This is a genomic window from Pseudomonas sp. GW704-F2 (genome assembly GCF_059423025.1).
Map to the genome: position 1 here is coordinate 1 of NZ_JBWKXO010000044.1, position 45868 is coordinate 45868.

Here is a 45868-nt window from a genome sequence, read left to right on the forward strand (position 1 = left end):
TCGTAACGCATCCCCCCAGCCCCTTGGCCGGATATCGATGAATTCCACATACCGCCTCTCCCAGGTAATGAAACAACCCAACGCTTCTCGGCTTGATAGGTGGAAAGACAGGTGTGGTGCGTTCCAACAAAGGCGTGTCACCTCGTAACCGCATCGGGGGTGGGAAAAGGTCCTGATGCCAAATAAAACGCAAAAAAAAGCCCCTCGATCGAGGGGCTTCTTGTGCAGCGTTAGCGCATCAGGTCATCTGGATGATGGTCTGCATGATGGTGCTCTGGGTGGAGATGGTCTTGGCGTTCGCCTGGTAGTTGCTCTGGGCCTTGATCAGGTCCACCAGCTCGTTGGTCAGGTTGACGTTGGAGTTCTCCAGGGAGTTGGCCACGATCGAACCGAGGGTGCCGGCTTGAGGGGTGTCGTATCCAGGTTGGCCCGAGGCAAAGGTCTCTCTCCAGGCCGTGCCGCCTGCCGGTTGCAGGCCTTGTTCGTTGTTGAAGCTGGCCAGGGAGATCTGGCCAATGGCCTTGCTCTGCTGGTTGCTGAAGGTGGCGAACAGTACACCGCTGCCGTCGATTTTCAGCCCGGTGATCTGGCCGGTGGCATAGCCATCGGTGACCGGCGGGTTGCGATAGCTGGCCGAATTGTACTGGGTGATATTCGCCATGTTGACCGCAATACCGCCGGTGTTGGCCGCGGCGCCGTTAGCCGTCCATACACCGTCGGTCACGGTGCCCGGTTTCCAGTTGGAAATGGTCAGGGTGGTGTTGGAGACTGCGCTGGGCGGGGTGACCACGCCAGCGAGCTTACCGGCCGTGTCGAACGTCAGGGTCGACGCGACAGGTGCCACCGCGCCTGCGCCACTGATCGGGGTACCGTCAGGGTTACGCCCGTCGATCAAGGTGTAGGACTTCCATTGGTTGGAGTCCGTCTTCACCAGGTACTGCACCATCGGGTGAGCGTTGCCTTGGGTGTCGTACAAGGTGGTGCTGTACTGGGTGGTGAAGGTCTTGGTGTCGGTTGGGTTGAATGGCTTGGCCACCTGGTCGATCACCGGCTCCGAGGAGTTCAGGTTACTGCTGGAATCGACGGTGCTGGAGGCTTTTGGCGGCAGGTTCGACAAGTTGAGTTGCAGGTCGACCAAGCCGCCCTTGACGATCTTGCCGTTGTCATCCGCCGCGTAGCCTTGCAGGCGCGAAGTACCGGTGTTGTTGGTGATGTAGCCGTCTTTGTCCGCACGGAAAGCACCGCTACGGGTGTATTCCAGCGAACCGTCGCTGCCCTTCTGTACGAAGAAGCCACCGCCCTGGATCGCCATGTCCAGGATGCCGCCACTGTTGTTGACGTCGCCCTGGGTGAATTGCTGGGACACGGCCGCCAGGTTCACACCGTTACCGATGCTGTTCTGGCCGGTGCCCAGCTTGGACGCCGCGTAGATGTCCGCGAATTCCGCACGAGACGATTTGAAGCCAGTGGTCGCGACGTTGGCGATGTTGTTGCCGGTCACGTCCAGTTGTTTGTTGGCTGCATAGAGGCCGCTCAGGCCGATGTTAAAAGACATGTTTCTCTCCCTCTGCCGTATTTAGCCGGCTCTATGTACCGATAGTCTGAATTTGCGACAGCTTGACGCTGCCCATGCCGCCCGCAAGGTTGAGCAGCATTTCGCCGCCGGTCTTGCTCAGGGTCACGCTGGTGACCGTCGCCGGCAGCGAAGTGGCCAGAGCCACTGCGTCGCCCGCGTCATTCTTGGTGGTGGCCGTAAAGGTGTAAGTCCCTGCCGGGGCGACCTCACCGTTGGCGTTCTTGCCATCCCAGATGAAGTCGGAACTGCCCGCGCTCTGTGCGCCCATATCGAGGGTACGCACCACGACACCGTCTTTGTCGGTAATCTTGACCGAGACGTTGCCCGTTGCCGCCGTCACTGCGACCGAGCCGGTCATGCTCTTGCTGGTGTCCACCAGCGCCTTGTCGGTCTGGGTAATGATCGAGCGACCGACCAGCGACGAAGCCTGCAATGCTTGCGACGAGCTGAAGTTGCTGGAGATGCTGTTTACCGAGTCGTTCAGGGTGTTGATGCCTTCCAGGCTACTGAACTGCGCCAACTGAGCCACAAACGCACCGTTGTCCTGAGGCGACAGCGGGTTCTGGTTCTTCAGTTGGGTCACCAACAGTTGCAGGAACGCATCCTTGCCCAGCGACTGGTTGCCCGTTGCCGTCTTGGTGGCGGTGCTGAGGCTGCTGTTGTCCGTCGCAGTCTTGACCTTGCTGTTGAACAGGTCCTGGACTGCCGAGTTGTTCGTCGTATCAACAATGGCCATTGTTTGGCGCCCCTTATCACTGACCCAGGGTCAGGACCTTCTGCATCATGGTTTTGGCGGTGTTCATCATTTCCGCGTTGGTCTGGAACGAGCGACTGGCAGAGATCATGTCAGCCATTTCCTCGACCACGTTGACGTTCGGGTAGTACACGTAGCCTTTTTCGTTCGCCGCAGGGTGATTAGGCTCATAGCGCGCTTCCAGATTGCTCTGGTCTTCAACCACGCCGAGTACCTGCACGCCTTGCCCGGCAGCGTCCTGATTCTGGAACAGCGAATCGCCGCCGCTGCTCTGGCCGCCCTGAAACATGGTGGCGAACACCGGGTGACGGGCGCGGTAGGTCTGGTCAATGCTCGAAGACACCGTCTCGGCGTTGGCGATGTTACTGGCGACGGTGTTCAGGCGCGTGGTCTGCGCGCTCATGCCACTACCGGCAATATTGAAAACACTGGCTAAGGACATGGCTTACTCTCCACGCAGGGCTGACATCAGCCCTTTGAATTTGCTGTTGAGCAGGGTGAAGCTGGCCTGGAAGTTCACCGAGTTCTCGGCGTAGGCCGATTGCTCCAACTGCGCGTCGACGGTGTTCTGGTCGATCGACGGCTGCATCGGCGTGCGATACAGCAGCGATTCGTCGCCACTGCTCAGGCCTTGCGCTTCGATATGACGGCTGTTGGTCATGTTCAAGGCGAAGGTGCCGTTCTTGGTCTTGTCCTGCTGTGCGGCGAGCACAGCGGAGAAGTCCAGGTCCCGAGCCTTGTAGTTCGGGGTGTCGGCGTTGGCAATGTTGTTGGCCAGGACTTCGGCACGCTGGGCGCGAAAGCCGAGGGCTTGTTCGTGGATACCGAGCGCTTTATCGAAGCTGATGCTCATGGCGGAAACCTTTAGGCTGACCTGCTGTTCGTTAACAGGGTTATAGCAAGGTGCATGCCAATCTGGCTAAAGCCCATATATCAAGGGGTTACGCAGAGATTGCCGACGGCAATGCCAGAAAAGCGGCAAGCGGCTTCCGCGTAGCGCCAGTAAAGCGGCAATCGGGAGTTGCCGCTTTTACCTTGCCGCAAAACAAATGTGGGAGGGGGATTGCCCCCGATAGCGGTGGTTCAGTCATAGATACTGAGACTGACACACCGCTATCGGGGGCAAGCCCCCTCCCACACCTTGACTGCGTGCGACTTACTTGGCCTGGTAAATGATCCCAGGACTGCACTGCACCATCTGGAAATGATCCGGCAGGCCGTTCAGCGCCTCGGATGCACCGAGGAACAGATACCCCCCACGCTTGAGCGTGCCGTGGATGCGCAGCAGGATGTCTTTCTTCACTTCGGCCGAGAAGTAGATCAGCACGTTACGGCAGAACACCATGTCGAACTTGCCCAGGCTGGCGTAGCTGTCGAGCAGGTTGAACGAGCGAAACTCCACCCGGTTCTTGATCGGCGCCTTGACCGCCCAGCGCCCCGCCCCTTTCGGGTCGAAGTAACGCTGCAGGCGTTCCGGGGACAAACCGCGGCCCAAGGCCAGGCTGTCGTACTCGCCGGTCTTGCAGTTAGTGAGCATGGTGCCCGACAGATCGGTGGCGACAATTTGCGCGCCGGCCTTCAACTGGCCCATGTTCGTCCGTTCGAACTCGTCGATCGCCATCGAAATCGAGTACGGTTCCTGCCCCGAGGAACAGGCTGCCGACCAGATCCGCAAACGCTGACCCGGGCTGGCCTTGATCGCCTCGGGCAGCACTTTGCTCTTGAGTACCTCAAAGGGGTAGGTGTCGCGAAACCATAGGGTTTCGTTGGTGGTCATGGCATCGACCACCATTTCCTTGAGCCCGCTGCGCGGCTGGCTCTGAATCCGCTGGACCAACTCACCGAGGGACTTGATGCCCTGCTGTTCCATCAGTTTGTTGAGACGGCTGGATACCAGATACTGCTTGTTTTCACCGAGCAATATGCCACAGGCTTTTTCCAGGAAGACCCGGAACTGTTCGAAATCCAAATTACCCGTAGACAATGATACCGCCTCTTAAATCGTGTGACCGCCAGGGAAATTCCCCTAGCCGTGATCTGCTGCCTTGATCCGGTCGACTACCCGGGATGCCAGGTCATCAGGGCGGAACTTAGCCAGGAAGTCGTCAGCACCAACCTTCTTGACCATCGCCTGATTGAATACGCCCGACAACGAAGTATGCAGGATGATATGCAATTTTTGCATGCGTGGATCGTTGCGTATTTCAGCCGTGAGGGTATAGCCGTCCATTTCCGGCATCTCGATGTCGGAAATCATCATCAAGAATTCTTCTTCCGGCTTCTTGCCTTCATCCACCAGTTTGCGCAGGTAATCCAGCGCCTGGCGGCCATCGTTGAGCGCCACCACCTCAACGCCGATGGTTTGCAGGCAACGGGTCACCTGTTTGCGCGCCACCGAGGAGTCGTCCACCGTCAGCACCCGCAGCGAAACCGCCTTGTGCGCCGTTTCGGCATCGACGACGCCAACCGAAATCGCTTCGGAAGTCGGTGCGACTTCGGCGAGGATTTTCTCCACGTCGATGATTTCGACCAACTGGTTGTCTACTCGCGTCACCGCCGTGAGGTAGTGATCGCGACCGGTGCCCTTGGGCGGCGGATGGATCTCTTCCCAGTTCATGTTGACGATACGTTCCACCGAGCGCACCAGGAAACCCTGGGTCTTGGTGTTGTATTCGGTAATGATCACAAACGGGTTCTCGCGGTCTTGCAGGCCGGCCGAACTCGTGGCCAATGCCAGGTCGAGAATCGGGATGGTCGCGCCACGGATGTTGGCTACGCCACACACCACCGGGCTCGACTTGGGCATGATCGTCAGCTTGGGACACTGCAGCACTTCCCGCACTTTGAACACATTGATGCCATAGAGCTGCTTGCCGTCCAGGCGAAAAAGCAACAACTCCAGGCGATTCTGCCCTACCAGCTGTGTACGCTGGTTTACTGAATCCATTACACCTGCCATGCCCAGACTCCTACGCTAAAACCTTTGGGGGTACGACGCGCACCCAACACTAAACGGCACGAGCTTTGCTTTTTATTGGCTATGGATATGAAAACGACAGTTTCCCGACGCACCCGCCACTCACGGTATCGCAGATTGCTCTGCGCCTGGATGGCGTTGTTTGCCGTGGGCGCAGGCATCACTGCCCGCGCCGCCGACGTCACCTTGCCTGATCTACTTATCGGCGTCACCCAAGGCTTTCTTGAATTCACTGTAGAAGATTATCTGGCAACCACCCAGACGCCAGGACGCTATGAAATCCAGGTCAACCAATTGGATCCGCGCCTGCGCATGCCGATGTGCGACAAGGAATTGACAGCCAGCCTGGAAAGCCCGGCCCAGCCCATTGGTCGCGTGACGGTCAAGGTGCGCTGTGAAGGGACCTCGCCCTGGACCGTGTTCGTGCCCGCCCAGGTCAAACTGTTCCGCGATGTCGTCGTGGTGTCGCGGCCGCTCAAACGCAGCGGAATCATCGGCTATGAGGATGTCATCTTGCGCGAGCGGGACATCAGCCTGATCAACCAGGGTTACCTGACGTCAGTGGACCAGGCTGTCGGGCAACGATTGACCCGACCAATGGTCGCCGACCAGGTCATCACCCTGGTCCATCTTGAACAGGCAGAAGTCATTCGCAAGGGCGACCAGGTCATCATTTCCGCCAGCAGCGGCGGGCTGAATGTGAAAATGCCGGGCGAAGCGCTGTCCAACGGCGGCATGAGCGAACAGATCCGGGTCAAGAACCTCAATTCCAACCGCGTCATCAAGGCACGGGTCACCGCGCCGGGCCAAGTCGAGGTGGCTTTATAGATCACTGGAATAGGACGCCAGCTTTTCCTACACTGTACGCCTGACGTTCGTGCATGCAGGTTTATTGTCAATCGCGCCTAAAGTTTGTCCGGGTATGGCCGAAACCATGGCAAGCGTCCAAATACCCAGAGGTTTTTTATCATGGTCATCGATTTCAGCCGTTTGAATAACGCCCCGGCTTTGCCAGGCACTACGCGCACCAGCGGCACCAAGGACAGCGTAGACGCCAAGGCCCAGCCTCTGCCCGCCAAAGCGGAACAGGCCGGCGCCAGCCAAAGCGGGGAATCCGTACACCTGAGCAATGAGGCTCAACAGTTGCAGAAGGTCACTGACTCGCTGCGCGATCAACCCGTCGTCAATCAAGCCCGTGTGGCCGAATTGAAACAGGCAATCGCCGATGGCAGCTATAAAGTCGACAGCAACCGTGTAGCCAGCAAGCTGCTTAACTTCGAAGCCGAGCGCTAGGCAAAGGCCTGCGCCAGGCTTTTGGACGCTTAAAACCCAAGGCCAGCCATGCACCACGACGAAAATCTGCTTCAACTGATCATTGATGATCTGGCGCCGACGCAACAATTGCTCGAGCTGCTCAAAGAAGAATCCTTGGCCCTCTATGGCCGGGATATGCCGCTGCTGGAAGAAATCCTGGCGCGCAAGCAGTCGCTGATTGTCCTGCTGGAACAGCACGGCAAGAAGCGTAGCCAGATTCTCGTCAGCCTCGGCCTACCGGCAGATCAAGACGGCCTCGCTCAGTTGGCCAGTCATTCCTCGGTCGGCGATCGGTTGCTGGCCCAAAGCAAAGAACTCAATCAATTACTCACCCAGTGTCAGGAAGCCAACCTGCTCAACGGTCAGTCGATCCAGCTTCAGCAAGCCACGACCGCCAATCAGTTGCGCATACTCCATGGCGGCGAACCTCCGGCCCTGTATAACGCCCAAGGCTCTACCTCGCGCCTGGTCAAGCCAAGCACCCGCAGCCAAGCCTGACGTCGGTTTAACGTGCGCCCTATCCAAGGCGTGCGACATACTGGCAAAATGATGGTTCTTGCGTGTAGTCGTATTTTGTCAGGAGATGGAAGAACCGTGTTCAACGCCCTTAATGCGGAAGAAGCTCCGCAGCCACCCAAGGTGTTCACCACGCCTCTGGAAATCGCTGGCACCTTGCGCATGCTGCAAGAAAGCCATGACCCGCTGATCATCACCTTCCATGAACGCAGCCAGCGCTTTCAAAGCTACCTGGTCGACGTCGACCGGGACAGCAAAACCCTGGCCCTGGACGAAATGATCCCCCGCGATGGCGAACGCTACCTTGAGAATGGCGAACCCTTCCGCATCGAAGGCTTTCACGACGGCGTGCGCGTTGCCTGGGAAAGCAACGGCACCCTGAGCATCAGCGAAAAAGGCGGCCACCGTATCTACAGCGGCAACATGCCGGACGAAGTGGTCTACCATCAGCGCCGCAATGCGTTCCGCGCCGCGCTGAAACTCGCGCAATTGGTGAATATCGAGTTGGGCGGCGAGAAACTCAAGGCGCCGGTCAGCGGTAAGCTGCTGGATATCTCCGCCACCGGCTGCAAATTGCGCTTTGAAGGCGATATTTCCGAGCGCCTGCAGTTGGGCCAGGTCTACGACCGTTTTATCGCCGCACTGCCCTTTGGCAGCATGACCACCTCGGTCGAACTGCGTTACCTGCACTTCGAAGAGAAGATCAACACCACCTTCGCCGGCGTGCGCTTCCACAACATGAGCGGCCTGGTGCAGCGCCAGGTCGAGCGTTTTGTGTACCAGTTGCAACGCGAAGCACGACGTTTCGATAAAGACGACGATTTTTAAGCATTCAGATCGCAATAAAAAACGGGCAGACCCTTTGGGGATCTGCCCGTTTTTGCATTCAGGGGCGTGCCCTGCTCAGGCCGTGGGGATGCTCATCCGGGCCCGGTGGTTCCGGCGGCCCTTCGAAGAGCGGCTCATCCGCCGGTGATTCCGCGTCGGTTTCAGGCTCGGGCTCGACAACCGCCGTCTGCATCTGCTCCTGCACCATCTGCTCATCGACCCGCGGATCGAGGGCCGCCACCAGCGGCGAGCTGGACATGCTGTCAGGCATTGCCACGTGCTGCAGCGGTGCATCGTCGACCTGATGCAGGTTGGTCACCGCTTTAGGCCGGATACGCCACACCAGGATCAGCGCGCACAGGCTGAAAAACGCGTACAGCATCTGGCTGCCAAACAGCTTCATCACCACACCGGCCAGCAACGGCCCGATACTGGCGCCCACGCCATAGGTCACCAGCAGCATGGCCGTCAGCGATACCCGACGATCACCTTCGACGTGGTCGTTGGAAAACGCCACGGCCAGCGGGTACAGGCAGAACTGCACCAGCGAACACAGGAACCCGGCCACGAACAGCACTTCCAGCGGCACCTTGCTCAGGATCGCCAACGGCAATGCCGCCACCGCCAGGCACAGGGCGAAGCAGCGAATCAACAGTGCGCGATCGTAACGGTCCGACAGCCAGCCCAACGGCCACTGCACCACCAACCCGGCAAAAATGCAGCTACCCATGAAGAGACCGACCTGCTCGGTACTCAGCCCCTGCTGGGACGCATAGAGCGGCGCCAAACCGTAGAACGAACCAACGATCAACCCCGCCCCCAGCACCGTGCTCAACGACTGCGGCACGCGCTGGATAAAGAAACGCGGCTCCATTGGCGCCGGACGCAGGGGCGCCGGGTGAATGCGCCGGGTCATCGCCACCGGCACCAGGCACAGGGCGAAGCACAGCGCGACCAGCATCAGCAACTCGGGGCCGAGCTGGGGATGCATCACCAGGATCAACTGCCCCAGCACCAGGCCAAGGTAGGACGCAATCATATAGCCGCTGAACACTACGCCACGCTGCTTGGCATCCGCCTGCTCGTTAAGCCAGCTTTCGATGACCATGTACTGGCACATCATCCCCAGGCCCACGATGACCCGCAGCACGATCCAGGCCGGCAGCCAGTCGATCAGGCCATGGCCCAACACCGCCGCACCGACGATCCCGGCACAGGTGGCATACGCGCGGATATGCCCGACCCGGGCGATCAGGCGGTGGCCGATCTTGCCGCCCAGTACCAGGCCGGAATAGTTGGCCGCCATCAGCGCACCGACCCACAGGCTGTCGACGTTGTCGGCCGCCAAGCGCAAGGCCAGGTACGTACTGAGCAGGCCGGAGCCGATCAGCATCATCAAGGAGGCGAAATAAAGGGCTCGAAAAGATTTCCAGATCTGGCGCATCGGCGTTCCGAGCGGCTCCTTGCAGTGAGGGTCAGGGCTACCGGCATGATAGTCCCGGGGGTCGGGTCCGGACAGGCACCAGGCGCTGTTTCCGGGGAATATTTTGTGTGAAAACGATGGACTACAGCTCAGACGCTACTGGGTGACACACAAGGTACAAGGTTGCGCGAAATACTCGCCGCACCACCTGTGAACCTCGATCACGCGCAAGGTTCGACCGAGTGTTGAAAAGACCGAGCACACCCCAAAAGCCCCCCCGCCGCGCCTGCACATGATTACCCGCACGCCGGCGTCGCCGATGCGTATCGCCGCTAATTGTTACTGTTTTATCAACATTGTTTTCCAGTCTTATGGATTTATCCAAAAAACCAGCGCTATAGACTGGTCTACGCGTTAATCCACCGCGATTAACCGGCGAATCAGTCGGAGTAAAGCATGTAACCCGAACAAGGCCGACAGAGCCTTCGGAACGATTCACTCGCGACTGAGCACGTGGACAGTCGTCAAGCGGGCGTAATACAGCCGCCAACGTTTTCGTTATCCCTCCTGCCGAAACTCAATCAGCCTCTATTAAGCATCCAGTTCGTTATCGAACGGCGCTTTCAACGTGGAGGGCTGGGGCGAAAGAGTGTCGGCATCCAGACCATGAATACGGGGATGGCCAATTATTACGCTGATTTCCAAAGCTCGCTTGCCGTCGGCAAGCCAGCCTATCGGGATCATGGAAGAACCGCACCCGGCCAACTAAAGGCCGAACTCAATATTCGGCCAAGTTGTTGGTAAATAGCGCAAACCGTTACGTATTTCCCCAACTGAGCATATACAAATATGACAGACGATCATCGATCTCACTCTGGAAGATCCTCAATGAGCACTATTGCAAGGGGACTGTTTTCCCTGCTTGTTTTTGCCGTGGCACTGGCGTTGATTTATGGCGGATTCAAGCTGGTAGCACTCGACGGGTCGAGTTATTACTTGCTGGCTGGCCTCGCCTATCTGTTGTTGGCGGCACTGTTTGTCTTGCGTAAACCTATCAGCATCGCCCTCTCCGTCGTCATATTCCTCGCCACCTGTGTGTGGGCGTTCTACGAAGTGGGTCAGTTCAGCTACTGGCAACTGCTGCCGCGCCTGGTGGTGCCGGCGATCATCCTGACCCTCAGCTTGTGGGTCGGTGCCGCATTCCCGGAAACAGCCTTGAGCACCCGGCGCACGGCGAACCGATTCGGCTTCGCCGTATTCCTGGCCTTGATCGCCACCTTCATTGCGGCGTTCTACCCGCACGGCGGGATCTCGAACCCTGTGGCCGCGACTGACTCGAGCAAGGCCACGAGCCCCGCCAGCGCACCTGAAAACTGGGAGTTCTTCGGGCGCAATGCGTCAGGGACGCGGTTTGCGCCTTACACGCAGATCACGCCGGGAAACGTCAAGGACCTGCAAGTAGCCTGGACCTACAGAACCGGACGTAGGACCACCGGCGCCGGCGCTGGCGTTGATGAAAACACCCCGCTGCAGATCGGCAACGTGCTGTATTCGTGCACCCCGGAAAACGTGATCACCGCGCTGGATGGCGATACGGGCAAGGCGATCTGGACGTTCGACCCTCACGCCAAAAGCGAAGAGCATGTGACGTGCCGTGGCGTGGGCTATTACGACATCGATAAAGACGACAGCCTGAGCGCGGCGGTCAAGGCCTCGTATACCGATCAGCAGCAATGTCGCCAGCGTATTCTGGTGTCGTCGGTAGATGCCCGCCTGTTTGCACTTGACGCGCACACCGGCGACCTGTGCCAGAGTTTTGGTGACAACGGTTACGTCGATCTCAAGAAAGGCATGGGCCCGACCGAGAACAGCAAGCGCTACCATCCGACCTCCCTGCCTGTGGTCATGGGCCACCTCACGGTGGTGGGCGGTTGGGTACGCGACATTGTGGCAGGCGAACCTTCCGGCGCCGTGCGTGCCTTCGACGTGCTGAGCGGTGCGCTGGTGTGGGCATGGGACGTCGGCGCGCCCGAAGGCACCGACCCGACCGCGGCCGATCACCCGTTCACGCTGGAAACACCTAACGTATGGACGATCCCGACCTACGATAAAGAGCTGAACCTGGTCTACTTGCCGACCGGCAATGGCCCGCCCGACTATTGGGGCGGTGATCGCAACGCCGTCAAAGAAAAATTTGGTTCGGCCGTCGTGGCAGTCGATGCCTCGACCGGCAAAGCCAAATGGGTCTACCAGCTCATTCACCATGATGTATGGGATTACGATCTGCCATCGCAGCCGGTTCTCTATGACATCAAGAATGCCCAAGGCGTGAAAACCCCGGTCTTGATCCAGACCACCAAGACCGGCCAGATTTTTGTGCTGGATCGTCGTACTGGCCAGCCGGTCACCGAGGTGCAGGAGCGTGCCGTTCCGACTTCTCCTGCGGCAGAAGGCGAACACTTGTCGCCGACGCAACCGTACTCGGCCGGCATGCCGGTGATCGGGGCCGACCCACTGACTGAAAAGTCGATGTGGGGCGTGTCGACATTCGACCAACTGTATTGCCGGATCATGTTCAAAGATTCGGTTTACGCGGGGCCGTTTACGCCGCCAACCGAAAAGCCGTACATCGAATGGCCTGGCTTGCTGGGCGGGATGAACTGGGGTGGCATCTCCATCGATGAGAACACCGGCACGATGTTCGTCAACGACATGCGGATGCCGCTGCGGATGTCATTGGTGACCAAGGAAGAAACCAAGAAGTTCAAGGTGTCGACCGATGAAGTGCCGGGTTTCATGGGCACCATTCGCCCGCAAGTCGCCGGTATCTATGGCGGCGTGAAAATCGACATTCTCCAGTCGCCACTGGGCGTGCCTTGCAACTCCCCGCCCTTCGGCAGCATGAGTGCGATTGATCTCAATACGCAGAAACTGCTCTGGCAGGTTCCCATGGGCACCGTGCAGGACACCGGCCCGCTGGGGATCAAGACGCACCTGCAGATTCCGCTGGGCATGCCGACGCTGGGCGGTCCGACGTCGACAGCCTCTGGCCTGGTGTTCTTTGCGGGCACCCAGGACTACTACCTGCGCGCGCTCGATTCGGCCACCGGCAAAGAAGTCTGGAAAGCCCGCCTGCCGGTTGGCGCAGTTGCCGCCCCACTGATCTATCAGTCGCCCACCACCGGGAAGCAGTACGTGGTCATCTCCGCCGGTGGCATGAGCCATTCGCCTGACGTTGGTGATTACATCATTGCTTATGCATTGCCGGACAACATCAAGCCGTAATGCGTTAGTTGCCACTGCATGAAAATAACCCCCGTTTACGGGGGTTATTTTTCCAAGTCACAAAAGAACGGTGCAACCGATAAACAACGCGGGCCGTTGAGCTATTCCCCCACTTTCTCTGTAACGGAGCACATCCAAATGCTTTTTTCTTTCCGCGCCATGCTGACCAGCAGCCTGTGCAGCGGTTTGTCCCTATGCCTTTTCGCCCCATCCCCGGCACTGGCCGACGATCTGATGAACCGCTCTACACTCACTGGCGACTGGGGCGGTGAACGCCAAAAGTTGACCGACAAGGGCATCAAACTGACCGGTGACTACAGTTCCGAAACGATTTCCAACTTGCATGGCGGGATCAAGCGCGGCACCCGCTATTCGCAACAAATACGCATAGGCGCCCAGTTTGATCTGAGTAAATTGCTCGACAGCCCTGATGCGGGACGGGTGCAAGTACTCGTTAACGACCGTCGCGGCCACAGCGCCACCGAAGACTTGCTCGGAAACCGCCTGTCGTCGCAAGAAAACTATGGCGGCGAATACACCCGGCTGACCGAGTTCAGTTATCAACGCAACCTGTTTTCGCCGGACCTGTCCACCAAACTCGGCTTCATGGTGATGGGCACCGATTTCGGTGGTATGCCCATCTTGAGCAACTTTGTGAGCGCCGGTTTTTGTGCACACCCACTGACCATGTCGAGCGGCAGTGGCTGGGGCAACTACCCGACGGCGCATTGGGGTGGCGAGTTGCGTTACGACGTCAACCCGTCGCTGACACTGCAAACCGCCGTGTTCCAGGTCAACCCGGAATACAACACGCGCTCGTCCAAAGCGTTCTCCATGCCCAGCAACGGCACTACGGGAGCGATTTTGCCACTGGAGGCGATCTTCAATAACAACGCCTTCCTGAACGGCCAATACAAAGTCGGTTGGTACTACGACACCTCCAACGCCCCCAAGATCGGGAGTACGCAAAAGAGCAACAACCGTACCGGCGCCTATGTGTTGATTGACCAAGCCATCTGGCGGGATGAGCAAGACCCGCAAAGCGTACTGCGCCTCTTCGGCCAAGCGGCCAGCAGCAACGCGGCGACCTCGCCGATGCGCCGCTGGTATTCGGTGGGCTTGGTCAAACAAAAGCCTTTCGCGAGCCGCCCGAACGACTCCATCTCTTTTGGCTATGGGCGCGCCGTGCTCAACTCGCGCACACGAGATGTGCAAGAAGCCAAGGCGACCAACCTCGAAGACGCCGAGATGATCGCCAACCTCGACAACGGCGAGCAGATGCTTGAGCTCAACTACGGCGCACAGGTCACACCTTGGCTGCTGCTGCGCCCCGATCTGCAGTACTACATCGAGCCCGGCGCGTTTTCCGGCAAAAAACGTGACAACGCGCTGGCGGCGGGGTTACAGGTCAAGGCGACGTTTTAACAACGTCGTTTGCACAGGGGGCATCCATTCGGTGCCCTTTCGCACTCGCACACGCAGGCGGGATCACACCAAACTGTCGGGCGTCCCCACTGCCTGGAATAACGTGCGGTCGGATAGCTTGGTCTGCAGCCCAATCAATATTTGCTCAAGCTCTACCCGGGCCTCTGCCTGGAGCCCCAGGCACATACCGATTCCGTCCGCATCCGTACTGAGTCGGGATGACATCGAGATCTTATAGTCGCCGGCACCTGCATTATCCATTTTATAGGCATGAAGATGCATTGAGTCGCCAATCAATGCCGGTGTTTCAAGATGGTCGAATTTAAATTCCTTGGTCATGTAGCTCAGCAGCTTGTCCTGGACCACCAACACCAGCTTCTTGTTGAGGTGTTCAAATGTCTGCACTTTGTGGTGCATTTGAACCAAGATGGTTTTTGCGGTCATTTTCCAGTTCATGCCGAAGGTTTTATTGGACTCTTCAGCACTGTCCGACCTGGAAATCCCTAGCGTTTCCAGCATTCTCTGGCGTTCTGGCCAGACCGTTCCGGTCGTATCGAGGGTCTGCAGCTCGATGCCAACGAAGTCCTTCACCTTTCCATCTTTTACCGACACCAAGAAATAATCGACACTTCCCCCCGGGATCGACACTTCGGGGATGATGTGAAGCTCGTTCCCCGGTTCATGGGTCGTCAATAGATGAAAACAGTCGGTAAAAATCTGCCGGCGCTCGATTAGCCGGACAGGACAGATGATTACCGGTTCCGGCACTTTTCCGTACAGCACGCTGCACGTACCGATAGAAATGTCGGGGTTGGACTTCCTGACTTTGTAGCAACGCTTGTTGGTATAGGCGCAGCGTTGAGCGCCAATCACGCCTTGCCAGTCGACGGCGCGATTATGCGTACCCTTCCCGAACAACTCTATTATTTTGCTCATAACAGCGTATTGCACCTGTCTTTGGTCATCTCAAGATACTGCTCGGAGATATCTATCCCGATCGACTTCAAGCCTAAGCGTTGCGCCGCGACCATCGTTGTTCCCGTACCGCAGAAAGGGTCGATTGCAATACCGCCTGGTGGGCAGGTCGCCAATAAAGGTATACGGCACAGGTCGACCGGATAGGGGGCAAAGTGGGTTTCCCGGCCCTGCGAATCTTCCGGGAGAATGTCCCAGACGTCAGACGGTTTACTCCCCTTCGGGTGGTATTTAAGAAAGTAATAACCTTTATCCCTGAGTTCCTTCGCTCGTCCCGATACTTTTTCACTGTCGGAGTGCGTCGCTCTTTGCTGGCCACGAATGATCATCCGGAAGTCTGATACTTTACCGCAAGACAAATCTGCGAGGATGCCGGCCAGGGCGGCATGTGCGGATAATTTTTCTGCGTCGCTCAACGCGGTCGACAACTCGATCTGGCGCTTGTAACGCACGCCCGAAACGCCCGTGGCGGAAACTATCGAGCCATTCACCACTTTGGATTCTCTGGGCTTGGACCGGACGGCATCAGCATTGTAATAATAGTTTTTTGACTGCTTCACAAAGTGAAACAAGTTCTCATGAACATTGCCAAGCCGGTCTTTGGTGTTGTCCATGCCGCCTTTCAGTTTGTTCCATATGATGCTGTTTCGAAGTATCCAGCCTTGATTGTCGGTAAGCTCGAAAACCACTCGCCAAGGAATCCCGAGCAGCCCCTTACCGCTATAAGAATCACCGAGATTGAGCCAGAACGACCCCGTCGACTTCAGCACGCGCTTGAGTTCCAGAAACACAGCGCAAAGATCTGCTACGAAATCCCGATAGTCTTTTTCCAGGCCTATCCCGCCGTTTTGATATTCCCGCTTCCCCCAGTACGGCGGCGACGTCATTGCAAAATCAACCGACTCGTCCGGCAGCGACTTCAATACGTCGAGGCAATCCCCGTTCAGAAGGAGGGGGCGTGTAGAAGATGACTGGCCGTACTTCAGAAGTGCAGAAGAAAAATCATTCTGGACGATGGTCGAAGGTTCAAACGCGTCTTTCTCCTGCGCAGAAAATAGTGCGGGGTCGTTAAGTTCTGTGTAGGTCATGAGGTGTCCAAACGGGAACGGCGGTAATGGCTACAGGATGGCCTTCTAACGCTGTCCTGATCAGACCCGGATGGTACAGAGCCTGAGGAAAGCCGGGCAAGCCAAACCGTACTGAAGGGACAGACGTTGAGCCGCGGGGTGTCGACTCCCAGGGCTCGGTCAATTCGGTCGCCTTGCGATGGCGCAGAGCGACCTCATCGGATCAGCAAAGCTGCACCACTCTCTTTCGCTTCGCCTTTAGCCCCCGACCTCTCCTGCTAGCGACGAACGCAGATCGGTGCTGACATACACTTATTGTTTTTATATACTATAATTTAACAAACTGACCAGTTAGTGATCAATCGTATGCTCGAATCAGATCTCCAGCGGCTTCACGCCAACGCCGATGCTGCCAGCCAATTCCTCAAGGCTCTGGCCAATCCGGATCGCTTGATCCTGCTCTGCCAGCTATCCCAAGGCGAGCGCAATGTCGGCGATCTGGAGTCGCTGCTCGGGATACAACAACCGACGCTTTCTCAGCAGTTGGCGGTGCTGCGCCGCGAAGGCCTGGTGGATACGCGCCGAGAAGGAAAGCAGGTGTTCTATCGCATCAGCAGCCCGGCGGCATTGGCAGTCATCCAAACCTTGTATCAACAATTTTGCGCTGGAGAAGCCTCATGAATATCGACTGGCTCAACTTCACTCCCTGGTCATCCCTTGCAGGCGGCGCATTGATTGGCCTGGCGGCCAGCCTTTTCGTCGTCGCCAACGGGCGTATCGCCGGCATCAGCGGTTTGATCGGCAGTCTTTTACAACGGGGCAGCGAAGGTGCGGGTGAGAAAGCGCTGTTTCTCCTCGGCCTGCTCGTCGCGCCGCTTCTATGGGGCTTGTTCGCCGCGCTGCCGCCGATTGAATTCCAGAGCGGCGGGGTCGGGCTGATCGTCGCCGGGGTATTGGTGGGTATCGGTACACGCTACGGTTCAGGTTGCACCAGCGGCCACGGCGTGTGCGGCATATCGCGCCTTTCGCCGCGATCGATGGTCGCCACTGCCTGCTTTATGTTCAGCGGTTTCCTTAGCGTATTTGTCCTGCGTCATCTGCTGGGAGCCTGGATATGAACAAACTGACCGCATTCATTGCTGGCCTGCTGTTCGGCCTGGGACTGCTGCTGGCAGGCATGGCCAACCCGAGCAAAGTATTGGCTTTCCTGGATCTGGCCGGTGCCTGGGACCCTTCCCTCGCGCTGGTCATGATCGGGGCGATTGGCGTCGCCATTGGCCCGCTGACCTGGGCGCGCCACCAATCCCGCTCGCTGCTGGGAAAGCCAATGCAACTGCCGACCAAGCGTGAGTTGGACCCGCGCCTGATCGGCGGCAGCCTGCTGTTCGGCATCGGCTGGGGAATAGCAGGCATCTGTCCAGGCCCTGCGGTGGCAATTCTGCTGACAGGACGCTGGCAAGCAATCGTGTTCATGTTGGCCATGCTGGCCGGCATGTTGTTGTTTACTGCGCTGGAGACCCGGCGCAACCACTGATCGGGAGATCGTCATGAAAGCGAACCTTGGAACCATTGACCGTAGCCTGCGCATTGTCGTCGGCCTGGTTCTCATTGGCCTCAGTCTGTCGGGCGTGATCGGCTGGTGGGGCTGGATCGGCTTAGTGCCACTGGCTACCGGTATTTTCCGTTTCTGCCCTTTGTACAGGTTGCTAGGCATCCAAACCTGTAACCGTTGCTGAGCAAAAAAACCCATAGCGTTCACGTGTACGAGGGCATTGGCGCAGCCGATTTTGTGGCTATGCGCCAAGCACGGGACGCTACGCTTGGCATATGTGCGTTGATCCCAACAGCTGGATCTATCAACGGACACGTCAAGTGGTTTCGTTTAAAGCTATTCTGCGCGGCGTCGTTTCAAAAGCTGTGTGAACAAGGAAATCTCAATGTCCGACCTGAACGATCCGCGCGTGTTCTTTGCCGCCGAGCGCACGTTGCTGGCATGGAACCGAACCAGCCTTTCGCTGATGGCATTTGGCTTTGTGATTGAACGATCCGGGCTACTGCTCCAGATGCTGAAACCGGACGCTTCGGGCTCTCCCGGAAAACATTTTTCATTCTGGATCGGGCTGACCTTTCTGATGCTGGGCTCCTGGGTTGCCTGCTGGTCATCCTGGCAATACAAAAAGGTGGTCAAGACCCTCAAACCCGTTGAGATCCCCCTTGGCTACAGCGTCAATACCGGCCCTGGCATTAATGTCATTACTGCAATTCTTGGCGTTTTGCTCATGGCCTATTTGTTCATGATGTGAGCAAGACTGGCCTGCGTGAGTTCACTCGACCTCCTCGATGGGCGATAGACGCGTGCAGTCGAGCATCTCTCGACGAGCAAACGAACGAGTGTGACCCTGGCTCACCTTTGGACCCTGATTAAGTGGGTCGCCCATTCAAAAACAAAAAAGCCCCGCCGGAGCAATACCCGGCGGGGCTTTTTTGTTGGCCTTGTCTGTTGCACACCGCTGTCACGGGGAAAAATGAGCTGGCAGTGGATCGGCGCGAGAGGCTTTATTTGTATGGTGTCCCAGGGCAGGTTCGAACTGCCAACCTTCCCCTTAGGAGGGGGATGCTCTATCCAATTGAGCTACTGGGACAAATGACAACCATCGGGCCAACGGCGCTGCGACGGACGGCGTGCATGTTAACGGCCGAGGTGGGTTTTGTCATGTCGTCCGTGGGCTTTTTGAGTGTAAGCCAATGCTTGCGCCACGGATCACGGTTTCGCCCAGCAAACCCGGGCATCCGAGGCCATCGTGCAAAATGCACTACACCAAAATGCCAGCATTGCAAATTGCAACCCGAGCGCTGTTTAGATTAAACTCAAACCATTGATTTTATTGAAATAAAACATTGGCACGGCATCTGCAATACTTCTCCTACAAAACCATTCGGCTGGACCCGTTGCGGAGAAGATGACGATGAACAGCACCCTTCTGTTGGCTCTCAATACCGTCGCCCTGGCCGCACTGGTGATGTTTCATTTTCAGTCGAACGGTAGCGATGACACCGCGCAGATCCGCCAGCCCGTGCCGCATCATCTGCAACAACGTCCGCAATTGGCGGTGATGACGGCCAACCCGCAATCGCCCGTGCGCCTGGCCCAAAGCATTCAGGCCGCGCCCGCAACTGAACACTGGGTTTTCTGAGGAAGCCTTCCATGTCCAAAGCCGCCTGGCTGTTTTTGTGCCTGACCGTCGTGACTGCCGTGCTGGGCATGTCTACCTCGTCCCAGGACGCTCGCACCACCGCGCTCATCACCAGTACTGTGTTCGGCAGCTTCCTGCTGTTGACGCTGATCGTCGGCCGCCGAATCAGATTCGACCCCGTGCTGCGCTGATTTTCGCTCGCCGGCACACCTACCTTATGTCGCCTCGCACTAGTAAATCGGCAAATTGCCACTAGTCTTAAAAACAAGGGCAAAAGGCCATATCACGATACGATATGCGCCCCAAACCCCTTGGCAGCAACGGCTTGCGGGACGATGAATTGTGACGATCACTCGCAAAAAAGTTTTCCAACCAGTCCGCAAAAAAGCAAATCAGTACTGGCATAAAGCCTTTAGGCAGTTCAATATTTGTCACAGAATTGACGCCAAGGAACCGGCAAAACTGAGGCATGATGCGGCCTCTTTGCAATTCAGGTTGAACTTTGGTCGTGAGCCTTGTCTTAACACTCATCTTGCGGCCAATTCCAATAACCGCTCCCCTGAACTAACCGGTTAAATATATGCGCCCATTGAAACAGGCAATTTATTCCAGCCGCACGGCTGACAAGTTCGTCGTACGTCTGCCAGACGGAATGCGGGAACGCATTGCCGAGGTGGCTCGCAATCATCACCGCAGCATGAACTCCGAAATCATCGCGCGCCTGGAGCAGAGCCTCATTCAGGAAGGTGCGTTGGGCGAAGAGCTAAGCATGCGCCTGGACAGCCCTGAGCTGTCACTGCACGAACGCGAACTGCTGCAGCGTTTTCGTCAGCTCTCTCACCGCCAGCAAAATGCCCTTGTCTCGCTTATTGCGCACGACGTTGAGGCGGCCGCAGAAGCCGAATGATCTGTTCCTGAAAGCCGAAGCCAGCCATGTGCTGGCTTTTTTTTGCGCGCAATTCGGGAAGGCGGTACTGGGCGGGGGCTGGGTTGCCCCCGCCGCGAGGGGTTAGAGCAGGAAGATCGTCGCCAGGCCAAGGAAGATGAAGAAGCCGCCGCTGTCGGTCATGGCGGTAATCATCACACTGGCGCCCATGGCTGGGTCGCGCCCAAGGCGTGCCAGGGTCATGGGGATCAGCACCCCCATCAAGGCCGCCAACAGCAGGTTGAGGGTCATGGCGGCAGTCATGACCACCCCCAGCGACCAACTGTCGTACAGCAAGTAGGCCACGATCCCGATCACCCCGCCCCACACCACGCCATTGATCAGCGCCACCGCCAATTCCTTGCGCATCAGGCGCGAGGTGTTGCCGGTATTGACCTGGTCGAGCGCCATGGCGCGCACGATCATGGTAATGGTCTGGTTGCCGGAGTTACCGCCGATCCCGGCAACGATTGGCATCAACGCCGCCAGTGCCACCAGCTTTTCGATCGAACCTTCGAACAGCCCGATCACCCGCGAAGCGATGAACGCGGTGATCAGGTTTACGGCCAGCCACGCCCAGCGGTTACGCAGGGAGCGCCAGACCGAGGCAAAAATATCTTCCTCTTCACGCAGACCCGCCATGTTGAGGACTTCGGTTTCACTTTCTTCACGGATCAGGTCGACCATTTCATCGATGGTCAGACGGCCGATCAGCTTGCCGTTCTTGTCGACCACCGGGGCCGAGATCAAGTCGTAACGTTCGAAGGCCTGGGCGGCGTCGTAGGCGTCTTCATCCGGATGGAAACCCACCGGATCGCTGGCCATCACGTCCGCAACCTTCTTCTCCGGGTCGTTGACCAGCAGGCGCTTGATCGGCAGCACGCCCTTGAGAATGCCTTCGTAGTCGACCACGAACAGCTTGTCGGTGTGCCCTGGCAGCTCTTTCAGGCGGCGCAGGTAACGCAGTACCACTTCCAGGCTGACGTCTTCGCGGATGGTGACCATCTCGAAGTCCATCAGGGCGCCGACCTGATCCTCGTCATAGGACAGCGCGGAGCGCACGCGCTCACGCTGCTGACTGTCAAGGGCTTCCATCAGCTCATGGACAACATCACGGGGCAGTTCGGGGGCCAGGTCGGCCAGTTCGTCGGCGTCCATCTCCCGGGCCGCGGCCAGGAGCTCGTGATCATCCATGTCGGCGATCAGGGTTTCACGGACGGAGTCGGATACTTCGAGCAGGATGTCGCCGTCGCGGTCGGCCTTGACCAACTGCCAGAGGGTCAGTCGATCATCCAGCGGCAAGGCTTCAAGGATATAAGCGACGTCGGCGGAGTGCAGATCATCGAGCTTGCGTTGCAACTCGACGAGATTTTGCCGATGAACCAGGTTTTCGACGCGGTCGTGGTGCGGACCTTCCTGGCGGTGCGTGAGCTCTTCGACCACGCGCTGGCGCTGCAGCAGCTCAATGACTTGAGCCAGGCGATCCTGCAGGCTTTCTTGTGTTTTCTTTACTTCTACTTCGGTCATAGGCGAACTCCACTCCCAGCAGCGGGGCACGCCGGAAGGATCAATCAGTCAATTCATGATTGGTAAAACGGGGTACTGAGTAACTACTGGGTAAGTCCATGGAGGTGTTCCACAAGCCCCGGCGGGGCTGACGGGCGCAATGATACACCGCCCGCCGCTTTTAACGTCAAAAAACTGGTAAGAACAAGCGCTTGCGCGCCAAAGCTGAGAATTGGCCGCATCTATGAATTGCGACGCTGCCACGCGAATAGAAAACACATGGCGCGGGAAGAAAAGGTTAAATCCTACAAACCCCAGACGGCAAAAAGCCCGCACTAGGCGGGCTTTTTGTTTGTATGGTGCACTCGACAGGATTCGAACCTGTGACCGCTCGGTTCGTAGCCGAGTACTCTATCCAGCTGAGCTACGAGTGCATTTGTTGCCGCGCATTATAGGCCGTTCAATCTCTATGTAAAGCGATTTTTTCGATTAATTTCAACAACTTATCGATAAATCCAGATTGCAACGTACTAAGCAAATAATGGCGGAGAACGGGGGATTCGAACCCCCGACACCCTTTTGAGGTGTACTCCCTTAGCAGGGGAGCGCCTTCGGCCACTCGGCCAGCTCTCCGCAACACGGGGCGTATATTAACCACGTTCATCCCCGTTTGCAAACATAAAAAACGATAAAAATTAAAGGCTTGGTTCTTCGTCCTTCTCTTTCTTGATCCGCAGATAGATTTCCTCGCGGTGAACCGCTACCTCTTTCGGAGCATTTACCCCAATACGCACTTGATTGCCTTTGACGCCGAGCACGGTCACGGTGATTTCTCCATCACCAATAATCAGGCTTTCTGCGCAACGACGAGTCAGAATCAACATACCTTTCACCTCACGCACTTCAGTTCAGGAACAACAGTCTGCAAAAAAAGGCCTTCGACCTACGGCTCATCGGCCATAGCCCTACCAGCTAAGTATTGTCGAGCCCACGCAAAACAACATGCGCCCTACAAAAAAATGAAAGGCGCGGTAAACCGCGCCTTCCTGGCCTTGCATCACTCGCCCTGTCGGGCCGGAGCGTCCAGCTCAAAAGCGGTATGCAGTGCGCGTACAGCCAGTTCCAGGTACTTCTCTTCGATCACCACCGAGACTTTGATTTCCGAGGTGGAGATCATCTGGATGTTGATGCTTTCCTTGGCCAGGGCCTCGAACATGCGGCTGGCAACGCCGGCATGGGAACGCATGCCCACACCCACGATCGACACCTTGGCGATCTTGGTATCGCCGACCACTTCACGCGCGCCAATCCCGCTCGCAGTGTTCTGCAGGATACGCTCGGCCGCTTCGTACTCGTTGCGGTGAACGGTGAAGGTGAAATCGGTGGTGTTATCGTGCGAAACGTTCTGCACGATCATGTCGACTTCAATGTTCGCGCCACTGATCGGGCCGAGGATCTTGAATGCCACGCCCGGGGTGTCTGGCACGCCACGGATCGTCAGCTTGGCTTCATCGCGGTTGAAAGCGATGCCGGAAATGATCGGCTGTTCCATGGATTCCTCTTCATCAATAGTAATGAGGGTGCCCGGACCCTCTTTGAAGCTGTGCAATACGCGCAGCGGAACGTTGTACTTGCCGGCGAATTCAACCGCACGGATCTGCAACACCTTGGAACCGAGGCTGGCCATTTCCAGCATCTCTTCGAAGGTGATCTTGTCCAGGCGCTGGGCCACGGATACCACGCGCGGATCGGTGGTGTAGACGCCATCCACATCGGTGTAGATCTGGCATTCGTCAGCCTTGAGCGCGGCCGCCAGGGCCACACCGGTGGTGTCCGAACCGCCACGCCCGAGGGTGGTGATATTGCCGTGCTCGTCGACGCCCTGGAAACCGGCGACGACTACCACACGACCGGCCTTCAGATCAGCGCGAATCTTCTGATCGTCGATCTGCAGGATGCGCGCCTTGGTGTGCGCGCTGTCGGTGAGGATACGCACCTGACTGCCAGTGTAGGACACTGCCGGCACACCGCGCTTGTTCAGCGCCATGGCCAGCAGGCCAATGGTCACCTGCTCGCCGGTGGACACGATCACATCCAGCTCACGCGGCAGCGGTTGTTGATCGCCGCTGATAGCCTTGGCCAGTTCGATCAGGCGATTGGTTTCGCCGCTCATGGCCGACAGCACCACGACGAGGTCGTCGCCGGCATCGCGGAATTTCTTAACCTTGTCGGCGACCTGCTCGATTCTTTCGACAGAGCCGACCGAGGTGCCTCCAAATTTCTGTACGATCAAAGCCATTTCTAAGCCGCCTCAGCCCGTAAAGGGGCGCCCAATAAACCAATCTTCCAGCAACCGAGCGAGCCCGCGACTAGACCACGGGCTCATTCACAGCGCCTTAAATGCCAGCCTCGACAAACGGCACGGTCAGGGCCAGGGCCGCGTCCAGGGCACCGGCGTCTACACCACCGCCTTGTGCCATGTCCGGACGACCACCGCCCTTCCCGCCCACTGCCGCAGCGGCTTGTTTCATCAAATCACCGGCTTTGAGTTGGCCAGTCAGGTCTTTGGTTACACCGGCAACCAGAACGACCTTATCCTCATGGACACTGCCGAGCAGGATCACTGCGCGGCCGAGCTTGTTCTTCAACTGATCGACCAAGGCCAACAACGCCTTGCCGTCCTGGCCGTCCAGGCGCGCCGCCAGGACGTTCACGCCCTTGACGTCCTGGGCGGAAGCCGACAGATCGTCGCCTGCCGCGCTGGCCGCCTTGGCCTGCAACTGTTCCAGCTGTTTCTCCAGGGCGCGGTTGCGCTCCAGCACGGCGGACAGTTTGTCGATCAGGTTGTCACGGCTGCCCTTGACCAGGCTGGCCGCTTCCTTGAGTTGCTCTTCGGCCGCATTGAGGTAGGCCAGGGCCGCAGCGCCGGTCACCGCTTCAATACGACGCACACCGGACGCCACACCGCCTTCGCTGATGATTTTCAGCAGGCCGATGTCGCCGGTACGGTTGGCGTGGATCCCACCGCACAGTTCCACCGAGAAGTTGCCGCCCATGCTCAGGACGCGCACGTTGTCGCCGTATTTCTCGCCGAACAGCGCCATGGCGCCCTTGGCCTTGGCGGTCTCGATGTCGGTTTCCTCGGTTTCCACCGGGGTGTTCTTGCGCACCTGGGCGTTGACGATGTCTTCCAGGGCCTTGATCTGCGCAGGCTTGATCGCTTCGAAGTGGCTGAAGTCGAAACGCAGGCGCTGGCTGTCGACCAACGAACCCTTCTGCTGGACGTGCTCGCCCAACACCTGGCGCAGTGCCGCGTGCAGCAAGTGGGTGGCCGAGTGGTTCAGCGCAGTGGCGTGGCGCACGTCGGCGTCCACCTGGGCGTCCACCGGCGAACCGACGATCAGGCTGCCCGACGCCAATACGCCGTGGTGCAGGAATGCGCCGCCGGTCTTGGTGGTATCACGCACATCGAAACGACCGGAAGACGCCTTGAGGAAACCGCAGTCGCCGATCTGTCCACCGGATTCGGCATAGAACGGCGTCCGGTCCAGGACCACCACGCCGTCATCGCCTTCATTCAGGACGTCGACCGACTGGCCGTCTTTATACAGCGCGATCACTTTGGCCGAACCGTGGGTGGCCGTATAGCCGGTGAACTCGGTGGCCACGTCAACCTTGACCAGGCTGTTGTAGTCCATGCCGAAGGAACTGGCGGAACGGGCGCGCACGCGCTGGGCTTCCATCTCGCATTCGAAACCTTCCTCGTCGAGGGTCAGGTTGCGCTCACGGGCGATGTCGCCGGTCAGGTCCATCGGGAAACCGTAGGTGTCGTAGAGTTTGAACACCACATCGCCCGGCACCACGCTGCCCTGCAGGCCGGCGAGGTCTTGCTCGAGGATTTTCAGGCCCTGTTCCAGGGTCTTGGCGAACTGCTCTTCTTCGGCCTTGAGCACGCGCTCGATGTGCGCCTGGTTCTGGGTGAGTTCCGGGAAGGCTGCGCCCATCTCGGCGACCAGCGCCGCGACGATCTGGTAGAAGAAGCTGCCGTTGGCGCCCAGCTTGTTACCGTGGCGGCAGGCGCGACGGATGATACGGCGCAGCACGTAGCCGCGGCCTTCATTGGACGGCAGCACGCCGTCGGCAATCAGGAAACCGCAGGAACGGATGTGGTCAGCCACCACTTTGAGCGATGCCTGGTCTTCATTGGCACAACCGATAGCCTTGGCCGCAGCGGCCAGCAGGCTCTGGAACAGGTCGATCTCGTAGTTGGAGTGAACGTGCTGCATCACCGCACTGATCCGCTCCAGGCCCATGCCGGTATCCACCGACGGTGCCGGCAGCGGATGCAACACGCCATCGGCGGTGCGGTTGAACTGCATGAACACGTTGTTCCAGATCTCGATGTAACGGTCGCCGTCTTCTTCCGGCGAACCCGGTGGGCCGCCCCAGATATCGGCGCCGTGATCGTAGAAAATCTCGGTGCATGGGCCGCACGGGCCGGTGTCGCCCATGGTCCAGAAGTTGTCGGAGGCGTAAGGCGCGCCCTTGTTGTCGCCGATACGCACCATGCGCTCAGGCGGCACGCCGACTTGCTGGGTCCAGATGTCGTAGGCCTCGTCATCGCTGGCGTAGACGGTGACCCAGAGCTTTTCCTTCGGCAGTTTCAGCACGCCAGTGAGGAAGGTCCAGGCGAAGTTGATCGCGTCTTTCTTGAAATAGTCGCCAAAGCTGAAGTTGCCGAGCATTTCGAAAAACGTGTGGTGACGGGCGGTGTAGCCGACGTTTTCCAGGTCGTTGTGCTTGCCACCGGCGCGCACGCATTTCTGGCTGCTGACCGCGCGGGTATAGGCGCGCTTTTCCTGGCCCAGGAAGCAGTCCTTGAACTGGTTCATCCCCGCGTTGGTGAACAGCAGGGTGGGGTCATTGCCTGGGATCAAGGAGCTGGAGGCGACACGGGTGTGGCCTTGCTCTTCGAAGAAGCGAAGGAAGGCTTCACGGATTTCTGCGCTTTTCATTAGGTTCTTCCACGGAGTCTGAGGCCAAAGGCCAGTGCGCAACATCATCAGACGGAGCGACGGCAAAGGGCCGCATTATATCGGCCCTTTGCCGGTGGTACAGCGTGTTTATGTGATAGAAACAGTCAATTAGACAGTCTGCACGGTCATTTCCGAGAAAACTCGACGAATGCCTGCACCACTTGCTCGATCTGCGCACGACTCACGTCCAGGTGCGTGACCATGCGCAGGCGCGGTGCGGCGCTCAACTTGATGCCGCGCTCGGCGGCAAACGTCTTCAGGGCCTGCGCCCGGTCGCCGAGCTGCACGTAGACCATGTTGGTCTGCACCGGCTCCACCGCATACCCGGCCTTGCGCAGTTCATCCCCCAGCCATTGGGCGTTGGCGTGGTCGTCGGCCAGGCGCTGCACCTGATGGTCAAGGGCATACAGCCCCGCCGCCGCCAGGGAACCGGCCTGGCGCATGCCGCCGCCGACCATCTTGCGCAAACGCCGCGCCTTGGCGATCAGCGCCGTGGAGCCGCACAACACCGAGCCAATCGGCGCGCCCAGGCCCTTGGACAGGCACACCGACACCGAATCGAAATGCTGGGTGATCTCCCGCGCGTCCACGTCGAGCCTGACCGCCGCGTTGTAGAGCCGCGCGCCGTCCAGGTGCAGGGCCAGGCCATGTTCACGGGTAAACGCACGTGCCCTGGCCAGGTACTCCAGCGGCAACACCTTGCCCTGCATGGTGTTCTCCAGCGCCAACAGGCGGGTGCGGGCGAAGTGGAAATCATCGGGCTTGATCGCTTCCAGCACCTGATCCAGGTCCAGGGAACCGTCCGCCTGCACTTCCAGTGGTTGCGGTTGGATCGAACCCAGCACCGCCGCGCCGCCGCCTTCGTACTTATAGGTGTGGGCCTGCTGACCGACGATGTATTCCTCGCCACGCTCACAGTGGGCCATCAACGCCAGCAGGTTGCTCATGGTGCCGGTGGGCACGAACAACGCCGCGGCGAACCCCAGGCGCTTGGCCAGTTCGGCCTCCAGGCGATTGACGCTAGGGTCTTCGCCATACACGTCATCGCCGCTGACGGCGCTGGCCATCGCATCGAGCATGCCGGGGGTGGGCTGGGTCACGGTGTCGCTGCGCAGGTCTATCACGGTCATCAAACTGGCCTCTGATGGGTTGGGCGTTTTTTCGTACTGATGATTACTGCGGGTAAAGCCACGGAATATCAAGCCCTATGCTGCGTCAATCGAATATCAATCAAACAAACCGATATAGGCTATCGATACGGCAATCGTGCAGTTTCTGAAAAACCATGTTAAAAACTCTCCGCCGCCAGGGTTCTGGCGGCAACGTTCTCAGGGCGGGGTGCAATTCCCCACCGGCGGTAATTGCGCGCAATGTGCATAGCCCGCGAGCGCTTGGCGCCTCGAACTGCTCCGGCAGGACGGCGACAAGGTCAGCAGACCCGGTGTGATCCCGGGGCCGACGGTCATAGTCCGGATGAAGAGAGAACGGGATTGGCGCAAAAGGGCCGCGCGCTGAGTTCATGCCTGCATGACCCAGCTGTTCGTACCCTTAAATCCCATTCGATTCATAACGCCCTGTTTTTTTCTTAAACAGGAGTCAGAACATGCAACCCACCGCAATCGACAGCAAAAGCAAAAACCATCACGGCGAGCGCGTCGCGTTTATCCAGGCCTGCTGGCACAAGGATATTGTCGACCAATCGCGCAAAGGCTTCCTCAGCGAAATGATCGCCCTGGGTTACCAGGAATCGGACATCGATTTCTTCGAAGTCGGCGGCGCCTTTGAAATGCCCCTGCACGCCAAACTGCTGGCCAAGACCGGCCGTTACGCCGGCATCGTCGCCGCAGCCCTGGTGGTGGACGGCGGCATCTACCGCCATGAATTCGTCGCCCAATCGGTGGTCAGCGGCCTGATGCAGGTTCAGCTGGAAACCGAAGTGCCGGTGTTCTCGGTGTCTCTGACCCCGCACCACTTCCACGCCGGCAGCGAGCACCACGCCTTCTTCCATGATCACTTCGTACACAAAGGCCAGGAAGCGGCGCGTACCTGTGCCGACACCTTGCACAAGGTGCGTGCGATCCGCCGCAGCGAGCCGCGTGCGGTAGCAGTTTAAGCAACACCGCAACACAAAATGTGGGAGGGGGCTTGCCCCCGATGGCGGTCTGTCAGTTAAAAATTTTCTGACAGTTACACCGCAATCGGGGGCAAGCCCCCTCCCACATTTGGATCCGGTTAAGGCTGAGATCTATGCCAGCCCGGCGTCCGTGGTCGGCACGATCAATATCCCTGCGCGCAAGCCATTCTTCACCTTCGGGTTCGGGAAGATGATGCGTGCGCCCTCCTCCTCGATCACCCAGCGGGTCTTGGCGACGTCTTCGGCGAGCAGATAGCCCTGGGCCAACGGCGAAAAGTTTTCCACGTCCGCCGGCAGGTGCAACAGGAATGCATCGCTGTGCTTGATGACTTCGCGGGACACGGCAAACAGCTGCAGGCCATCCAGGCTGCCAGTGTCCGGCTCGGTACCTTCGATGATCTGCGTCAGCCGGGTTTCCAGGCGCGACACGTCCACATCCTGGTTCTGCCCGAACGGCCGCGCCTTGCCCAATTCCAGGGTAAAGGCCTCGGCGCCCAGTTGTTCATAGGTAAAGGCGGAGAAGGTGATCGAAGCTTTGTTCTGCAGCAGCACCGCCTGCATACCGGCGGCGCGCAAGCGGGCCAGTTCGTGGCGCGAATGCTGGCGCCCGTCCTTCCACGGGTAGAGGGCGAACTGCTCGACCTTCGAACCGCGAATGGCGGTGTGCAGGTCGTAATGCAAGCGCGAGCGGCCAGGCAGGCTGAAGAAGCTGCGGGCCAATTGTTCCAGCTCGGCGGCGCGCATGGCTTCAGGGCCGATATTTTTTTCGTGACGGCCGTTGAACAGGCGGTTGACGTCCAGTTCGAGGTAACGCTCGCCGCGGCGCATGGCCTCGGGGTTGCCGAACAGGAACAGAATACGGGTGCGGGGTTTGATCTGCCCACGGGCGATGCCATGCAACAGGCGGTCGAGCAATTCGATCGGCGCGGTCTCGTTGCCGTGGATGCCGGACGACAGCAGCACATCGCTGCCGTTGTCCCGCGCTTGCGGCGGGCGCACTTCAAGCGCGCCTTCGCTGAGCCAGCGCATCTGCACGCCGTCGACAGTCAGTTGAATTTTTTGCGCCGGTTCACGACCGGCGAGGGTCAGTTCAAGGAGTTTGCCGAGGGCGAGCATAAGCAGCTTCCTTAGTGGTTGCAGCCTGGGCCGTGGACGTGATCGTCGTCATCACCCTCAACGTCGGCCGGTTCCATTTCCAGTTGCAGGCTCATCAGGTTGGTGGCCAGTGGGCGCATCAGCAGGTTGGCGTACTCGGCGTCGCCTTCTTCCACGTCCACACCGATCAGCAGTTGGCCACGGCCGTCGTGCTGAATCCAGACTTCCTTGCCCTGCCAGATCACGGCAACGCGGGTGCAGGAGGTTTGCAGCTGGGTGCCGTCGGTGTCTTCAAGGATCAGTTGCAGGGTATCGGTGCTCATAAATAGCTCTCGGCCGTGTGGCGTTAGTTGATCTGGAAAGGATATACCGCGCCCAGTTTAAGGATTTGCGTCAGTTCATCCAATGCCGTCCGGCATTCAAGCAGCAATTGCGGGTCAGCCAGGTCGCTTTCGCGCAGGCTGTCGCGGTAGTGCTTGTCGACCCACTGGGTCAGCGTTTCATACAGCGGCGCGGTCATGATAACCCCTGGGTTCACCGCCGCCAGCTCGGTTTCGTTCAACGCCACGCGCAAACGCAGGCACGCCGGGCCGCCGCCGTTCTGCATGCTTTGCTTGAGGTCGAAGACCTTGACCTCGCGGATCAAACCACCGGCAGCGGTCAGACCTTGCAGATACTGCCAGACACGTGCGTTGGCCCGGCACTCTTCCGGCACGATCAACAGCATCGAGCCGTCGGCGCGGGTCAGCAATTGGCTGTTGAACAGGTAGGAACGCACCGCGTCTTCGACGCTGACCTGGGCACGCGGCACGCACACCGACTGGAAGTTGCCGCCCAGTTTGCCCAACTTGGCCTGCAACTCGGCAAGCATCGTCTCGGTGTTGAGGAACGCGTCCTCGTGATAGAACAGCATTTCGCCATTGCCCACCGCGATCACGTCGTTATGGAACACGCCGGCATCGATCACCGCCGGGTTCTGCTGGGCGAAGACCACGCCGTCATCGTTCAGGCCGTGCAGGCGGGCGACGGCCTGGGAGGCTTCGAGGGTCTGGCGCGCCGGGTACTTCTGCGGCGCCGGGTAACGGGTGTCGAACGCACTGCGGCCGAACACGAAAAACTCCACGCCGGCCTCGCCATAGTCACGGCAGAAACGTGTGTGGTTGGCCGCGCCTTCGTCGCCGAACTGCGCCACCGCCGGCAACGCGGCGTGGTGGGCGAAGTGTTTCGCATCGGCAAACATCGCCCCCAATACGCGGCTGGTGGTCGGGTGTTCGATGCTGCGGTGGTATTTGCAGTTGAGGTTGGCGGCGGTGAAATGCACGCGGCCATCCGCCGTGTCGGCGCTCGGGCTGACGGTGGCGGCGTTGGCCACCCACATGCTCGACGCCGAGCAACTGGCGACCAGCAATGGCATGGCGTGCTTGGCCGCGTGCTGGATGACCTGGGCATCGCTGCCGCTGAAGCCGAGGTTGCGCAAGGCAGCCACGTCCGGGCGTTCCTGCGGCGCCAGCACGCCTTGCACAAAGCCCATGTCCATCAGCGCTTTCATTTTCTGCAGGCCCTGCAACGCCGCTTCCTTGGGGTTGGAAGCTTGCTGGCTGTTGCTCTGGGACGCGACGTTGCCGTAGGACAAACCGCCGTAGTTATGGGTCGGCCCCACTAGACCGTCAAAATTGACTTCATAGGATTTCATCGGCGAGGCTCCACGAACATCTGTTTTTATAGGCATCTAATGACTTGAATACACCACCGACCTAATGTGGGAGGGGGCTTGCCCCCGATAGCAGTCTGCCAGTTGATGAATCAGGTGACTGATCCACCGCTATCGGGGGCAAGCCCCCTCCCACCTTTAGATCAGTGTAATGCCGGGGGTGAGTGTGGCTGGCAGCACCAGGCTCGGGGTCTCCAGGGACGCCACCGGGTACGCGCAATAATCCGCTGCGTAATAGGCGCTGGCGCGATGGTTGCCCGAAGCCCCGACACCACCGAACGGCGCGGTACTGGCGGCGCCGGTCAGTTGTTTGTTCCAGTTGACGATCCCGGCGCGGCTTTCCAGCCAGAATTGCTGGTAGCGCGCTTCGGAATCCGACAACAAACCGGCGGCCAGGCCGTACTGGGTGTTGTTGGCCTCGGCAATCGCCGCGGCGAAATCAGCGTAGCGGATCACCTGCAACAGCGGGCCGAACAGCTCCTCATCGGCGCGCTCGCTCACTTCGGTCACGTCAATGATGCCCGGGGTCAACAACGCGGCCTGAGCCTGCGGCTGGGTCATTTCCAGCAGCGCCACGGCGCCGTTGGCCAACAGCAGTTCCTGGGCGTCCATCAAGGCTTTCGCGGCCGCCAGGGAAATCACCGAGCCCATGAACGGCGCCGGTTGCTGGTCGAACGCACCAACCGCAATCGTCGCGCTGACCGCCACCAGCCGCGCCAGCAGCGCATCGCCCCAGGCGCCTTCGGGCACCAGCAAGCGACGGGCACAGGTGCAACGCTGGCCGGCCGAGATAAACGCCGATTGGATGATGGTGTAGACCGCCGCATCCACGTCGGCCACTTGATCCACCACCAACGGGTTGTTACCGCCCATTTCCAAGGCCAGGATCTTGTCCGGGCGCCCGGAGAACTGCTGGTGCAGGTGGTTGCCGGTGCGGCTGGAGCCGGTGAAGAACAACCCGTCGATACCCGGGTTGGCCGCCAGGGCGATCCCGGTTTCCCGCGCACCTTGCAGCAGGTTCAACACGCCCGCCGGCAGGCCGGCTTCGATCCAGCATTGCACGGTCAGCTCGGCGACTTTCGGGGTCAACTCGCTGGGTTTGAACAACACGGTATTGCCCGCCAGCAACGCCGGGACGATATGCCCATTGGGCAGGTGGCCGGGGAAGTTGTAAGGACCAAACACCGCCACCACGCCGTGGGGCTTGTGGCGCAGCACGGCGGTGGCGTCGCCCAGCGGGCCGCTCTTCTCGCCGGTACGCTCGCGGTAGCTTTGCACCGAGATCGCGATCTTGTTGGCCATGCTGGTGACTTCGGTGGCCGATTCCCACAGGGGCTTGCCGGTTTCTTCGCCGATGCAGCGGGCGATTTCATCGGCGCGGCTTTTCAAGGTATTGGCGAAGGCTTCGAGCACGCCGATGCGCTCTTCCAACGAGCGCCGGGCCCACGCCGGAAACGCCTGGCGCGCCGCCTGCACGGCGGATTCGACCTGTTCGGCGCTGGCGCCATTGCCGGCCCACAGCACGTGCTGGGTCACCGGGTTGCGCGATTCGAACAGCTCACCCTGGCCAGCCAGCCAGCTACCTGCGATATACAGCGAATTCATTATTTCGACTCCCGAGCAGCAGACAACGGTACGGCACGCACTTGATCGCCCACCACCAGCTGCAGGCGCTTGGCGGTCAACGGATCGACCACCAGCGTGCCTGCCGCCAGGCGGGCCGGTGCGGCGGTGATGCGGCACTCTTCGCGCTTGCGGTTATGGATCAGGAACGGCGTGGCGTCGTCGCCTGGCGTGCCGATGGCCAACACCAGCGACTGGCTGTCGCGCACCGCACGGATCTTGCTGGTCTCACATTCCACCGCCGGGCCGGCGTCGAAAATGTCGACATAGCCCTGGTAGCTGAACCCTTCGCTCTTGAGCATGCTCAGCGCCGGCTCGGTGTCCGGGTGGACCTTGCCGATCACGTTGCGCGCATCCTCGGACAGGAAGCAGCTGTACAGCGGAAATTTCGGCATCAACTCGGCGATAAAGGCTTTGTTGCCCACGCCGGTGAGGTAGTCGGCCTGGCTGAATTCCATCTTGAAGAAGTGTCGGCCCAGGCTTTCCCAGAACGGTGAACGCCCGGCTTCATTGGACACGCCGCGCATCTCGGCGATGATCTTGTTGCCGAACAACTGCGGGAACTCCGCGATAAACAGCAGGCGCGCCTTGGCCAGCATGCGGCCGTTGAGGCCGTTGCGGTAATCGGCGTGCAGAAACAACGAACACAGTTCGGAGTTGCCGGTGAGGTCGTTGGCCAGGAACAGCGTCGGGATCTCACGGTAGATATTCAGCTCCTGGGAGGCGCTGACGGTCAGGCCGACCCGGAAGTTGTACCAGGGCTCGCGCAGGCCGACGGCGCCGGCGATGGCGGAAATCCCCACCACGCGGCCTTCGTCGTTTTCCAGCACGAACAGGTAGTCGGCATCCCCGCGCCCGGCTTCGCCGCGGAAGGTTTTTTCGGCCCAGCCGACCCGGTGGGTCAGGCGCTCTTCGTTGGCCGGCAAGGTGGTCAGGCCGGTGCCGGTGCTGCGCGCCAGATCAATCAGGGCCGGTAAATCGCTGCTGCGTACGGGACGAACGATCATGCTATCTCCTCAGGCGGGCCGCCCGTTCAGGCCACCCGCAAAACTCTGCGTTAAACCGCAACCAAACGCACGCTGGCGCCTTCGCCGACGCCCAGGGCTTCGGCCGCTTCCAGGTCCAGGGTCACCGGTTTGCCGGGCGCATAGTCCAGCTCCAGCAGCACCGCGCGGTAATCCTGCAACTGCGCGTTGCTCACCAGGTACTGGCGGCCGACACCCTTGACCCTCTCGCCGATCTTCACCGGCACCACGCGGCTCTGGGCGATCGAGCGAATGCCCGAGACCCGTGCGTGCAGCGTCGGGCCGCCGTCGAAGATGTCAATGTAGTGATCGGTCTCGAAGCCTTCGCGCATGAGGATGTCGAAGGTGATCTGCGCACGCGGATGCACCTGGCCCATGGCTTCCTGGGCTTCGTCCGGCAGCAGCGGCACGTAGATCGGGTAGTGCGGCATCAGCTCGGCGAGGAACGTGCGGCTTTTCAGCCCGCACAGGCGCTCGGCGGCGGCGTAGTTGAGGTCGAAGAAGTTGCGCCCGATGGCGTCCCAGAACGGCGAATCACCGTTCTCGTCGCTGTAGCCGACAATCTCGGTCACCACCGAGTCGGCGAAGCGCTCGGGATGGCTGGCGACGAACAACAGGCGGCCGCGGGAATTGAGTTCCGACCACGGCGAACCGACCAGCTCCGGCACCACGTAGAAGCTGGTGAGCAGGCTGTTGCCGGTGAGGTCGTGGCACTGGGAAAGCACGTGGATCTTGTTGTGGATCTTCAGCTCGCGGGAGGCGTGGACGAAGGTCTCGTTACGGAAGCTGTAGAACGGTTCCGAGTAGCCGGCCGAGGCGACGATGGCCGAACAGCCGACGAGCTTGCCGGTCTCGGTGTCTTCGAGCACGAAGAAATAGCTTTCTTCACCGTTGAAACTGACCTCGGCAGCGAAGGACGCTTCGCTGGCGGCGATCTTGTCGCTCAGGCGCTCCACATCGTCCGGCAAGGAGGTGACACCAATCGGGCTGTCCGCAGCCAGACGCTGTACCTCGCCCAGATCAGCCATTTGCGCGGGGCGCATCACCAGCATGGTGTCACTCCTTAACTCGAAAAACTCATAGGAAAAAGTACCGGACGGGTCAGGAACAACACATATCCAATGTGGGAGGGGCGGTGCGACGATTCGACTTGCCCCCGATAGCGGTGTATCAGTCACCAGATGTATCAACTGACAGACTGCTATCGGGGGCAAGCCCCCTCCCACATTCGACCCAGTCCGACAGATAAATGTGTATCAGGCTTGGGTCAGTGTTTTAACAGCACGCTCAAAACGGTCCAGGCCTTCATTGATGTCCGCATCCTCCACCACCAGGCTCGGCGCGAAACGCACCACGTCGGGGCCGGCTTGCAGGATCATCAGGTTTTCTTTCTCGGCCGCGTTGAACACGTCCTTGGCCTTGCCTTTCCAGGCGTCGCTCAACACGCAACCGAGCAGCAGGCCGAGGCCGCGCACTTCGCTGAAGATCCCGTATTGTTTGCCGATCTGTTCCAGGCGGGCCTTGAACAGGTCGTGCTTGGCGTTGACGCCGGCCAGCACTTCAGGCGTGTTGATCACATCGATCACCGCCCCCGCCACCGCACACGCCAGCGGGTTGCCGCCGTAGGTGGTGCCGTGGGTGCCGACCACCAAGTGCTTGGCCAAGGCTTCCGTGGTGAGCATCGCGGCAATCGGGAAACCGCCGCCCAGGCTCTTGGCACTGGTGAGAATGTCCGGCACCACACCGTAGTGCTGGTAGGCGAACAGGTGGCCGCTGCGGCCCATGCCGGTCTGCACTTCGTCGAACACCAGCAGCGCGTCGTGGGCGTCGCACAGTTCGCGGGCGCCTTGCAGGTAGGCGAGCTCGGCCGGCAGCACGCCGCCCTCGCCTTGCACCGGTTCCAGCACCACGGCGCAGGTCTTGTCCGACACGGCGGCTTTCAGCGCGGCCAGGTCATTGAACGGCACATGGGTGATGCCGGTGATCTTCGGCCCGAAGCCGTCGGAGTACTTCGACTGGCCACCGACGTTGACGGTGAACAGGGTACGGCCGTGGAAGCTGTTGAGGGCGGCGATGATCTCGTATTTCTCGCTGCCGAAGCGGTCGAACGCCACGCGACGGGCCAGCTTGAACGCAGCCTCGTTGGCTTCGGCGCCGGAGTTGCAGAAGAACACACGCTCGGCAAAGGTGGCGTCGATCAACTTGTGGGCCAGGCGCAGGGCCGGCTCATTGGTGAAGACGTTGGAGACGTGCCACAGCTTGTGGGCCTGTTCGGTCAACGCACCGACCAGCGCCGGGTGGGCATGGCCCAAAACATTGACCGCGATGCCGCCGGCAAAGTCGATCAGCTCGCGACCCGCCTGGTCCCACACGCGCGAACCTGCGCCGCGCACGGGGATGAATGCGGCAGGTGCGTAATTGGGCACCATGACCTGGTCGAAATCGGCACGTTGCACCGGGGCTTGCTCAACGGACATCGGAGTCTCCTGAAGAGGAACGCCTGCCTGGAACTGGCGGGCGATGCAGGGATTGTAAGGACAGTTTTCAGCGCGGCCTTGCCGCCAAGCGACAACTTCTTATAGCGCCAACCCGCGATTTTGGCGGGTTTACGCCAATGCGACAAATAGCATCGCAATGGCGCAGTTTAAACGCTACCGGGGCACAGCGGCAGGTGGTCGAGCAGGATAGGCGTAACTTGGCCGGCGGTCGGCTATCTATCTACCGCCGGGATCGCGCGGGTGAGATCAACCGCGTTCGGACGGCACCGACGACAACTCGAACGGGCTGCTGCTGCGTCGCTGGTTGCGGTCTTCGCGGGGGGTGGCGCCGAAGAAATTGCGGTAGGCGCTGGAGAAGTGCGGCCCCGAGGAGAAGCCGCAGGACAGGCCGATCTGGATGATCGACTTGCTGGTTTGCATCAGCATCTGGCGGGCCTTGTTCAGGCGCAGTTCCAGGTAATACTGGCTGGGGACGCGATTGAGGTATTGCTTGAAGATGCGTTCCAGTTGTCGTCGCGACACGCAGACATGCTGGGCGATTTCGTCGGTGGTCAGCGGTTCCTCAATGTTGGCCTCCATCAACAGCACCGCCTGGGTCAGCTTCGGATGGCTCGAGCCCAGGCGGTTTTGCAGAGGGATGCGCTGGCGCTCGCCGCCTTCGCGGATGCGCTCCACCACCAGTTCCTCGGACACCGCACCGGCCAGCTCGGCGCCGTGATCACGGGCCAGCACCGCCAGCAACAGGTCGAGTACCGACATGCCGCCACAGGCGGTCAGGCGATCGCGGTCCCAGTCGAACAGATGGCTGGTGGCGATGACCTTGGGGAAGCGCTCGGCGAAATCGTCCTGCCAGCGCCAATGCACGGCGGCACGGTAGCCGTCGAGCAGACCGAGATGAGCCAGCGGGTAGACACCGGCCGACAAGCCGCCGATCACACACCCGGCGCGCACCAGTTGCTTGAGCGCGGTGCTGAGCTGCGAAGCGATCGCGGTGGGCGGTTCGTCGGCCAGCAGGAACAGTTTCTGGAAGCCTTCGAGCTTGCCGGCCCACGGCCCGCCGGGCAGTTGCCAGGCGCCATCGGTCTGTGGTTCGGCCTGCAGAAACGACAGCTCATAGACCACCTCCGGATGCACCCGCTGAGCAACGCGCAAGGCCTCCTCAGCCAGCGCAAGCGTCAGTGCTTTTGTGCTGGGCCAAATCAGGAAACCAATTCGATGGGCAGTCATGGAGGGCTATCCGAAGCAAAAACAGTGAAAGAAGCCGTGGGCCAATGCTAGCCCGTAAACGAACACAAATCTCAAAAACGATGAACATCCAATGTGGGAGGGGCGGTGCGACGATTCGACTTGCCCCCGATAGCGGTGTATCAGTCACCAGATGTATCAACTGACAGACTGCTATCGGGGGCAAGCCCCCTCCCACATAAAAGGAGTGGCTACTTCAAGCTGCCGGAGAGGAACTGCTGAAGCCGCTCGGACTGGGGATTGACCAGCACTTCGCGCGGGTTGCCGCGTTCTTCGACGATGCCTTTGTGCAGGAATACCAGCTGGTTGGACACTTCACGGGCAAAGCCCATTTCGTGGGTCACCACCACCATGGTGCGGCCTTCCTGGGCCAGGTCCTGCATCACTTTCAACACTTCGCCGACCAACTCCGGGTCCAGCGCCGAGGTGGGTTCGTCGAACAGCATCACCTCCGGCTCCATCGCCAGCGCACGGGCAATCGCCACGCGCTGTTGCTCGCCACCGGACATATGGCCGGGGAACGCATCCTTACGATGGCCCACGCCGACTTTGGCCAGGTAGTGCTCGGCCTTTTCCCGCGCGTCCTTTTTCGACATGCCCAACACATGCACCGGGGCTTCCATCACGTTTTCCAGCGCGGTCATGTGCGACCACAGGTTGAAATGCTGGAACACCATGGACAGGCGCGAACGCATGCGTTGCAGCTGTTTCGGGTCGGCGGCGCGCAGGGCGCCGTCTTTGCCGGCCACCAGTTTCAGCTCTTCGTTATTGAGCAGGATCTTGCCGGCGTGGGGCTGCTCCAGCAGGTTGATGCAGCGCAAAAAGGTACTTTTGCCCGAACCGCTGGAACCGATGATGCTGATCACATCACCGGCCGCGGCGGCCAGGGACACGCCTTTGAGCACTTCATGACTGCCATAGCGTTTATGCAGGTCTTGGACTTCAAGCTTGTACATGCGGTCGGTTCTCACAAAAACAGGTGGTCAGTCGTTGAGCAAGCGCCCGTGACGCAGCGCTTCGCGCCCCGCCACCTTGGCCAGCCAGAAACCCGCTTGGGCATAACGTAGCCGTTCAACGGCAAACAGCACCCCCGAAGTGCCGGCGCAGATGATGCTCACGCGGTCTTCCAGAGGGTCGATCACTTCAAAAACCGGCTCGCCGGCGTCCACCCAGTCACCGGCTTTACGCAGGTAACTGATCACGCCAGCGTGGGGTGCAAACAGCAATTCGGTGCCTTCGAAGGGCACGCCTTCGCAGGGTTCGTGACGTGGCGCCGGCCACTCACCTTTAATCAGGCCCTGCTCGGCGAGGAACGCGAGGATGCCTTCGGCGTGGAAGATCGCTTCGTCGCGGCCGGTATCGGCCTGGCCACCCAGTTCCAGGGTGGTCGCCAGGCACGCCAGCGGAATCTGCGCCTCGGGGAACGCCCGCGACACACGCAGCCAGGGCAGCGAGCAGGCTTCATCGAACGAGCTGCCGCCGGAGTCTTCCGCCAGCAGCCCGACTTTCACGTTCAAATGCGCCGACAGCGACCGCCACTGCGGCCAATGCTGGGGCAGCGCGTACATGTGCAGCGCGGCTTCGGCGTCGCAATGCAGGTCGAGGACGATGTCCGCGGTGCAGGCGTGGCTCAGCAGCACCCGCTGCATGCCTTGCAACTGGCTGGCCGGCGCGGGCAGCGCGTCGAGCGTATCGTGCATCGCCTGGCGGATCACGCGCACGTTGGCATGGGGATCATCGCCGAGCTTGCCGTGCAGTTGTGCGATCAGCGGCTCGCTCAACTCGACGAAATCGCGGTTGAAATTCTTGCCGCTGCCAATCTCGAAACGCCCTTGATGGCTGCCTTGCAACAGCTGGCCCAGGCCCATCGGGTTGGCCACCGGCACCAACTCGATCACGCCGTTGAGCGCGCCTTGCTGTTCCAGTTCGGTCAGGCGCTTTTTCAGCTCCCACGCGGCACGCATCCCCGGCAGTTCATCGGCGTGCAGGCTGGCCTGGATGTAGGCCTTGCGCTCGCCGCTGCCGAAACGGAACACGCTCAGTTGACGCTCGCAACCCAGGTGGCCCCAGGGCAACAGGTGATCGATACGTTCCATATCAGTGCTTCCGTGGAGCCAGGTAGCTCAGCCAGCGGCGCTCGGCCAACTTGAACAGGCGCACCAGGATGAAGGTCAGGCACAGGTAGAACGCGCCGGCGGTGATATAGGCTTCGAACGGCAGGTAGAACTGTGCGTTCACCGTGCGCGCGGCACCGGTGATGTCGATCAGGGTGACGATGGATGCCAGGCTGGTGGTCTGCAGCATCATGATCACTTCGTTGCTGTACTGCGGCAGCGCCCGGCGCAGGGCCGATGGCAGCAGGATGCGGCGGTACAGCTTGTAGCGCGACATGCCCATGGCCTTGGCCGCTTCGATCTCGCCGTTGGGGGTGGCCTTGAGGCTCCCGGCGATGATTTCGGCGGTGTAGGCGCTGGTGTTGATCGCAAAGGCCAGGCACGCGCAGAACGTGGCGCTGGACAACAGCGGCCACAGGAAGCTCTCGCGCACCGCCTGGAACTGGGCCAGGCCGTAGTAGATCAAGAACAGCTGCACCAGCATCGGTGTGCCGCGGATCACATAGGTGTAGAGCCAGGCCGCGCCATTGACGATCGGCTGCTTGGACACCCGCATCAAGCCCAGGGGCAAGGCGGCCAGCAGGCCGAAGAACAGCGAAATGGCGAGCAGTTTCAGGGTGGTCAGCAAGCCGCCGAGGTACAGCGGCATGGCGTCCCAGATGACGCTGTAGTCGAAGATCATAGATCAGCCGCCCTTACGCCTACCGAGTAGCGCTTCTCAAGATGACGCAAGGCCAGCAACGATACGCTGGTGATCACCAGGTACATCGCCGCCACTGCGAGGAAGAAGGTAAAAGGCTCGCGGGTGGCATCCGCCGCCTGCTTGGCCTTGAACATCATGTCTTGCAGGCCCACCACCGAAATCAGCGCGGTGGCCTTGGTCAGGACCAGCCAGTTGTTGGTAAACCCGGGGATCGCCAGCCGGATCATCTGCGGCACCATCACCCGGAAAAACACCTGGAAAGGGCTCATGCCATACGCCAGGCCGGCTTCGGCCTGGCCTTTGGGAATGGCCATGAAGGCGCCGCGGAAGGTTTCCGACAGGTAGGCGCCAAAGATGAAACCCAGGGTGCCGATACCGGCGGCCAAGGGGTTCAAGTCGATATAGTCGTCATAGCCAAGCATCGGCGCGACGCGGTTGAGCAGGTCCTGACCGCCGTAGAAAATCAGCAGGATCAGCACCAGGTCGGGAATCCCACGGATCACCGTGGAGTACAAGTCACCCAGCCAGGCCAACCAGCGCACCGGCGACAGGCGTAACGCGACCCCGATCAGACCCAGAACGATGGCCAAGGCCATGGACGACAAGGCGAGCTGAAGCGTCAACCATGCGCCATCGAGGATGACGGCCCCGTAGCCTTTCAACATGATTCAGGTCCTCGAAAAGGGGGATGAAAAAATGGCGCAAACCGCAGGAATTCTGTTGCTTGCGCCATTCTGGACAGACCGCTGCGACGATTTACTTGGCGTCTGGGCCGTAAATATCGAAGTTGAAGTACTTGTCCTGGATAGCCTTGTACTTGCCGTTGGCACGAATCGCAGTGATCGCAGCGTTGATGCGGTCCAGGTTTTCCTTGTCGCCTTTACGTACCGCGATACCGATGCCATCGCCGAAGTATTTGCTATCGGTAAAGGCTGGGCCGGTGAACGCGTAGCCTTTACCCGCAGCCGTATCGAGGAAACCTTCCTGCAACAGGGTGGCGTCAGCCACGGTGCCGTCGAGGCGACCGGCTTCCACGTCCAGGTAGATTTCGTTCTGCGAGCTGTAAGGAACAACCGTGGCACCTTTAGGCGCCAGTACTTCCTTGGCGAAACGGTCGTGGATCGAACCGCGCTGCACGCCGATCTTCTTGCCTTTCAACTCATCCAGGCTGTCGCTGACGGTCGTGCCTTCCTTCAACACCAGGCGCGCCGGGGTCAGGTAGTAGCGGTTGGTGAAGTCCACGGACTTCTTGCGGTCGTCGGTGATGGACATGGACGACAGGATCGCGTCGATCTTGCGCACTTTCAGCGCGGGGATCAGGCCGTCGAACTCTTGCTCGACCCAAGTACACTTGACCTTCATCTCTTCGCACAGAGCGTTGCCGATGTCGTAGTCAAAACCGACGATGTTGCCATCCGGCGCCTTCGAGGCAAACGGAGGGTACGCCGCTTCGATACCAATTTTCAGAGGCTTGCCTTCAGCGAAAGCCTGCATGGACAGCACGGACAGCGCCAGGGCGCCCAACAGCACGAGTTTCTTCATCTTGGGACTCCATCGGTATAGGGCAAAACAGCAGTATGAGCCATGGCCCACGATGCGACTGAGTGAAACCGAATAGCGGTGCTGCGTCCTACGCCGATTCAACAGCGGCGACGACGAGCGAGTGATCGGCATTCTAACGACAGGCCGGAAGCCGATATTTCCTCAATGCGACAACAATTTACAGAAGCACCGAGAAAGCGGTTCCAGCACATTGACAGCCCCTGTTTTTTATGCAGAGACAAAAGATATTAAACCTGTTGATACTGCAAATAGCGGGCCTATTATTCGCAAACCCTTCTAGCACGGCAAGTCTGGCGTTTAATCTAATACTGGGAGCTGTCTAAAACGCGGCTTTTCGGTGCAAACCCGTAGCACTTTGCCTCATGTTCGGGCGAAGGGTTACACATTTGCGCCGCTCGGTAACATTCAGAAACGCCCTAACGAAGAAGTCGATATTTATTGGCCTGGGGTTATGCAGGTCCATGTGGGAGGGGGCTTGCCCCCGATGGCGGTCTTCAGCCAACTGATCAGTGACTGATCCACCGCCATCGGGGGCAAGCCCCCTCCCACATGGGATCTTCAGTGGCTTTGAGAGACCACAAAAAAGCCCCACCCGGCTCACGCCGAATGGGGCTCTGTCCCACCTACCCGTCTTACGCGACGTTCATGGTCTTGTGGGTCTCAATCAAATGCGCCACCACACTTGGGTCGGCCAGGGTGGAGATATCGCCCAAGCCATCGTACTCAGCCGTGGCAATCTTGCGCAGGATACGTCGCATGATTTTGCCCGACCGCGTCTTCGGCAAGCCCGGTGCCCACTGGATCACGTCCGGCGAAGCGATCGGCCCGATTTCCTTGCGCACCCAGTTCTTCAGTTCCAGGCGCAGCGCTTCGGTCGGCTCTTCACCATTTTTCAGGGTGACATACACATAGATGCCCTGGCCTTTGATGTCGTGCGGCACACCCACCACCGCCGCTTCGGCGACTTTCGGGTGGGCGACCATGGCGCTTTCGATCTCGGCGGTCCCCATACGGTGGCCGGACACGTTCAACACGTCATCCACACGGCCGGTGATCCACCAGTAGCCATCTTCATCGCGACGGGCGCCGTCACCGGTGAAGTACATGCCCCGGAAGGTCTTGAAGTAGGTATCGACGAAACGGTCATGGTCGCCGTACAGGGTACGGGCCTGGCCTGGCCACGAATCGAGGATCACCAGGTTGCCTTCGGCAGGGCCTTCGATGATGTTGCCCAGGTTATCCACCAAGGCCGGCACCACGCCGAAGAACGGCCGTGCCGCCGAACCTGGCTTGAGCGCATGGGCGCCCGGCAGCGGGCTCATCAGGGTGGCGCCGGTCTCGGTCTGCCACCAGGTATCGACGATCGGGCAACGGGATTGGCCAACGTTCTTATAGTACCAGTCCCACGCTTCCGGGTTGATCGGCTCACCCACCGAACCCAGTAGGCGCAAGCTGCTGCCATCAACGCCTTCGCAGGCGGCGGTACCGGAAGCCATCATCGCGCGGATCGCCGTCGGCGCGGTGTAGAGAACATTGACCTTGTGCTTGTCGACGATCTTGCCCACCCGAGTGATGTCCGGGTAGTTAGGCACGCCTTCGAACATCAGCGTGGTCGCGCCATTGGCCAGTGGCCCGTAGACGATATAGGTATGGCCGGTGATCCAGCCGACGTCGGCGGTACACCAGAAGATTTCACCCGGGCGGTAGTCGAACACGCGCTCATGGGTCAGGGCCGCATACAACAAGTAGCCGCCAGTGGTGTGCTGCACGCCTTTAGGCTTGCCGGTGGAGCCGGAGGTATAAAGGATGAACAGCGCTTCTTCGGCGCCCATCTCTTTCGGCGCGCACACGGTGCCCGCCACTTTCATCAGGTCTTCGTACCAGATGTCACGATGCTGGTTCCACTTGATGCTGCCACTGGTGCGCTTGCACACGATGACTTTCTGGACGCTGTTGGTTTCCGGGTTGGTCAGAGCGTCGTCGACGTTGGCCTTCAACGGAATCTTCTTACCGGCGCGCACACCTTCGTCGGCGGTGATCACCACTTTCGACTTACAGTCGATGATGCGACCGGCCAAGGCCTCCGGCGAGAAACCGCCAAACACCACCGAGTGGATCGCACCGATGCGGGCACAGGCCAGCATGGCGACCGCAGCTTCGGGGATCATCGGCATATAAATAGTCACCACGTCGCCGCGGTGTATGTCCTGGCCACGCAGGGCGTTGGCGAACTTGCAGACTTGTTCGTGCAACTCGCGGTAGGTGATGGTGCGGCTGTCGGCAGGGTCATCGCCCTCCCAGATGATCGCCGCCTGGTCGCCGCGCTCGGCGAGGTGACGGTCCAGGCAGTTGTAGGAAACGTTCAAGGTGCCATCGGCAAACCACTTGATGTCGACATGGTGATCGTCGAATGAGGTCTGCTTCACCGTGGTGAAAGGCTTGATCCAGTCAAGACGCTTGGCTTGCTCACGCCAGAAACCATCGGGGTTGACCACCGACTGCTGGTACATGGCCTTGTAGGTCGCCTCGTCAGTCAGCGTGTTGGCTACTGTTTCGGGGCGAACGGGGTACAGGGAAGCCGCACTCATCTTTCTTACCTCGGTGAAATAGTTGTTTTTGTATGACCCCAGTTGTAGCCGGGGTCAGCCTATAGAACCATTCGACGATGGTAGTAACAAGACCCTACAAATTGCCCTGTTATCTCCTTCCCCCCTCTGGCCCGTAGCCTGCGGCGCTTGGCGGACACGTAAAAAAACCTGCGACGGGGGATTGTTACAAAAACCACCAATAGTGTTTATCAAAAGCACGGGTATATGAATATAACCCGCAGGCCTAAAATCGACTCCGCCAACAAGGCAACCAGATTAACAACGTAACAGCCCCCACGAAGGCACGTTAATCCGAAGTAAACACCCCTAAGTTACACACGAGGCCTCCAAAGGGCCCCGTGACCCCTTTCGCACTGAAGAAGGTAAAAAGAGAAATGAAAGCTTTATTAGTTATGGCCCTCAGCAGCTTGTGCGCCACCGCCGCCCTGGCCGAGGAAGCCCCGACTGACGTAGCCGGCCAGAACGCTCCGATTGTTGAAGACTACACCTACAGCACTCACCTGGACGTCGCCAAAGTAGTCTCCATGAGCACCATTCCAGATGTATGCGAAGTCGTACCGGTAAAAATGGAATATGAAGATTCCAAAGGTCAGCGCCACATTCTTAACTACCATGTGATGGGTAACGGTTGCTCTAACGGATAACAACTTCGTTAGTTCACATTGACCGTGATCTTATTCGCCGCAAGAAATTGTTCTTGCGGCCAAAAACCCGCCTCCCGCTCCCCCGCTCAAAAAACCTCGCCAC

General features: G+C 59.5%; 44 protein-coding genes, 3 tRNA genes and 1 riboswitch. Of the genes, 16 read left to right on the forward strand and 31 right to left on the reverse strand.

Annotation, left to right across the window (positions count from 1 at the left end; translation table 11 throughout):
* Nucleotides 1–238 precede the first annotated feature (238 nt).
* From flgE to AC07W0_RS26090, 6 genes are all read right to left on the reverse strand, one after another.
* Nucleotides 239–1555 (reverse strand): flagellar hook protein FlgE, encoded by a 1317-nt coding sequence (flgE, locus tag AC07W0_RS26065; protein ID WP_046482149.1) that lies wholly within the window; start codon nucleotides 1553–1555, stop codon nucleotides 239–241.
* A 31-nt stretch (nucleotides 1556–1586) separates the two neighbouring features.
* Nucleotides 1587–2312 (reverse strand): flagellar hook assembly protein FlgD, encoded by a 726-nt coding sequence (flgD, locus tag AC07W0_RS26070; protein ID WP_046482146.1) that lies wholly within the window; start codon nucleotides 2310–2312, stop codon nucleotides 1587–1589.
* Nucleotides 2313–2328: 16 nt separating this feature from the next.
* The gene (gene flgC / locus AC07W0_RS26075; RefSeq protein ID WP_046382341.1) at nucleotides 2329–2772 is read right to left on the reverse strand and encodes a flagellar basal body rod protein FlgC; all 444 of its coding nucleotides are present in this window, start codon (nucleotides 2770–2772) and stop codon (nucleotides 2329–2331) included.
* A gap of 3 nt (nucleotides 2773–2775) precedes the next feature.
* The gene (flgB, locus tag AC07W0_RS26080; protein WP_003175633.1) at nucleotides 2776–3183 is read right to left on the reverse strand and encodes a flagellar basal body rod protein FlgB; all 408 of its coding nucleotides are present in this window, start codon (nucleotides 3181–3183) and stop codon (nucleotides 2776–2778) included.
* Nucleotides 3184–3486: 303 nt separating this feature from the next.
* The gene (gene cheR / locus AC07W0_RS26085; RefSeq protein ID WP_026140309.1) at nucleotides 3487–4314 is read right to left on the reverse strand and encodes a protein-glutamate O-methyltransferase CheR; all 828 of its coding nucleotides are present in this window, start codon (nucleotides 4312–4314) and stop codon (nucleotides 3487–3489) included.
* A gap of 42 nt (nucleotides 4315–4356) precedes the next feature.
* On the reverse strand, nucleotides 4357–5289 hold the full coding sequence (locus AC07W0_RS26090) for a chemotaxis protein CheV (protein ID WP_026140310.1): 933 nt from the start codon (nucleotides 5287–5289) through the stop codon (nucleotides 4357–4359).
* An 81-nt stretch (nucleotides 5290–5370) separates the two neighbouring features.
* Here AC07W0_RS26090 and flgA point away from each other — a divergent pair, with 81 nt between their 5' ends.
* The 4 genes from flgA to AC07W0_RS26110 all read left to right on the forward strand — a co-directional run bounded on the left by flgA (nucleotide 5371) and on the right by AC07W0_RS26110 (nucleotide 7965).
* Nucleotides 5371–6135, forward strand: coding sequence for a flagellar basal body P-ring formation chaperone FlgA (gene flgA / locus AC07W0_RS26095; protein WP_032804943.1), 765 nt, complete (start codon nucleotides 5371–5373; stop codon nucleotides 6133–6135).
* 141 nt (nucleotides 6136–6276) lie between these two features.
* Nucleotides 6277–6600, forward strand: a complete 324-nt coding sequence (gene flgM / locus AC07W0_RS26100; protein ID WP_017849175.1) for a flagellar biosynthesis anti-sigma factor FlgM — start codon at nucleotides 6277–6279, stop codon at nucleotides 6598–6600.
* 48 nt (nucleotides 6601–6648) lie between these two features.
* The gene (locus AC07W0_RS26105) at nucleotides 6649–7119 is read left to right on the forward strand and encodes a flagella synthesis protein FlgN (RefSeq protein WP_017849176.1); all 471 of its coding nucleotides are present in this window, start codon (nucleotides 6649–6651) and stop codon (nucleotides 7117–7119) included.
* A gap of 96 nt (nucleotides 7120–7215) precedes the next feature.
* The gene (locus AC07W0_RS26110; RefSeq protein ID WP_017849177.1) at nucleotides 7216–7965 is read left to right on the forward strand and encodes a flagellar brake protein; all 750 of its coding nucleotides are present in this window, start codon (nucleotides 7216–7218) and stop codon (nucleotides 7963–7965) included.
* A 58-nt stretch (nucleotides 7966–8023) separates the two neighbouring features.
* Here the strand turns inward: AC07W0_RS26110 and AC07W0_RS26115 are convergent, their stop codons facing one another.
* Nucleotides 8024–9409 (reverse strand): MFS transporter, encoded by a 1386-nt coding sequence (locus tag AC07W0_RS26115; RefSeq protein ID WP_046382338.1) that lies wholly within the window; start codon nucleotides 9407–9409, stop codon nucleotides 8024–8026.
* A gap of 867 nt (nucleotides 9410–10276) precedes the next feature.
* On the opposite strand from AC07W0_RS26115, the gene AC07W0_RS26120 reads away from it, so the two are divergent.
* Together AC07W0_RS26120 and AC07W0_RS26125 are read left to right on the forward strand one after the other, a co-directional pair.
* On the forward strand, nucleotides 10277–12673 hold the full coding sequence (locus tag AC07W0_RS26120) for a membrane-bound PQQ-dependent dehydrogenase, glucose/quinate/shikimate family (RefSeq protein ID WP_256580880.1): 2397 nt from the start codon (nucleotides 10277–10279) through the stop codon (nucleotides 12671–12673).
* Between the two features lie 138 nt (nucleotides 12674–12811).
* Nucleotides 12812–14098, forward strand: a complete 1287-nt coding sequence (locus AC07W0_RS26125) for a carbohydrate porin (protein WP_102618537.1) — start codon at nucleotides 12812–12814, stop codon at nucleotides 14096–14098.
* Nucleotides 14099–14161: 63 nt separating this feature from the next.
* Here the strand turns inward: AC07W0_RS26125 and AC07W0_RS26130 are convergent, their stop codons facing one another.
* Both AC07W0_RS26130 and AC07W0_RS26135 read right to left on the reverse strand, forming a co-directional pair.
* Entirely contained in the window at nucleotides 14162–15034 is an 873-nt protein-coding gene (locus AC07W0_RS26130) for a NotI family restriction endonuclease (protein WP_102618536.1), read from the reverse strand.
* A complete protein-coding gene (locus AC07W0_RS26135) occupies nucleotides 15031–16161 on the reverse strand; it encodes a DNA-methyltransferase (protein WP_102618535.1) in 1131 nt (376 codons plus the stop codon). The genes AC07W0_RS26130 and AC07W0_RS26135 overlap by 4 nt, the downstream gene beginning before the upstream one ends.
* Nucleotides 16162–16506: 345 nt before the next feature.
* On the opposite strand from AC07W0_RS26135, the gene AC07W0_RS26140 reads away from it, so the two are divergent.
* The 5 genes from AC07W0_RS26140 (at nucleotide 16507) to AC07W0_RS26160 (ending at nucleotide 18443) form a co-directional block, all read left to right on the forward strand.
* A complete protein-coding gene (locus tag AC07W0_RS26140; RefSeq protein WP_017849184.1) occupies nucleotides 16507–16821 on the forward strand; it encodes an ArsR/SmtB family transcription factor in 315 nt (104 codons plus the stop codon).
* Complete coding sequence (locus AC07W0_RS26145) at nucleotides 16818–17258, forward strand: YeeE/YedE family protein (protein WP_017849185.1); 441 nt, start codon at nucleotides 16818–16820, stop codon at nucleotides 17256–17258. The genes AC07W0_RS26140 and AC07W0_RS26145 overlap by 4 nt, the downstream gene beginning before the upstream one ends.
* Nucleotides 17255–17674 carry a DUF6691 family protein gene (locus AC07W0_RS26150; RefSeq protein WP_017849186.1) on the forward strand — a complete coding sequence of 140 codons (420 nt, stop codon included), beginning with the start codon at nucleotides 17255–17257 and terminating at the stop codon, nucleotides 17672–17674. Before AC07W0_RS26145 ends, AC07W0_RS26150 begins: the two co-directional genes overlap by 4 nt.
* Nucleotides 17675–17687: 13 nt before the next feature.
* Complete coding sequence (locus tag AC07W0_RS26155; RefSeq protein WP_017849187.1) at nucleotides 17688–17876, forward strand: YgaP family membrane protein; 189 nt, start codon at nucleotides 17688–17690, stop codon at nucleotides 17874–17876.
* A gap of 201 nt (nucleotides 17877–18077) precedes the next feature.
* Nucleotides 18078–18443 carry a YidH family protein gene (locus tag AC07W0_RS26160; RefSeq protein WP_017849188.1) on the forward strand — a complete coding sequence of 122 codons (366 nt, stop codon included), beginning with the start codon at nucleotides 18078–18080 and terminating at the stop codon, nucleotides 18441–18443.
* Nucleotides 18444–18705: 262 nt separating this feature from the next.
* Here the strand turns inward: AC07W0_RS26160 and AC07W0_RS26165 are convergent.
* Nucleotides 18706–18782 (reverse strand) — tRNA-Arg (locus AC07W0_RS26165).
* A gap of 324 nt (nucleotides 18783–19106) precedes the next feature.
* On the opposite strand from AC07W0_RS26165, the gene AC07W0_RS26170 reads away from it, so the two are divergent.
* The 3 genes from AC07W0_RS26170 (at nucleotide 19107) to AC07W0_RS26180 (ending at nucleotide 20241) form a co-directional block, all read left to right on the forward strand.
* Nucleotides 19107–19334 carry a hypothetical protein gene (locus AC07W0_RS26170; protein WP_102618534.1) on the forward strand — a complete coding sequence of 76 codons (228 nt, stop codon included), beginning with the start codon at nucleotides 19107–19109 and terminating at the stop codon, nucleotides 19332–19334.
* An 11-nt stretch (nucleotides 19335–19345) separates the two neighbouring features.
* Nucleotides 19346–19525, forward strand: a complete 180-nt coding sequence (locus tag AC07W0_RS26175; protein WP_046487316.1) for a PA3371 family protein — start codon at nucleotides 19346–19348, stop codon at nucleotides 19523–19525.
* A 389-nt stretch (nucleotides 19526–19914) separates the two neighbouring features.
* Nucleotides 19915–20241: an Arc family DNA-binding protein gene (locus AC07W0_RS26180; protein WP_017849200.1), complete on the forward strand. Its 327-nt coding sequence runs from the start codon at nucleotides 19915–19917 to the stop codon at nucleotides 20239–20241.
* Between the two features lie 102 nt (nucleotides 20242–20343).
* Here the strand turns inward: AC07W0_RS26180 and mgtE are convergent, their stop codons facing one another.
* The 7 genes from mgtE to ltaE all read right to left on the reverse strand — a co-directional run bounded on the left by mgtE (nucleotide 20344) and on the right by ltaE (nucleotide 27931).
* Nucleotides 20344–21786, reverse strand: a complete 1443-nt coding sequence (gene mgtE, locus AC07W0_RS26185) for a magnesium transporter (RefSeq protein ID WP_017849201.1) — start codon at nucleotides 21784–21786, stop codon at nucleotides 20344–20346.
* Nucleotides 21787–22122: 336 nt separating this feature from the next.
* A tRNA-Arg gene (locus AC07W0_RS26190) sits at nucleotides 22123–22199 on the reverse strand.
* A gap of 108 nt (nucleotides 22200–22307) precedes the next feature.
* A tRNA-Ser gene (locus AC07W0_RS26195) sits at nucleotides 22308–22398 on the reverse strand.
* 62 nt (nucleotides 22399–22460) lie between these two features.
* Nucleotides 22461–22649 carry a carbon storage regulator CsrA gene (csrA, locus tag AC07W0_RS26200; RefSeq protein ID WP_003175645.1) on the reverse strand — a complete coding sequence of 63 codons (189 nt, stop codon included), beginning with the start codon at nucleotides 22647–22649 and terminating at the stop codon, nucleotides 22461–22463.
* A gap of 173 nt (nucleotides 22650–22822) precedes the next feature.
* The gene (locus tag AC07W0_RS26205) at nucleotides 22823–24064 is read right to left on the reverse strand and encodes an aspartate kinase (protein ID WP_017849202.1); all 1242 of its coding nucleotides are present in this window, start codon (nucleotides 24062–24064) and stop codon (nucleotides 22823–22825) included.
* Nucleotides 24065–24161: 97 nt separating this feature from the next.
* A complete protein-coding gene (gene alaS / locus AC07W0_RS26210; protein WP_102618533.1) occupies nucleotides 24162–26780 on the reverse strand; it encodes an alanine--tRNA ligase in 2619 nt (872 codons plus the stop codon).
* A gap of 146 nt (nucleotides 26781–26926) precedes the next feature.
* Nucleotides 26927–27931 (reverse strand): low-specificity L-threonine aldolase, encoded by a 1005-nt coding sequence (gene ltaE, locus AC07W0_RS26215; RefSeq protein ID WP_079444548.1) that lies wholly within the window; start codon nucleotides 27929–27931, stop codon nucleotides 26927–26929.
* 190 nt (nucleotides 27932–28121) lie between these two features.
* A riboswitch (FMN riboswitch) is annotated at nucleotides 28122–28291 on the forward strand.
* A 113-nt stretch (nucleotides 28292–28404) separates the two neighbouring features.
* Between ltaE and AC07W0_RS26220 the strand changes: the two genes are divergently transcribed.
* Nucleotides 28405–28914 (forward strand): 6,7-dimethyl-8-ribityllumazine synthase, encoded by a 510-nt coding sequence (locus tag AC07W0_RS26220; RefSeq protein WP_017849205.1) that lies wholly within the window; start codon nucleotides 28405–28407, stop codon nucleotides 28912–28914.
* Nucleotides 28915–29046: 132 nt separating this feature from the next.
* On the opposite strand, the gene astE is transcribed toward AC07W0_RS26220, so the two are convergent.
* The 14 genes from astE to acs form a co-directional block, all read right to left on the reverse strand.
* Nucleotides 29047–30051, reverse strand: coding sequence for a succinylglutamate desuccinylase (astE, locus tag AC07W0_RS26225; RefSeq protein ID WP_017849206.1), 1005 nt, complete (start codon nucleotides 30049–30051; stop codon nucleotides 29047–29049).
* 11 nt (nucleotides 30052–30062) lie between these two features.
* Nucleotides 30063–30353: a hypothetical protein gene (locus AC07W0_RS26230; protein WP_017849207.1), complete on the reverse strand. Its 291-nt coding sequence runs from the start codon at nucleotides 30351–30353 to the stop codon at nucleotides 30063–30065.
* A 23-nt stretch (nucleotides 30354–30376) separates the two neighbouring features.
* The gene (gene astB / locus AC07W0_RS26235) at nucleotides 30377–31723 is read right to left on the reverse strand and encodes an N-succinylarginine dihydrolase (RefSeq protein ID WP_102618532.1); all 1347 of its coding nucleotides are present in this window, start codon (nucleotides 31721–31723) and stop codon (nucleotides 30377–30379) included.
* A 156-nt stretch (nucleotides 31724–31879) separates the two neighbouring features.
* Complete coding sequence (gene astD / locus AC07W0_RS26240; protein ID WP_162231510.1) at nucleotides 31880–33349, reverse strand: succinylglutamate-semialdehyde dehydrogenase; 1470 nt, start codon at nucleotides 33347–33349, stop codon at nucleotides 31880–31882.
* Nucleotides 33346–34371, reverse strand: coding sequence for an arginine N-succinyltransferase (astA, locus tag AC07W0_RS26245; protein ID WP_017849210.1), 1026 nt, complete (start codon nucleotides 34369–34371; stop codon nucleotides 33346–33348). The genes astD and astA overlap by 4 nt, the downstream gene beginning before the upstream one ends.
* 50 nt (nucleotides 34372–34421) lie before the next feature.
* On the reverse strand, nucleotides 34422–35441 hold the full coding sequence (gene aruF / locus AC07W0_RS26250; protein ID WP_017849211.1) for an arginine/ornithine succinyltransferase subunit alpha: 1020 nt from the start codon (nucleotides 35439–35441) through the stop codon (nucleotides 34422–34424).
* Between the two features lie 204 nt (nucleotides 35442–35645).
* Complete coding sequence (locus tag AC07W0_RS26255; RefSeq protein WP_046382325.1) at nucleotides 35646–36866, reverse strand: aspartate aminotransferase family protein; 1221 nt, start codon at nucleotides 36864–36866, stop codon at nucleotides 35646–35648.
* 267 nt (nucleotides 36867–37133) lie between these two features.
* Nucleotides 37134–38114 carry a GlxA family transcriptional regulator gene (locus AC07W0_RS26260; protein WP_017849213.1) on the reverse strand — a complete coding sequence of 327 codons (981 nt, stop codon included), beginning with the start codon at nucleotides 38112–38114 and terminating at the stop codon, nucleotides 37134–37136.
* A 209-nt stretch (nucleotides 38115–38323) separates the two neighbouring features.
* A complete protein-coding gene (locus AC07W0_RS26265; RefSeq protein ID WP_017849214.1) occupies nucleotides 38324–39088 on the reverse strand; it encodes an ABC transporter ATP-binding protein in 765 nt (254 codons plus the stop codon).
* Nucleotides 39089–39115: 27 nt separating this feature from the next.
* A complete protein-coding gene (locus AC07W0_RS26270) occupies nucleotides 39116–40228 on the reverse strand; it encodes a succinylglutamate desuccinylase/aspartoacylase family protein (RefSeq protein ID WP_017849215.1) in 1113 nt (370 codons plus the stop codon).
* Between the two features lies 1 nt (nucleotide 40229).
* Nucleotides 40230–40928, reverse strand: a complete 699-nt coding sequence (locus AC07W0_RS26275; RefSeq protein WP_102618531.1) for an ABC transporter permease — start codon at nucleotides 40926–40928, stop codon at nucleotides 40230–40232.
* A complete protein-coding gene (locus AC07W0_RS26280) occupies nucleotides 40925–41614 on the reverse strand; it encodes an ABC transporter permease (RefSeq protein ID WP_010566615.1) in 690 nt (229 codons plus the stop codon). The genes AC07W0_RS26275 and AC07W0_RS26280 overlap by 4 nt, the downstream gene beginning before the upstream one ends.
* A gap of 91 nt (nucleotides 41615–41705) precedes the next feature.
* A complete protein-coding gene (locus tag AC07W0_RS26285; protein ID WP_017849217.1) occupies nucleotides 41706–42491 on the reverse strand; it encodes an ABC transporter substrate-binding protein in 786 nt (261 codons plus the stop codon).
* Nucleotides 42492–43144: 653 nt separating this feature from the next.
* A complete protein-coding gene (acs, locus tag AC07W0_RS26290; protein ID WP_017849218.1) occupies nucleotides 43145–45100 on the reverse strand; it encodes an acetate--CoA ligase in 1956 nt (651 codons plus the stop codon).
* 395 nt (nucleotides 45101–45495) lie between these two features.
* Between acs and AC07W0_RS26295 the strand changes: the two genes are divergently transcribed.
* Nucleotides 45496–45765, forward strand: a complete 270-nt coding sequence (locus AC07W0_RS26295; protein WP_017849219.1) for a DUF2790 domain-containing protein — start codon at nucleotides 45496–45498, stop codon at nucleotides 45763–45765.
* Nucleotides 45766–45868: the final 103 nt, after the last annotated feature.

Coding starts and splice junctions, on each gene's coding strand:
- flgE (WP_046482149.1), bottom strand. CDS start 1,555: ATGTCTTTTAACATCGGCCTGAGCGGCCTCTATGCAGCCAACAAACAA.
- flgD (WP_046482146.1), bottom strand. CDS start 2,312: ATGGCCATTGTTGATACGACGAACAACTCGGCAGTCCAGGACCTGTTC.
- flgC (WP_046382341.1), bottom strand. CDS start 2,772: ATGTCCTTAGCCAGTGTTTTCAATATTGCCGGTAGTGGCATGAGCGCG.
- flgB (WP_003175633.1), bottom strand. CDS start 3,183: ATGAGCATCAGCTTCGATAAAGCGCTCGGTATCCACGAACAAGCCCTC.
- AC07W0_RS26090 (WP_026140310.1), bottom strand. CDS start 5,289: ATGGCAGGTGTAATGGATTCAGTAAACCAGCGTACACAGCTGGTAGGG.
- flgA (WP_032804943.1), top strand. CDS start 5,371: ATGGATATGAAAACGACAGTTTCCCGACGCACCCGCCACTCACGGTAT.
- flgM (WP_017849175.1), top strand. CDS start 6,277: ATGGTCATCGATTTCAGCCGTTTGAATAACGCCCCGGCTTTGCCAGGC.
- AC07W0_RS26105 (WP_017849176.1), top strand. CDS start 6,649: ATGCACCACGACGAAAATCTGCTTCAACTGATCATTGATGATCTGGCG.
- AC07W0_RS26115 (WP_046382338.1), bottom strand. CDS start 9,409: ATGCGCCAGATCTGGAAATCTTTTCGAGCCCTTTATTTCGCCTCCTTG.
- AC07W0_RS26120 (WP_256580880.1), top strand. CDS start 10,277: ATGAGCACTATTGCAAGGGGACTGTTTTCCCTGCTTGTTTTTGCCGTG.
- AC07W0_RS26125 (WP_102618537.1), top strand. CDS start 12,812: ATGCTTTTTTCTTTCCGCGCCATGCTGACCAGCAGCCTGTGCAGCGGT.
- AC07W0_RS26130 (WP_102618536.1), bottom strand. CDS start 15,034: ATGAGCAAAATAATAGAGTTGTTCGGGAAGGGTACGCATAATCGCGCC.
- AC07W0_RS26135 (WP_102618535.1), bottom strand. CDS start 16,161: ATGACCTACACAGAACTTAACGACCCCGCACTATTTTCTGCGCAGGAG.
- AC07W0_RS26140 (WP_017849184.1), top strand. CDS start 16,507: ATGCTCGAATCAGATCTCCAGCGGCTTCACGCCAACGCCGATGCTGCC.
- AC07W0_RS26145 (WP_017849185.1), top strand. CDS start 16,818: ATGAATATCGACTGGCTCAACTTCACTCCCTGGTCATCCCTTGCAGGC.
- AC07W0_RS26150 (WP_017849186.1), top strand. CDS start 17,255: ATGAACAAACTGACCGCATTCATTGCTGGCCTGCTGTTCGGCCTGGGA.
- AC07W0_RS26155 (WP_017849187.1), top strand. CDS start 17,688: ATGAAAGCGAACCTTGGAACCATTGACCGTAGCCTGCGCATTGTCGTC.
- AC07W0_RS26160 (WP_017849188.1), top strand. CDS start 18,078: ATGTCCGACCTGAACGATCCGCGCGTGTTCTTTGCCGCCGAGCGCACG.
- AC07W0_RS26170 (WP_102618534.1), top strand. CDS start 19,107: ATGAACAGCACCCTTCTGTTGGCTCTCAATACCGTCGCCCTGGCCGCA.
- AC07W0_RS26175 (WP_046487316.1), top strand. CDS start 19,346: ATGTCCAAAGCCGCCTGGCTGTTTTTGTGCCTGACCGTCGTGACTGCC.
- AC07W0_RS26180 (WP_017849200.1), top strand. CDS start 19,915: ATGCGCCCATTGAAACAGGCAATTTATTCCAGCCGCACGGCTGACAAG.
- mgtE (WP_017849201.1), bottom strand. CDS start 21,786: ATGACCGAAGTAGAAGTAAAGAAAACACAAGAAAGCCTGCAGGATCGC.
- csrA (WP_003175645.1), bottom strand. CDS start 22,649: ATGTTGATTCTGACTCGTCGTTGCGCAGAAAGCCTGATTATTGGTGAT.
- AC07W0_RS26205 (WP_017849202.1), bottom strand. CDS start 24,064: ATGGCTTTGATCGTACAGAAATTTGGAGGCACCTCGGTCGGCTCTGTC.
- alaS (WP_102618533.1), bottom strand. CDS start 26,780: ATGAAAAGCGCAGAAATCCGTGAAGCCTTCCTTCGCTTCTTCGAAGAG.
- ltaE (WP_079444548.1), bottom strand. CDS start 27,931: ATGACCGTGATAGACCTGCGCAGCGACACCGTGACCCAGCCCACCCCC.
- AC07W0_RS26220 (WP_017849205.1), top strand. CDS start 28,405: ATGCAACCCACCGCAATCGACAGCAAAAGCAAAAACCATCACGGCGAG.
- astE (WP_017849206.1), bottom strand. CDS start 30,051: ATGCTCGCCCTCGGCAAACTCCTTGAACTGACCCTCGCCGGTCGTGAA.
- AC07W0_RS26230 (WP_017849207.1), bottom strand. CDS start 30,353: ATGAGCACCGATACCCTGCAACTGATCCTTGAAGACACCGACGGCACC.
- astB (WP_102618532.1), bottom strand. CDS start 31,723: ATGAAATCCTATGAAGTCAATTTTGACGGTCTAGTGGGGCCGACCCAT.
- astA (WP_017849210.1), bottom strand. CDS start 34,371: ATGATCGTTCGTCCCGTACGCAGCAGCGATTTACCGGCCCTGATTGAT.
- aruF (WP_017849211.1), bottom strand. CDS start 35,441: ATGCTGGTGATGCGCCCCGCGCAAATGGCTGATCTGGGCGAGGTACAG.
- AC07W0_RS26255 (WP_046382325.1), bottom strand. CDS start 36,866: ATGTCCGTTGAGCAAGCCCCGGTGCAACGTGCCGATTTCGACCAGGTC.
- AC07W0_RS26260 (WP_017849213.1), bottom strand. CDS start 38,114: ATGACTGCCCATCGAATTGGTTTCCTGATTTGGCCCAGCACAAAAGCA.
- AC07W0_RS26265 (WP_017849214.1), bottom strand. CDS start 39,088: ATGTACAAGCTTGAAGTCCAAGACCTGCATAAACGCTATGGCAGTCAT.
- AC07W0_RS26270 (WP_017849215.1), bottom strand. CDS start 40,228: ATGGAACGTATCGATCACCTGTTGCCCTGGGGCCACCTGGGTTGCGAG.
- AC07W0_RS26275 (WP_102618531.1), bottom strand. CDS start 40,928: ATGATCTTCGACTACAGCGTCATCTGGGACGCCATGCCGCTGTACCTC.
- AC07W0_RS26280 (WP_010566615.1), bottom strand. CDS start 41,614: ATGTTGAAAGGCTACGGGGCCGTCATCCTCGATGGCGCATGGTTGACG.
- AC07W0_RS26285 (WP_017849217.1), bottom strand. CDS start 42,491: ATGAAGAAACTCGTGCTGTTGGGCGCCCTGGCGCTGTCCGTGCTGTCC.
- acs (WP_017849218.1), bottom strand. CDS start 45,100: ATGAGTGCGGCTTCCCTGTACCCCGTTCGCCCCGAAACAGTAGCCAAC.
- AC07W0_RS26295 (WP_017849219.1), top strand. CDS start 45,496: ATGAAAGCTTTATTAGTTATGGCCCTCAGCAGCTTGTGCGCCACCGCC.